At 62.0% G+C, this 57671-nt stretch carries 48 protein-coding genes and 1 tRNA gene (2 of these 49 only partly in view); 22 read left to right on the top strand and 27 right to left on the bottom strand.

What is annotated here, in order from left to right:
- Positions 1-1177 carry the 5' portion of a carboxynorspermidine decarboxylase gene (locus tag IP79_RS01845; RefSeq protein WP_054117538.1) on the bottom strand. 17 nt of this gene lie to the left of the window's left edge, so only the first 1177 of its 1194 coding nucleotides appear in the window; its start codon is at positions 1175-1177; the stop codon falls past the left edge of the window.
- Complete coding sequence (locus IP79_RS01840) at positions 1177-2403, bottom strand: saccharopine dehydrogenase family protein (RefSeq protein ID WP_054117537.1); 1227 nt, start codon at positions 2401-2403, stop codon at positions 1177-1179. Before IP79_RS01840 ends, IP79_RS01845 begins: the two co-directional genes overlap by 1 nt.
- A 63-nt stretch (positions 2404-2466) precedes the next feature.
- Between IP79_RS01840 and IP79_RS01835 the strand changes: the two genes are divergently transcribed.
- The 5 genes from IP79_RS01835 to IP79_RS01815 all read left to right on the top strand — a co-directional run bounded on the left by IP79_RS01835 (position 2467) and on the right by IP79_RS01815 (position 6335).
- Positions 2467-3429, top strand: a complete 963-nt coding sequence (locus IP79_RS01835) for a threonine ammonia-lyase (protein ID WP_054117536.1) — start codon at positions 2467-2469, stop codon at positions 3427-3429.
- 79 nt (positions 3430-3508) lie between these two features.
- Positions 3509-4723, top strand: a complete 1215-nt coding sequence (locus IP79_RS01830; protein WP_054117535.1) for a DUF3419 family protein — start codon at positions 3509-3511, stop codon at positions 4721-4723.
- Positions 4723-5364, top strand: a complete 642-nt coding sequence (locus tag IP79_RS01825; protein WP_054117534.1) for a class I SAM-dependent methyltransferase — start codon at positions 4723-4725, stop codon at positions 5362-5364. The genes IP79_RS01830 and IP79_RS01825 overlap by 1 nt, the downstream gene beginning before the upstream one ends.
- A 76-nt stretch (positions 5365-5440) precedes the next feature.
- The gene (locus tag IP79_RS01820) at positions 5441-5896 is read left to right on the top strand and encodes an MAPEG family protein (protein ID WP_054117533.1); all 456 of its coding nucleotides are present in this window, start codon (positions 5441-5443) and stop codon (positions 5894-5896) included.
- 10 nt (positions 5897-5906) lie between these two features.
- Positions 5907-6335 (top strand): MAPEG family protein, encoded by a 429-nt coding sequence (locus IP79_RS01815; protein ID WP_054117532.1) that lies wholly within the window; start codon positions 5907-5909, stop codon positions 6333-6335.
- Between the two features lie 17 nt (positions 6336-6352).
- Here IP79_RS01815 and trxB read toward each other — a convergent pair whose 3' ends face one another.
- Complete coding sequence (trxB, locus tag IP79_RS01810) at positions 6353-7330, bottom strand: thioredoxin-disulfide reductase (RefSeq protein ID WP_054117531.1); 978 nt, start codon at positions 7328-7330, stop codon at positions 6353-6355.
- A 57-nt stretch (positions 7331-7387) separates the two neighbouring features.
- Positions 7388-8179 (bottom strand): tyrosine-protein phosphatase, encoded by a 792-nt coding sequence (locus IP79_RS01805; protein WP_197273708.1) that lies wholly within the window; start codon positions 8177-8179, stop codon positions 7388-7390.
- A gap of 176 nt (positions 8180-8355) precedes the next feature.
- Between IP79_RS01805 and IP79_RS01800 the strand changes: the two genes are divergently transcribed.
- Entirely contained in the window at positions 8356-8808 is a 453-nt protein-coding gene (locus IP79_RS01800) for a response regulator (RefSeq protein WP_054117529.1), read from the top strand.
- Here the strand turns inward: IP79_RS01800 and IP79_RS01795 are convergent.
- Positions 8805-10451 (bottom strand): acyl-CoA dehydrogenase family protein, encoded by a 1647-nt coding sequence (locus IP79_RS01795; protein ID WP_054117528.1) that lies wholly within the window; start codon positions 10449-10451, stop codon positions 8805-8807. The two genes, IP79_RS01800 and IP79_RS01795, sit on opposite strands and share 4 nt — an antisense overlap.
- A 401-nt stretch (positions 10452-10852) precedes the next feature.
- Here IP79_RS01795 and IP79_RS01790 point away from each other — a divergent pair, with 401 nt between their 5' ends.
- Positions 10853-14224, top strand: coding sequence for a TonB-dependent receptor domain-containing protein (locus IP79_RS01790; RefSeq protein ID WP_054117527.1), 3372 nt, complete (start codon positions 10853-10855; stop codon positions 14222-14224).
- Between the two features lie 61 nt (positions 14225-14285).
- Here IP79_RS01790 and IP79_RS01785 read toward each other — a convergent pair whose 3' ends face one another.
- From IP79_RS01785 to IP79_RS01755, 7 genes are all read right to left on the bottom strand, one after another.
- Complete coding sequence (locus IP79_RS01785) at positions 14286-15452, bottom strand: acyl-CoA dehydrogenase family protein (protein ID WP_054117526.1); 1167 nt, start codon at positions 15450-15452, stop codon at positions 14286-14288.
- Positions 15453-15565: 113 nt separating this feature from the next.
- Positions 15566-17338, bottom strand: coding sequence for a glycogen debranching protein GlgX (gene glgX / locus IP79_RS01780; RefSeq protein WP_054117525.1), 1773 nt, complete (start codon positions 17336-17338; stop codon positions 15566-15568).
- Positions 17339-17417: 79 nt separating this feature from the next.
- Positions 17418-19046, bottom strand: a complete 1629-nt coding sequence (locus IP79_RS01775; protein ID WP_054117524.1) for an alpha-D-glucose phosphate-specific phosphoglucomutase — start codon at positions 19044-19046, stop codon at positions 17418-17420.
- The gene (gene glgA, locus IP79_RS01770) at positions 19043-20512 is read right to left on the bottom strand and encodes a glycogen synthase GlgA (protein WP_054117523.1); all 1470 of its coding nucleotides are present in this window, start codon (positions 20510-20512) and stop codon (positions 19043-19045) included. The genes IP79_RS01775 and glgA overlap by 4 nt, the downstream gene beginning before the upstream one ends.
- A gap of 2 nt (positions 20513-20514) precedes the next feature.
- A complete protein-coding gene (gene glgC / locus IP79_RS01765) occupies positions 20515-21774 on the bottom strand; it encodes a glucose-1-phosphate adenylyltransferase (RefSeq protein ID WP_054117522.1) in 1260 nt (419 codons plus the stop codon).
- Positions 21775-21810: 36 nt separating this feature from the next.
- On the bottom strand, positions 21811-23976 hold the full coding sequence (gene glgB, locus IP79_RS01760; RefSeq protein WP_054117521.1) for a 1,4-alpha-glucan branching protein GlgB: 2166 nt from the start codon (positions 23974-23976) through the stop codon (positions 21811-21813).
- On the bottom strand, positions 23973-26399 hold the full coding sequence (locus tag IP79_RS01755) for a glycogen/starch/alpha-glucan phosphorylase (protein ID WP_054117520.1): 2427 nt from the start codon (positions 26397-26399) through the stop codon (positions 23973-23975). The genes glgB and IP79_RS01755 overlap by 4 nt, the downstream gene beginning before the upstream one ends.
- Before the next feature lie 182 nt (positions 26400-26581).
- On the opposite strand from IP79_RS01755, the gene malQ reads away from it, so the two are divergent.
- Positions 26582-28585, top strand: coding sequence for a 4-alpha-glucanotransferase (gene malQ, locus IP79_RS01750; protein ID WP_233994047.1), 2004 nt, complete (start codon positions 26582-26584; stop codon positions 28583-28585).
- Positions 28586-28664: 79 nt separating this feature from the next.
- A complete protein-coding gene (locus tag IP79_RS01745) occupies positions 28665-30197 on the top strand; it encodes an ATP-binding protein (RefSeq protein WP_054117519.1) in 1533 nt (510 codons plus the stop codon).
- A gap of 52 nt (positions 30198-30249) precedes the next feature.
- On the opposite strand, the gene IP79_RS01740 is transcribed toward IP79_RS01745, so the two are convergent.
- Positions 30250-32847 (bottom strand): TonB-dependent receptor plug domain-containing protein, encoded by a 2598-nt coding sequence (locus IP79_RS01740; RefSeq protein WP_054117518.1) that lies wholly within the window; start codon positions 32845-32847, stop codon positions 30250-30252.
- Between the two features lie 322 nt (positions 32848-33169).
- On the opposite strand from IP79_RS01740, the gene IP79_RS01735 reads away from it, so the two are divergent.
- Together IP79_RS01735 and IP79_RS01730 are read left to right on the top strand one after the other, a co-directional pair.
- Positions 33170-33988, top strand: coding sequence for a sulfite exporter TauE/SafE family protein (locus IP79_RS01735; RefSeq protein WP_054117517.1), 819 nt, complete (start codon positions 33170-33172; stop codon positions 33986-33988).
- A 33-nt stretch (positions 33989-34021) separates the two neighbouring features.
- Positions 34022-35152, top strand: a complete 1131-nt coding sequence (locus IP79_RS01730; protein WP_082336952.1) for a pyridoxal phosphate-dependent aminotransferase — start codon at positions 34022-34024, stop codon at positions 35150-35152.
- Between the two features lie 133 nt (positions 35153-35285).
- Here IP79_RS01730 and IP79_RS01725 read toward each other — a convergent pair whose 3' ends face one another.
- From IP79_RS01725 to aspS, 9 genes are all read right to left on the bottom strand, one after another.
- The gene (locus tag IP79_RS01725) at positions 35286-35891 is read right to left on the bottom strand and encodes an SDR family oxidoreductase (protein ID WP_054117516.1); all 606 of its coding nucleotides are present in this window, start codon (positions 35889-35891) and stop codon (positions 35286-35288) included.
- Positions 35892-35933: 42 nt separating this feature from the next.
- Positions 35934-37313 (bottom strand): NAD-dependent succinate-semialdehyde dehydrogenase, encoded by a 1380-nt coding sequence (locus IP79_RS01720; protein WP_054117515.1) that lies wholly within the window; start codon positions 37311-37313, stop codon positions 35934-35936.
- 192 nt (positions 37314-37505) lie between these two features.
- Positions 37506-37582 (bottom strand) — tRNA-Met (locus IP79_RS01715).
- 89 nt (positions 37583-37671) lie between these two features.
- The gene (locus tag IP79_RS01710; protein ID WP_054117514.1) at positions 37672-38400 is read right to left on the bottom strand and encodes a cyclic nucleotide-binding domain-containing protein; all 729 of its coding nucleotides are present in this window, start codon (positions 38398-38400) and stop codon (positions 37672-37674) included.
- 21 nt (positions 38401-38421) lie between these two features.
- Entirely contained in the window at positions 38422-38955 is a 534-nt protein-coding gene (locus IP79_RS01705; protein WP_054117513.1) for a 2'-5' RNA ligase family protein, read from the bottom strand.
- 56 nt (positions 38956-39011) lie between these two features.
- Positions 39012-39977, bottom strand: a complete 966-nt coding sequence (gene mltG, locus IP79_RS01700; RefSeq protein ID WP_054117512.1) for an endolytic transglycosylase MltG — start codon at positions 39975-39977, stop codon at positions 39012-39014.
- Between the two features lie 4 nt (positions 39978-39981).
- Complete coding sequence (gene fabF / locus IP79_RS01695; protein WP_054117511.1) at positions 39982-41241, bottom strand: beta-ketoacyl-ACP synthase II; 1260 nt, start codon at positions 41239-41241, stop codon at positions 39982-39984.
- A gap of 174 nt (positions 41242-41415) precedes the next feature.
- Positions 41416-41652 carry an acyl carrier protein gene (locus IP79_RS01690; protein WP_017666217.1) on the bottom strand — a complete coding sequence of 79 codons (237 nt, stop codon included), beginning with the start codon at positions 41650-41652 and terminating at the stop codon, positions 41416-41418.
- Positions 41653-41772: 120 nt separating this feature from the next.
- Positions 41773-43569, bottom strand: a complete 1797-nt coding sequence (gene aspS / locus IP79_RS01685; protein ID WP_054117510.1) for an aspartate--tRNA ligase — start codon at positions 43567-43569, stop codon at positions 41773-41775.
- A gap of 194 nt (positions 43570-43763) precedes the next feature.
- Between aspS and rnd the strand changes: the two genes are divergently transcribed.
- From rnd to IP79_RS01670, 3 genes are all read left to right on the top strand, one after another.
- Complete coding sequence (gene rnd, locus IP79_RS01680) at positions 43764-45002, top strand: ribonuclease D (protein WP_054117509.1); 1239 nt, start codon at positions 43764-43766, stop codon at positions 45000-45002.
- Between the two features lie 10 nt (positions 45003-45012).
- Entirely contained in the window at positions 45013-45909 is an 897-nt protein-coding gene (locus tag IP79_RS01675; protein WP_054117508.1) for a hydrogen peroxide-inducible genes activator, read from the top strand.
- A 127-nt stretch (positions 45910-46036) separates the two neighbouring features.
- A complete protein-coding gene (locus IP79_RS01670; protein ID WP_082336951.1) occupies positions 46037-46315 on the top strand; it encodes a hypothetical protein in 279 nt (92 codons plus the stop codon).
- 60 nt (positions 46316-46375) lie between these two features.
- Here the strand turns inward: IP79_RS01670 and pgsA are convergent, their stop codons facing one another.
- Positions 46376-46984 carry a CDP-diacylglycerol--glycerol-3-phosphate 3-phosphatidyltransferase gene (gene pgsA, locus IP79_RS01665; RefSeq protein WP_054117507.1) on the bottom strand — a complete coding sequence of 203 codons (609 nt, stop codon included), beginning with the start codon at positions 46982-46984 and terminating at the stop codon, positions 46376-46378.
- A 153-nt stretch (positions 46985-47137) separates the two neighbouring features.
- Between pgsA and IP79_RS01660 the strand changes: the two genes are divergently transcribed.
- Positions 47138-48454, top strand: coding sequence for an MFS transporter (locus tag IP79_RS01660; RefSeq protein WP_054117506.1), 1317 nt, complete (start codon positions 47138-47140; stop codon positions 48452-48454).
- Here the strand turns inward: IP79_RS01660 and IP79_RS01655 are convergent.
- Positions 48451-48642 carry a hypothetical protein gene (locus IP79_RS01655; RefSeq protein WP_054117505.1) on the bottom strand — a complete coding sequence of 64 codons (192 nt, stop codon included), beginning with the start codon at positions 48640-48642 and terminating at the stop codon, positions 48451-48453. The two genes, IP79_RS01660 and IP79_RS01655, sit on opposite strands and share 4 nt — an antisense overlap.
- Before the next feature lie 177 nt (positions 48643-48819).
- Here IP79_RS01655 and IP79_RS01650 point away from each other — a divergent pair, with 177 nt between their 5' ends.
- Complete coding sequence (locus IP79_RS01650) at positions 48820-50535, top strand: thiamine pyrophosphate-binding protein (protein WP_233994046.1); 1716 nt, start codon at positions 48820-48822, stop codon at positions 50533-50535.
- A 51-nt stretch (positions 50536-50586) separates the two neighbouring features.
- Here the strand turns inward: IP79_RS01650 and IP79_RS01645 are convergent, their stop codons facing one another.
- The gene (locus IP79_RS01645; protein ID WP_054117503.1) at positions 50587-50757 is read right to left on the bottom strand and encodes a general stress protein CsbD; all 171 of its coding nucleotides are present in this window, start codon (positions 50755-50757) and stop codon (positions 50587-50589) included.
- Between the two features lie 130 nt (positions 50758-50887).
- A complete protein-coding gene (locus IP79_RS01640) occupies positions 50888-51295 on the bottom strand; it encodes an EVE domain-containing protein (RefSeq protein ID WP_054117977.1) in 408 nt (135 codons plus the stop codon).
- A 207-nt stretch (positions 51296-51502) separates the two neighbouring features.
- Between IP79_RS01640 and IP79_RS01635 the strand changes: the two genes are divergently transcribed.
- The 6 genes from IP79_RS01635 to IP79_RS01610 all read left to right on the top strand — a co-directional run bounded on the left by IP79_RS01635 (position 51503) and on the right by IP79_RS01610 (position 57465).
- The gene (locus tag IP79_RS01635; RefSeq protein ID WP_233994045.1) at positions 51503-53143 is read left to right on the top strand and encodes a putative bifunctional diguanylate cyclase/phosphodiesterase; all 1641 of its coding nucleotides are present in this window, start codon (positions 51503-51505) and stop codon (positions 53141-53143) included.
- A gap of 88 nt (positions 53144-53231) precedes the next feature.
- Positions 53232-54056, top strand: coding sequence for a diaminopimelate epimerase (dapF, locus tag IP79_RS01630; RefSeq protein WP_054117502.1), 825 nt, complete (start codon positions 53232-53234; stop codon positions 54054-54056).
- Positions 54053-55228: a MiaB/RimO family radical SAM methylthiotransferase gene (locus tag IP79_RS01625; protein ID WP_197273707.1), complete on the top strand. Its 1176-nt coding sequence runs from the start codon at positions 54053-54055 to the stop codon at positions 55226-55228. The genes dapF and IP79_RS01625 overlap by 4 nt, the downstream gene beginning before the upstream one ends.
- Positions 55225-56148 carry a signal recognition particle-docking protein FtsY gene (gene ftsY / locus IP79_RS01620; RefSeq protein WP_054117501.1) on the top strand — a complete coding sequence of 308 codons (924 nt, stop codon included), beginning with the start codon at positions 55225-55227 and terminating at the stop codon, positions 56146-56148. The genes IP79_RS01625 and ftsY overlap by 4 nt, the downstream gene beginning before the upstream one ends.
- Before the next feature lie 67 nt (positions 56149-56215).
- Positions 56216-56896 (top strand): inner membrane-spanning protein YciB, encoded by a 681-nt coding sequence (locus tag IP79_RS01615; RefSeq protein WP_054117500.1) that lies wholly within the window; start codon positions 56216-56218, stop codon positions 56894-56896.
- Positions 56897-56904: 8 nt separating this feature from the next.
- On the top strand, positions 56905-57465 hold the full coding sequence (locus tag IP79_RS01610) for a chloramphenicol phosphotransferase CPT family protein (protein ID WP_082336947.1): 561 nt from the start codon (positions 56905-56907) through the stop codon (positions 57463-57465).
- A 12-nt stretch (positions 57466-57477) separates the two neighbouring features.
- Here IP79_RS01610 and IP79_RS01605 read toward each other — a convergent pair whose 3' ends face one another.
- A protein-coding gene (locus tag IP79_RS01605; protein WP_054117498.1) for a potassium transporter Kup crosses the window boundary here: on the bottom strand, positions 57478-57671 show its end. 1741 nt of this gene lie beyond the right edge of the window; the window shows 194 of its 1935 coding nt (coding positions 1742-1935); its start codon lies off the right edge, out of view — the gene reads right to left on this strand; it ends in the stop codon at positions 57478-57480.

Raw genomic sequence — 57671 nt, 5'->3', positions numbered from 1 at the left:
TGAAATCCTCGTATTCGAACCGCTTGATGCAGCCGAGCGCATCGCTTTCACTATCCCACAGCCAGATGCTGGGCAATTGGACACCGTTGAAGGTGTTGGTCTTGACCATCGAATAATGCGCCTGATCGAGAAATGCGAAGCGTGCACCCGGTTCGGCTGGTACGGGCAGACGGTAATCGCCGATCACATCGCCCGCGAGGCATGACGGGCCGCCCAGCCGGATCGGGATCATGTTCTCGTCAGCGATCTCGCCCAGCATTGCGGGGCGATAGGGCGCTTCAAGCACATCGGGCATGTGGCAGGTGGCGCTGATATCGGTGGTGCCGACCGGCACTTCGTTGAACATGGTATCCAGCAGCGTGCCGACCAGAATGCCTGCGTCCAGCGCCACGGCTTCGCCGGGTTCAAGAATGATCTGGCAGCCGGTGTCGCTGGCGGCATCCTTGAGGAATTCGACCAGTTCCTCGCGCTGGTAATCGGCACGGGTGATGTGGTGGCCGCCCCCCATGTTGATCCATTTGAGCTGGCCGAAGAACGGCTCGATCACATCGAACACCCGGTCCCAGGTGGCCTTCAGCGGTTCGAAATCCTGTTCGCACAGGTTGTGGAAATGGATGCCTTCCACGCCCTCCATATGCTCCTCGGTCAGCTGGTCGAGCGGAAAGCCGAGCCGCGATCCGGGGGCCGAAGGATCATATTTGGCGACCTCGCCGGTAGCGACTTGCGGGTTGATGCGCAGGCCGACGCTGACATTCGCGCCGCTCGCCGCTGCGTGATCAAGGATCAGTCGCGCGCGTTCATGCTGGAACGGCGAGTTGAAGATCACGTGATCGGAAAGGCGGCAGACCTCCTCCAGTTCCTCCGGCTTGAAGGCGGCGGAATAGGTCGCGATTTCGCCGTCATAAAACTCGCTGGCGAGGCGCGCTTCCCACAGGCCGGAAGTGGAAACGCCATCAAGATATTCGCCGATGATGGGCGCGGCGGAGAACATCGAGAACGCCTTTAACGCGGCGAACACCTTGATGTCCGCCCCGTCCGCCGTCGCTGCCTCGCGCACCTCTGCCAGCACCCGGCAATTGGCGCGCAGCTTGGCCGCGTCAACGACGAAAGCGGGGCTATCGACACGTGACAGATCGAAATGGGCAAAGGCGCCCGGATCACCGGCTTTGGTTTGCATCAGAAGCTGACCGGCCCGTCCATTTCCTCGACCGTCCACGGCAACCCGTGCTGGTTGAGCATGTCCATGAACGGATCGGGATCGAGCTGTTCGATGTTGAACACGCCCTCACCCTGCCATTTGCCCTGCACCATCATCGCCGCGCCGATCATGGCGGGCACGCCAGTGGTGTAGCTGACCGCCTGATTGCCGGTTTCCTCGTAGGCTGCCTCGTGGCTGCAGATGTTCTTGATGTAGAACGTCTTCTCGCCGCTGCCGTCGAGCGCCTCGCCTGTGGCGATAACGCCGATATTGGTGTTGCCCTTGGTGGTTTCGCCCAGAGTTTCAGGCTTGGGCAGCACGGCGGCGAGGAATTGCAGCGGGATGATGTCCTTGCCCTGATATTTCACCGGCTCGATGCTGGTCATGCCGACGTTCTGCAACACGGTCAGGTGGGTGATGTACTGATCGCCAAAGGTCATCCAGAACCGCGCACGCTCCAGTTCGGGGACGAACCTGGCGAGGCTTTCCAGTTCCTCGTGATACATCAGATACATGTTCTTCTGGCCAACGGCTTCAAAGTCGAAAGCGACTTTGTTTGCCATCGCGGGCGTTTCCACCCACTCGCCGTTTTCCCAGTGACGCGCAGGCGCGGTCACTTCGCGGATGTTGATTTCCGGGTTGAAATTGGTGGCAAAATGCTGGCCGTGATCACCGCCGTTGCAATCGAGAATGTCGAGCTGGCGGATGGTCTTGAGCTTGTGCTTCTTCAGCCACATGGTGAACACGCTGGTCACGCCCGGATCGAAGCCCGACCCCAGCAGCGCCATCAGGCCGGCTTCGGCGTAGCGATCCTGATAGGCCCACTGCCAGTGATATTCGAACTTGGCTTCGTCCTTGGGCTCGTAATTCGCGGTGTCGAGGTAATCCACGCCCGCTTCAAGGCAGGCGTCCATGATCGGCAGATCCTGATAGGGGAGCGCGAGGTTGACCACGAGCCCCGCGCCCGTCTTGCGGATCAGGTTGACCATGGCCGGGACTTCTTCGGCGTCGATTTCATAAGTCGCAATGTCGCGTCCCGAACGTTCCTTCACGCTGGCGGCAATCGCATCGCATTTCGATTTGGTGCGGCTGGCCAGATGGATTTCAGGGAAGATATCCGGATTGAACGCCATTTTGTGGACGCAAACCGAACTGACCCCGCCCGCTCCGATGACGAGAACCGTGCTGGACTTTGCTGCCGACATGATAGGAACCTTTCGTAATGCGAATCTTGCGTGCGCCTTAGTGCAACGCGGCCCGAGGGACAAATGATCCAGAACGATGTCAGAATGCCGACCAATGAAGGCGTGCAAGCGGCAGCCGCAGCCGTGGCCGCGATCCTTCCTTCTACCCCGCTGCTGCCGGTGGACATCGGCGGGGTGCAGGCATGGGTCAAGGCCGAGGTGCTGCAACCCGTTGGCGCCTTCAAGATCAGGGGCGCGTGGTGGCGGCTGGTCAGCATGACGCCGGATGAACGCGCAGGCGGTGTGGTTGCGGTGTCATCGGGCAACCATGCGCAGGGCGTGGCATGGGCGGCGCGGAGGCTTGGCATTCGGGCGACCATCGTGATGCCGCATGATGCGCCAGCGGTGAAGCTGGCCAATACCAAGGCGATGGGGGCTGAAGTGGTGCTCTACCAACGGCCACAAGAGGATCGCGACGCGGTTGCGGCCACGCTGATCGAACAGCGCGGCGGCACTTTGGTGCATGCCTTTGGTGATCCGTGGGTGATCGAAGGCCAAGGCAGCGCTGCCATCGAAGCGACCGCGCAATTGGGGCGGGAGCCAAGCCGCATCATCGCCTGCTGCGGCGGCGGCGGGTTGGCCGCGGGGCTGGCGCTGGGCGCGCCCGGCAGCAAAATCTATCCGGTCGAACCGGTCGGCTGGGACATGGTGGGGCAGGCGATGGCGGCGGGGGCGCTTGTCCACGCAGCGCCGGATGCACCCAAGACCATCTGTGATGCGCTGCAACCCAACGTCACCAAATCGCTCAATCTCGCGCTGTTGCAAACCCGCGCAGAACCGGGGGTGGCGGTAACCGACGATGAAGTGCGCGCTGCCCAGCGCTTCGCCTTCGCCAACCTGCGGCTGGTGGTTGAACCGGGCGGAGCGGCGGCGCTGGCGGCAGTGCTGGCGGGCAAGGTGCCGGTGGACGAAAACACCGTGATCATGCTCACCGGCGGCAATGCCGATCCGGCGGCTTATGCGGCAACGATTGCAAGCGACGCCTAGCCTGTGGAAAGTGTCATACAGCCGACACGCTGGCGCCATATTGCGGCCGCCTGACGTAACGTAAGGACACCCCCTTGGCATGGCGACGCAGGCAAAACGGATCATCGAGGATGCGGTGATCCGCAAGGACGCAGGGCTTGGTGACAAGCTGCTCGACCGGGCGTTTGCCCTCGCGTTCAAGGGACTGGTTTATGCCCAGATCTGGGAAGACCCGGTGGTGGATATGGAAGGGCTCGCCATCCAGCCTGACAGCCGCGTCATGTGCATCGCCAGCGGCAGCTGCAACGCCTTGTCCTATCTTACCGCCAACCCTGCGCAGGTGACCGCGGTGGACCTGAATCACGCCCACGTGGCGCTCGGCCAGCTCAAGATTGCCGCGATCAAGCACCTGCCCAATTACGAACGCTTCCACCGCTTTTTCGCGCACGCCGATCACAAGGAAAACAGCGCGGTCTACAAGACCATGATCGCCCCGCATCTCGACCCGGTGAGCCGCGCCTATTGGGAAAAGCGCGACATGCGCGGACGCAGGCGAATCAGTTATTTCACCAAGGGCATTTACCGGCAGGGCTTGCTGGGCAATTTCATCGGTCTCGCCCATGTTTTTGCCAAGCTGTACAAGATCGATCTGGGCAAGGTGCTCACTGCATCGACGCTGGAAGAACAGCGCGAGGTGTTCGAGCGGGAACTTGCGCCGGTATTTGAAAAGAAGTTCATCCGCTGGCTGACCGACCAGCCGGCCTCGCTGTTCGGCCTCGGCATTCCGCCTGCGCAATTCGAACATCTGGCGGGCGATGAACGCATGGCCGAAGTGCTGCGGCGGAGGCTGGAAAAACTCGCCTGCGATTTCGCGGTGAAGGATAACTACTTCGCTTGGCAGGCCTTCGGACGCGGCTATGACCGCTCCGAGGGTGCGCCGCTGCCGCCCTATCTGCAACGCGCCAACTGGGAGGCGATGAAGGAACGGATCGACCGGCTTGATGTGACCCGTGCCAATATGGTCGAATGGATCGGCGGGCGCGACGGGGCGAGCATGGACCGCTTCGTGCTGCTCGACGCGCAGGACTGGATGAACAACGCACAGCTTGATGACCTGTGGGGCAAGATCACCCGCGCCAGCCGCCCCGGCGCGCGCGTGTTGTTCCGCACCGCAGCCGAACCCAGCCTGCTGACCGGTCGGCTGGATGAAAGCATCCTTGGCAAGTGGCGCTATCTTGAAGAACAATCCGCCGATCTTACCCGCCGCGATCGTTCATCGATCTATGGCGGCGTCCACGTTTACGAGCTGGTGTGATGGCAAGCCTTGGTACCCCCTCCCACGCGGCGCTGATGGACGAGGTTTATCGCGGCCAGCGGCATATTTATGATCTGACGCGCAAATATTACCTGTTCGGGCGCGATACGCTGATCGCCGGACTGGCGGCGCGGCAAGACATGCGGGTGCTCGAAGTCGCCTGCGGCACCGGGCGCAACCTTGCAAAGATCGGCAGGGCATGGCCGGGGGTGCGGCTTTACGGCCTCGATATCTCAGCCGAAATGCTCAAAAGCGCACGCGCCGCGCTGGGTAAGGACGCACGGCTGGGTGCAGGCGATGCCTGCACCTTCGATCCGCAAGCCCTGCTGAGCGAACCAGAGTTTGACCGGATAGTGCTGTCCTATTCTCTGTCGATGATACCCGACTGGGAGGCAGCGCTGGATCATGCGGCAAGCCTGCTGGCGGACGGGGGGGCGCTGCACATCGTGGATTTCGGCGACCTCGCGGGCATACCCCGCCCTTTCGCAGCTGGCTTGCGCGCATGGTTGGCAAAGTTCCATGTGGAGCCGCGCACGGCCATGGCACAGACCGCAGCCCGCGTCGCCGCCGCGCGCGGGCTGTTGCTGGAGAGCAAGCGAGGGCCGCTCGGCTACTACCAGTTGCACGTGCTGCGCGCCTGATCGGTTGCATTTGACAATCCTTTGCGTCTCTCGCAGTCTGTCCGGCGAGTGAGAGGCTCACCAAGGGGATCAATCGATGCAAGCGCAAATACTCGCGCCCGCCGCCGTGCTGGTGGTGTGGACGCTGATCGTGTTGTTGTGGATCATTCCGGCGCGGTTCGGGGCGATTGCCAAGCTGGCGGATAAATCCGCTCTGGCCGCCAAGCAGGGCGTGCGCGGCAATGATCTGGAAGGGGTGATCCCCGACAAGGCCAATTGGCCTGCGCACAACCACACGCACCTGCACGAACAGCCGACACTGTTTTACGCCGCGGTGCTGATCCTTGCGATCATGGGGCCGGACGCGATCGATGTCTTGCTGGCGTGGGCCTATGTCGGCCTGCGGATCGTGCATTCACTGTGGCAGAACCTCGTCAACAAGGTGCCGGTGCGGTTTGCGCTGTTCTTGCTCAGCACCATCGCGCTGATCGTTCTCGCAGTGCGCGCGGTGGCGGCGACGCTGCTGGCTGACCCCTCGGCTCTTCCCGCATAAGGATAAGATTATGATCGGAATGGATATCTTGCAGCCCGTCGTCGCACTTCTGGCGTGGACGATGGTGATGTGGGTGTGGATGTATGCCACCCGCATTCCTGCCATGAACAAGGCCGGGATCGACGCGAAAAATCTCGTCGGCAGTGACGGGGCAAGCCTGCGGGCCAAGCTGCCCGATAACGTCAGCTGGAAAGCCGATAACTACAACCACCTGCACGAAGCGCCGACCCTGTTTTATGCAGTCGCGATTGTGCTGGCGATCATCGGTCAGGGTGACGGGTTCAATACGATGCTCGCCTGGGCCTATGTGGCCTTGCGCGTGGCGCATTCTATCGTGCAGGCGACGGTCAACCGCGTGATGGTGCGGTTCGCGCTGTTCGCTCTGTCATCATTGGCGCTGATGGCGCTGATCCTGCACGCGGCGATTGCGGTGTTCTGAAGCCGGCAGGCGGCGGATTACTCTGCCGCCTGAACTTCGGGTTCGGCCGCAGCGTGCTGGCGCGCCGCCAGATAACGCTCACCGTCAAGCGCGGCCATGCAGCCCATGCCCGCCGCCGTCACCGCCTGGCGGTAGACGTGATCGGTCACATCGCCCGCAGCGAACACGCCGGGGACCACCGTTTTGGGAGTGCCCGGTTCGGTCAGCAGGTAACCGCTCTCGTCCATCGGCAGCTTGCCCTTGAACAACTCTGTCGCCGGCGCATGGCCGATGGCAACGAAAGCGCCGTCCACTTCCAGCGTTGATGCCTCGCCCGTCACGGTGTCGGTCAGCGCGAGGTGGTGGAGCATCCCGTTTGCGCCCGCTTCGAAGCTATCGACGGCTTTATTCCACAGCACGGTGATCTTCGGGTTGGCGAACAGCCGTTCCTGCAGGATCTTTTCTGCCCGCAGGCTGTCACGGCGATGGATCAGAGTGACGTTGTCGGAATGGTTGGTGAGGTAGAGCGCCTCTTCCACAGCAGTGTTCCCGCCGCCGATCACCGCGACTTTCTTGCCGCGATAGAAGAATCCATCGCAGGTGGCGCAGGCCGAAACGCCCTTGCCGCCTAATTCCATCTCGCCCGGAGCGCCGAGCCATTTGGCCTGCGCGCCGGTGCAGATCACCAGGCTTTCGCCGATATATTCATCGCCGCTGTCGCCGATGGCGCGGAACGGAGCGCCACCTTCCAGATCGACCGAAACGATGGTGTCCCACATCATCCGCGTGCCGACATGTTCGGCCTGTGCCTTCATTTCCTCCATCAGCCACGGGCCCTGCACCACATCCCGGAAACCGGGATAGTTTTCGACGTCGGTGGTGATGGTCAGCTGCCCGCCGGGCTGAAGTCCTTGCACGACAATGGGTTCCAGCATCGCACGGGCGGCATAGATCGCGGCCGAATAGCCTGCCGGGCCAGAACCGATGATGAGCATCTTGGTATGATGGGTAGCCATGCGTGGGTGCCTCTGCTGGATTTCAGGGACGCGATATGGGGATTTCGGCAGCGATTGTCACGCCACCAGCTTGGCACGCAGGCGGTCTTTTCTTGCCTCGTCCACACCTAATATTGTCGCCAGATAGGTGTCCAGCGAGCCGTGATCGCGCGTTACTTCTGCAATGTAAGTATCGATATATTCAGGCAAAACGCCCATCAGGTTGTGCAGCGCTTCGGGTTCGATCGCGCCGTAGTGCGCCTCCATCCGGGGGAGAGACTGGCGTTCAAGGATTTCGCGCGTCGGCGCCTCATTGGTCAGCAGGAATTCTGCAATAATATCATCGTGATGGACGCCAAGAACGTGAAGCAATAGCGCCACCGCAATGCCGGTGCGATCCTTCCCGGCGAAGCAATGCACCAGCGATCCGCCGTCATTTTCGTCCAATACATTGAAATAGCGCGTGAACATCGCGATCATCGCAGGGTTCACCGGCATCCGGGTATAGACCGCCAGCATCCGTTCGCGTGCCTTTTGCGGGGTCATCACCACCTGCCCGCCGCCACCTTCATGCGGCGGAGAGTTGCTGGTTTCCCCTTCATAAGCAACAACCTGCGCCGCAAAGTTTGCATGGCGTCTGCATGGAAACCCTTCCCGCTCGCTCACCCCGCGCAGGTCGATCACAGTGCGGATGTCGAGCGCGTCGATCAGCGCCAGATCATCATCCGATGCTTCCATATGCTGGCCCGACCGCAGCAGCAGGCCGGTGCGCACCCGCCCGCCGCCAGCAACAGCATAGCCACCATAATCCCTAAGATTATGAATGCCTTGCGTCAGATAGAACGGGCCGCTGCGGGGTGTGTTGGGCATTGTGCCAGGGGTTTTGCGAATCATCGCGGGCGACACTGGCAGGGGCGCAAGACGGGGGCAAGGCGGGGTCAAGCGGCGGTCTAGGGGAATCTGCGAGGGGTCAGGCCAAGGCAGCCCAAACCTCTCATGGTTAATAGCAGCCTTCCCTACAGAACCATGATGCAAGGCCCCGAACCATGGCCCGGATCCTGATTGCCGATGATGATGAACTGATCGCCGAACTGGCCAGCGACGTGCTGATCGATGCCGGCCATGCCAGCGGCTGGGTGACCAGCGCCGATGCCGCGTGGGATTGCGTGCGGCGCAAGCGGCCCGATCTGCTGCTGCTCGATCAGGCGATGCCGGGCGAAAGCGGCCTCACCCTGCTGCGGCGCTTGCGCCAATCGGCGCAATTTTACGATCTGCCGGTAATCATGTTCACCGCGATGAGCGGCGCGGATGATGAAGCGCAGGCGATTTACGCAGGAGCGCAGGATTTCCTCTCCAAACCCTTCGATCCGTTCGATCTGATCGCGCGGGTCAACCACCAGATGGCGCTGCGGGGGGATCGCCCGCGCCATATCGAAATAGCCGCGACGCTGTTTGCCGGGCCGATGCTGACCGAACCTGCGGTGCGCCGGGTGGTCTAGGCGCGCTGGCTGCCAAGCAAGCCGCGCCCGATCACCTGCGCCTGAATCTCCGCCGCGCCTTCGAAGATGTTGAGAATCCGCGCATCGCACAGCACCCGGCTGATCGGGTATTCCAGCGCATAGCCATTGCCGCCGTGAATTTGCACGGCGTTATCCGCCGCGCTCCATGCAACGCGTGCAGCGAGCAGTTTCGCCATCCCCGCCTCGATATCGCAGCGCGCGCCGCGATCCTTGGCGCGGGCGGCGTAATAGGTGAGTTCCCGCGCGATCACGATTTCTACCGCCATCAGCGCCAGCTTGTCCGCCACACGCGGGAAACGGGTAAGCGGCTGGCCGAACTGCTTGCGGCCCTGCGCATAATCCAGCGCCAGATCAAAGGCGTTCCACGCCACGCCGATTGCGCGGGCCGCGGTCTGGATCCGTGCGCCTTCGAAGGTGCGCATCAGCTGCTTGAAGCCCTGCCCTTCCGCGCCTCCCAGCAGGCCTTCGGCGGCGACCGCAAAACCATCCAGCCCCAGCGCATATTCCTTCATCCCGCGATAGCCGAGCACTGCGATCTCGCTGCCCTCTAACCCGGCGTCGGGGAAAGGCGCGCTATCCGTCCCCCGCGTCTTTTCCGCCAGCAGCATCGAAAGGCCCGCATAGCCCGGCTGCGCGGGATCAGTGCGCACCAGCATTGTCATCAGATCAGCGCGGGCGGCGTGGGTGATCCACGTTTTCGCCCCTGTTACCCGCCAGCTGCCGTCCGCCTGCCGTTCACCCCGCGTCCGCACCGCGGCCAGGTCTGACCCGGTGTCAGGCTCGGTAAAGACCGCCGTCGGCAGGCACGAACCATCGGCAATGCGCGGCAGGAACCGCGCTTTTTGTTCAGGCGTGCCGTTATGCGTGATCAGCTCGCCCGCAATTTCCGATCGCGTGCCGAGCGAGCCTGCGCAAATCCAACCGCGTGACAGTTCCTCGGAAACCAGTGCCATCGCCAGCTTTCCCAGCCCCAGCCCGCCGTGTTCTTCGGGAATACACACCCCGAACACGCCCAGCGCCGCCATCTCGGCAATCACCCCATCGGGGATCAGCGCGTCATCAAGGTGCCACTGGTGGGCAAAAGGTGTGATCTTCTCGGCGGTGAAGGTGCGAAACTGCTGGCGAACCAGATCGAGCGTTTCGTCACCCAGCGCTTCATCTGGCCGCACGCCTTCTGCCAGCAACGCTGCGAGCGCGGCGCGCGTTTCGGGCGTGTTGCCTTCTGCCAACAGGCGCGCTGTCGCCGGATGCGCGGCAAAGGCCTGCGCCGCGGCGATGGTGCCGAAAGCTGACGGGCGCACGATCTCGCTCGCGCTCATGGGCAGACCGGCGGCAATCTGGGCGAGGTATTCGCCAAAGCCGATCCGCAGGGTCAGCGCCTCGGCCTCGCCAAACGTCCCGGCGGTCTCGGCCCGCACTGCCCAATCCAGCGTCGCTTCCAACGCGGCCACGGTTGCGGCAATCCAGGCAAAGCCGTGCACCTGATGCTGCGCCTGTTCGATCAGCGCTGCATCGGCCACACCGCCCGGTGCCACTTTCTGCGCCACATTTTCGCGCACGGTATCGGCATAATCCCGCGCTGCGCCAAGGCTTGCCTGCGCCAGTTCGATCCAGTGGTTCATGCAAGAGTGCTAGCAGAGCCTGCCACGCACCGCGAAGTCGCAATTTCGCAGCTCGTCCGCGCCCGTGTGGCCGATGGGTAACAGTGTCTGCCCGAATGCGGACACCCCCGCCCTATACGTTGAATGACCACTTACTACTGGAATCGCCAACCGTAATACCAAGCCGTCGCCGCAGCACCGAAAGCACGCGGCATCGAGCATTCAGGGGCGGAACGGCACAGGGTGAGAACACCCGGCCACCAACCCTCGCGCAGGAAGAACCGTAAGGGCACGCCAGCAACGGAGCACAAGGCTTCGTCACCGCGCCGCACCTCACGACGATGACTCGGCACTGCCATGCCACGCAGCATCGCAGGCCCTGTTCCGGTCATATCCCGGCCACACCTACGCGAGGACAAACCATGCGCTTTAACAACCTCTCCCTTCAGTCGTCGTCGCTGCCCACACTGGCTGCCGCCCTGCTGGTCGCCGGGCTGGCGCCCGCGCAAGCCAAGGCGCAAGATAGCGTGGTCGAAGATGATCCCTCCGCCGAGCCGGAAGAGGCGATCGTCGTCACCGGATCGCGTATTGCGCGCGATCCCAATATCGGATCGCCCGCGCCGATCCTGTCGGTGACGGCGGCAGAATTGCGGCGTTCGGGCACGTCGGATGTCGTCGATACCCTGCGCGATATTCCCGCGCTTTCCACTTCGATCTCCTCCGAAGGCTCAATCGATAGTGTCTTCGCCGGTCAGAACATCGAGGTGGGTCAATCCATTCTCAACCTGCGCGGCCTCGGTCCGCAACGCACGCTGGTGCTGGTCAACGGCAAGCGCCACGTTTCCGGCGTCGCGGGCGAACAGGCGGTCGATATCAACTCGATACCGACAGCGCTGATCGAACGGGTCGAAACGCTGACCGGCGGTGCCTCCTCCATCTACGGCGCCGACGCGGTGACCGGCGTGGTCAACTTCGTGCTGCGCGACGATTTCGAAGGACTGCAAGGCAATATCCAAAGCGGTATTTCGTCCAAGGGCGATGCATGGCGCATCAATGGCGACCTGACATGGGGCGCAAATTTCGCTGACGGGCGCGGCAACATCACGATTTCGGGCGAATATGCCCGCAATGATGAAATCCGCGATGGCGACCGCAGCTTTTCGCGCAACAACGGCATTTCGGCCGGTCAGGACAACCCCGCGCTGCGATTCCAGAGCGGTGATATCAGCGCTTCGACAACCCCCAACTTCGAACGCTTTTTCGCGGTTGGCGTGGGCGGCTTCCCCACCGGCTTTCCGATCCCCAACGCGGCGACCTTCACCTCGCGCTATACCGCCGCGTTCGGAACAGCGCCGAATCTGACCAGCGCAGAACTCGCGCTGATCGAACGCGCCACCAACGCGCCGCGCCGTTTCATTGCGACCAACCCAACTTTCTCGCTTTCATCGGCTGGCGGGGTGATCGCGCCGGGTGACATCGGCCTTTCGGACGGGCCGGACATCAATAACAACGGCATCCCCGATTGTCTTGAAAGCTCGGTCGGCTTCAACTCCACCTTCAACAATGGCGCATTCGGGCTGGCGGGCGGCTGCGGTGTGATCAATGCCGATGGCACGGTCGGCGTTTATCAGGATGGCACCATCACCGGCCTGTTCAATGCCTTCGGCGGCCCCGGCATCCCCAATGGGTTCAACGTCAACTCGCTGATCCCGGAAACCGAACGCTGGTCGGTCAACGTCAACCTGTCCTATGAGCTTTCGTCCGAGGCCAAGTTCTTCTTCGAAGGCAAATATGTTTCCAACGCGGCGGAGTTTCAGGCCCAGCCCAACACCTTCTACGATCTGCTGACCGTGCGCGAAGACAACCCCTTCATCACGCCGCAGTTGCAACCCTATGTGGGCGAACTGTTCTTCGGCAACGGGGTTGACCGGGGTTTCTACATCACCCGTGACCCGGCTGACCTTGGCCCCAACCGTGATCGCAACGAGTTCGAGACATGGCGCTTCGTTGCCGGGGTGAAGGGCGATATCACCCCGCACTTCGCCTATGAAATCAGCGGCAATTACGGCAAGTTCAAGCAGACCAGCTTTGATAACAACCGCGTGATCATGGACCGGTTCTTTGCGTCGATCGATGCTGTCAGGGCGCCCAACGGCAATATCGTGTGCCGTTCAGACCTCGATTCCACACCGCCGGCCACCACTCCTTTCGGCATTCCGGCGGGTGATCCCGGGTTCTTCACCTTCAACCCCGGCGATGGGCAGTGCCGTCCGGCCAACATCCTTGGCGGGGTTGGCGGGATCAGCCAGGAAGCGGTCGATTTCATCACCACCACCGCTGTCAACCAGTTCGAGCTGGAACAGATGGTATTCGATGTGATCTTCACCGGCGACACCGGAGCGTTCCTTGAACTGCCGGGCGGGCCGATCGGTTTTGCCGCAGGCTTCGAATTCCGCGAGGAGACCAGCAGATCAACCTTCGATCCGCTGACCCGCGGCGTGGTTCCGGTGACCACCGCTTTCGTTAACGAGGGCGACTTGCTGAGCGATCTCGACTTTGCCCAGACCTCGCTGGTGTTCGATCCCACCATCCCGCTGCGCAATTCGGGCGGCGAGTTCACGGTTTATGACGTGTTCGGTGAAATCAACCTGCCGTTGCTAAGGGACGTGCCCTTTGCCGAAGCACTCGAAATCAGCGGGGCGGCGCGGTATTCGAATTATTCGACTGTCGGCGGCACTTTCACCTGGAACGTGGGCGGCCTTTACGCCCCGGTAGAGGATATCCTGTTCCGCGGCACCTATGCCGTCGCGGTGCGGGCCCCCAACATCAACGAGCTGTTCAACCCGGCGCAGGGCACCACCTTCCGCCCGTTTGACCCCTGCGATGTCAACAACCTTGCCACCGCGCCCGATCCGACACTGCGGCAGGCCAACTGCACCGCGTTCTTCCAGCAGATCGGCTTCAACCCCAACCTCGGCGCGGGTTCCTATTCCTACGTCGACCCGCTGACTGCGCGCTTCTCCGGCACAATCAGCGGCAACCCAAACCTGTCCGAGGAAACCGCCACCACCTGGACAGTCGGCACGGTGCTGACCCCGCGCTTTGTGCCCGGCCTGATCGTCAGCGTCGATTATTACAACATCGAGATCGAGGACGCGATCAATGCAGTCGCAGCGCAGGACATCGTCGATAACTGCGTCGACAGCGCCAGCATCGTCAACGGGTTCTGCGACCTGATCACCCGCAACCCCAACACCGGCGGATTTACCTTCCTGCGGCAGACATCGGTCAACTTCGCCCGTCAGGAAACCGCCGGGGTCGAAGCGGCGCTGCGTTACGGTTTCGACATTGGGGATCACGGCTTCCGGCTGGATGCCAGCGGCACCTGGGTCGACAAGCTCGACAACTTCTTCGATCCCGCCGATCCAACGATGGTTGATCCCGAACTCGGCGAAATCCAGCGTCCCGAATGGGCTGCGCGCGGCGCGATCGGCTGGGACTGGAAGGGCCTGAGCCTGACCTGGTCGACCACCTGGCTCGACAAGATGGCCCTGCGCGGGGTGGAAATCGAAGATGTCGGCACTGATGGCACCGCCACCTTCTCGCCCGAAAACGGCATCTCCAGCGATACCTTCATCCACGATATCGCCTTCGGCTACGAAGCGAGCGACAGGTTCACCATCTATGGCGGGGTGAACAACGTCTTCAACAAAAAGCCGTTCATCACCGAACAGGCCTATCCGGTCAGCCCGGTTGGGACGTTCTTCTACCTCGGCCTGCGCGCTTCGATGTAAGCACGCGCCTTCGGGCAGCAGCAGCGGGCGGATGGGCTTGGCCCTTCCGCCCGTTCTGTTGTTATTCGTAAGTGCCCAGCAATTGCCGCGCCACCACCCAGTTGTGGATTTCGCTCGGGCCGTCATAGATGCGCATGGTGCGCAGCTTGTTGCTCATGAGGTAAAGCGGCAATTCGCGGGTCATCCCCATGCCACCGAACAGCTGCATCGCATGATCGACGATGGTGTAGGCTTCTTCGATGCAGAAGCTTTTGATCATCGAGATTTCGCTGCGGGTATCGCGGCCTTCGTCGATCTTCCAAGCGCAATCATAGGTCATCAGCCGCATGGCGTGGATCTTGGTCGCGGCGTCGCTGATCCAGTTCTGCACCGTCTGGCGCGCCGAAAGCGGCTTGCCGAAGGTGGTGCGCTGCGGCGCATATTCGATCATCATTTCCATCGCGCGCTGCGCCATGCCGACCGCCCATGATGCCATCTCGATCCGCCGCGTGCCCAGCCGCACCTGCATCGGCGCAAAGCCTTGCCCCCGCGTGCCGAGCAGTTTCCAGCCCGGCACCCGGCAATCGTCGAGCGCGATTTCATAGGTCGCCGTGCCATCGATCATCGGGATCTTGCGCAGAACGTTGAAGCCGGGCGTGTCACGATCAACCAGGAAGGCCGACATGCCGTTGCGCCCGTTGGGGTTCTTGTCAGTCACCGCCATGACGATGGTGAAATGCGCCTGATCCCCTTTGGTGATCCAGATCTTGCGCCCATTGATGATCCAGTCATCGCCGTCCTGCACCGCCGAAGTGACCATGCGCTGCGGATCGGCACCTGCGCCGGGTTCGGAAATGCCGATCGCGCTGATCGTTTCGCCGCGCACATAGGGTTCAAGATAGGCCTCGCGCTGGCGTTCATCGGCGGCGACCATCAGCATCCGCAGGTTGGGGGAATCGGGCGGCAGGTAATAGGGCACAACGGTTTTGCCCAGTTCCTCGCTCACGCCCACCATCGCCACCATCGGCAGGTTCATCCCGCCGACTTCCTCGGGGGCATCCAGCCCCCACAGGCCGTGTTCACGCGACACGGCATCAACCTCGGCGGTTTCCTCCAGCGTCAGATAGGTGCCCTGCCCGATATTCTCGCGCGCGATCACATCGGCTTCGCGCGGCAGCAACTGATCGCGCACGAACTTGGCGACCAGATCCTTGAGCATCACATGTTCGTGATCGAGCTCGAAATTCATCTGTGGTGTATCCCCGGTTGTGGTTGGGTGAAGGTCTGCGCCCCTGACAACACAAGAAACGGAGGATGTCACCCGCAGGATTGATGGTTGCAGGTGTTTTTTTCGCAGCGCCCTTAACCGATGGTGCGCATTGCGCGGCTGATGCGCAGCGGAGGGCGGGATGATCCTTCGGGCGGGAGATAGGTAAAACCATCGGTCGCCGGATCCTGCCACGTATCGGGATCAAGCGCCGCCCCATCAGGCCCAAGCCATTGTCCACCTTCGGGAAACTGCGTGAAGGCCGCAAGATTGGCGGCACGTGCGGCAGCGGTTTGCGCGGTGAAATCTTCCAGAGCCTGATCACGCCCCGCCCAGTCGATGGGCATGTGCTGGCAATAGGCGTTGTTGTTGCCGTGCTGGCTGCGGCCACATTCGTCCCCGGCAGTCATCATGATGGTGCCGGTAGAGGCGAACAGCGTGCGCAGCATCGCGCGGATATCGGCAGCGCGTCGGGCAAGGATTGCGGGATCATCGCTCGGCCCCTCTGCCCCGCAATTCCACGAATGGTTTGTCCCGTGGCCATCGCGGTTATCCTCACCGTTGGCGTGATTTTGGCGATGTTCGTAAGCGACGGTGTCAGCCAGCGTGAAGCCATCGTGGGCGGCGAGGAAATTGATGCTGCGGCAATCGCTCCCGAAAATGTCGGACGATCCGGCGATGCGGGTGGCAAGATCGCCCACCGTTCCCGTCCCCTTCCAGAAACGCCGCACATCGTCGCGATACTTGTCGTTCCATTCGAGCCAGTTCGGCGGGAAGCGACCTAGCTGGTAGCCGCCGGGACCGATATCCCACGGCTCGGCAATCATCACCCGGTCTGCCAGCAACGGTTCGGCGGCGAGTTCGGCGAAGATGGGAGCCTGCGCATCAAACCCCGGCCCGCGCGCAATCACCGTGGCGAGATCGAAGCGGAAGCCATCGATGCCGCAGTGGCGCACGAAATACACAAGGCTGTCGATCATCAGCCGCCGCACATGGGGATTGGCGAAATCGAGCGTGTTGCCGCATCCCGTGTCGTTGATCAGTGCGCCATCAGGCGCGCAGGCATAAGCGGCAGGGTCAAGCCCGCGCAGGGATAGCGTGCCGCCGTGAACATCGCTCTCGCCCGAATGGTTGAACACCAGATCAAGGATCACCCCGATCCCCGCATCATGCAGCGCCGCCACCGCCTCGCGCAGTTCGGCACCGCCGCCGGGGCACAGGCCGGGATCGAGCGCCATCATCGCCACCGGATTGTAACCCCAGTGGTTTGCGAGGCCGAGCGGCGGCAGGTGGCGTTCATCCAACCATGCAACGATGGGCATCAGTTCCACGGCGCTGACGTGGAGCTTTTTGAGGTGCGCAATCACCGCCGGGTGCGCGAGTGCGGCGATGGTGCCACGTTGCCGGGCCGGTACATCGGGGTGAAGCGCGGTGAAGCCTGCGACATTGATTTCATAGATCAATCCGCCGCGCTGGAATAGCGGTGCCTGATGCGGCACCACCGGCAGTCCCCCCTGTACCACCGCACGCGGCACAATGTCGGCGGTGTCTTCGCCAAATTGCGCAAGGCGCGGATGCTGGACGAAGCGCCGGTCAAGTTCCACCGCGTAAGGATCGACCAGCAGTTTGGCCGGATCGAACCACAGGTTGGCTTCGGGGGTGTAACTGCCGTGTGCGCGGTAGGCGTAGCGTGTGCCGGTGAGGTCGCCCGCCACTTCTGCCACCCACACCTCGCCTGCGCGCGTCATTGCGTGACGGGTTTCGGCCTCACCATCGAACAGGCACAGATCAACCGCCTCGGCCAGCGGGGCGCGCACGGCGAAGCGGGTGGTGCTTTCTCCTACGAAACTGCCCAGTACCACATCCATCTCCGTTCGTGTCGAGCGAAGTCGAGACACTTCAACGCAGCGGTTCTCGACTTCGCTCGAACCGAACGGAATGGTGATGCTAGGTCACCACATCGGGCGCGGTGCGGCCCGTATGCGCCGCGATCCCGGCAATCGCTTCGGCGGCGGCGATCAGATCGGCCAGCATCGCAGGCGTGTCTTCCGCAAGCCGCCCCCCAGAGGCTTCGTAGCGTTCCAGATAGACCCGCAAGGTCGCGCCTTCGGTGCCCGTCCCCGAAAGGCGGAAAACGATGCGCGATCCGCAAGCAAACATCACCCGCACGCCCTGATTACGGCTGACCGAACCATCGACCGGATCGGTATAGGCAAACTGGTCAGCCGCAGCGACTGTCAGCGGGCCGAAGGTCTTGCCCGGCAAGCCGGCCAGCGATGCCTCAAGCGCCGCCATCAGCGCACTGGCCTTGGCCGTCTCGATCGCTTCGTAATCGTGACGGGCATAGTAATTGCGCCCGAACCTTGCCCAGTGTTCAGCCGCAATCTGCGCCACCGGTTTACCCGTCACCGCGAGGATATTGAGCCACAGCAGCACCGCCCACAGCCCGTCCTTCTCGCGCACGTGATCGCTGCCGGTGCCCGCGCTTTCCTCGCCGCAGATCGTGGCCTTTCCGGCATCGAGCAGCGTGCCAAAGAATTTCCACCCCGTCGGCGTCTCCCACAAGGGGATGCCGAGCGCCTCGGCCACCTTGTCGGCGGCGGTACTGGTCGGCATGGAGCGGGCAATACCTTTCAGCCCGCCCGCATAGCCCGGCGCCAGATGCGCGTTCGCCGCCAGCATTGCGAGCGAATCCGACGGAGTAATAAACACCCCCTTGCCGATGATGAGGTTGCGGTCCCCGTCCCCGTCGGACGCCGCGCCGATGGTGGGGGCATTATCCGACATCATCGACGCATACAGCTCTGCTGCGTGAACCAAGTTGGGATCAGGGTGATGCCCGCCAAAATCCTCCAGCGGTACGCCATTGCGTACGGTGCCAGCAGCAAAGCCCAATCGCCGTTCAAGGATCTCCACCGCATAAGGCCCGGTCACCGCATGCATCGCATCAAACGCCATGGTCAGCGCGCTGCTCGCCACGCTGGCGCGGATGGCGGGGAAATCGAACAGCTCCTCCATCAGTTCGGCGTAGTCGGCAACCGGATCGATCACCTCCACAACCATCTCGCCAACCTTCGATGTGCCGATGACGTCGAGGTTCACCTCGCCTTCCACCATCAGCCAGCGGTCGATGGTCTGTGTGCGGGCATAGATCGCCTCGGTCACGGCTTCGGGCGCGGGGCCGCCGTTGGCGATGTTGTATTTGATGCCGAAATCCTCGTCCGGCCCGCCGGGATTGTGGCTGGCCGAAAGGATCAGCCCGCCACTCGCGCCATATTTGCGGATCACGTGGCTGGCGGCGGGGGTGGAGAGAATCCCGCCCTGCCCCACCAGCACGCGGGCATAGCCGTTGGCCGCCGCCATTTCGATAGCGCGAGCGATCACCGTGCGGTTATGAAACCGCCCGTCCCCGCCGATCACCAAAGTCGATCCGGCTGGCCTCTCCGCCACATCGAACACGCTCTGGATGAAGTTTTCGGCATAGCTGCGCTGCTGGAACACCCGCACCTTTTTGCGCAGGCCCGATGTGCCGGGCTTCTGGCCATCAAAGGGCGTGGTGGCGACAGTCTGGATCATTCCTGTTCCTCAAGCAGTTGGCGGTAAAGCGCGGCATAGGCAGCGCCGCTTGCCCCCCATGAAAAATCCGCTTTCATCGCGTTTTTCTGAAGCCGTTTCCAGTCCTCTGGGCGAGCATGAAGTTCGCACGCGCGGCTGACAGCCATCGCCAGCGCGCCGTAGCTGACCGCATTCATCTGGACACCCGTGGCAACCCCCGCCGCCAGCGCTGCCGGATTGGCATCGATCACGGTATCGGCAAGCCCGCCGGTGCGAGAGACCACGGGAATGCAACCATAGGCGAGCCCGTAAAGCTGGGTCAGCCCGCAAGGCTCGAACCGGCTTGGGACCAGAATGGCATCGCCCCCGCCCTGCAACAGGTGCGAGAGTGCCTCGTCATAACCAATGCGCACCCCGATCCGGCCCGGATGGCGCGCCGCCGCTGCCTGAAAGCCCCGCTCGATTTCCGCATCGCCCGAACCCAGCAGCGCCAAGCGTCCGCCGATGCCGACCAGATGATCAAGCACCTCCAGCAGCACGTCCATGCCCTTTTGCCAGGTCAGGCGGCTGATCACGACGAACAGTGGCCCATCGCCGGGTTCCAATCCGAATTCCTGCTCGATCGCACGCTTGTTCTTCGCCCGCGCGCCGGGTTTTGCAGCGGTGAAATTGGCGGCGAGGCGAGGATCGCTGGCAGGGTTCCATTCCGCCGTGTCGATCCCGTTGAGAATGCCGTGCACGCGATTGGAACGCGCCAGCACCAGCCCTTCCAGCCCCATCCCGAATTCGACGCTGCGGATCTCGCCCGCGTAGGTCGGGCTGACGGTGGTGATCGCATCGGCCAGTTGCATACCAGCCTTGAGGAACCCGACCCCGCCATAGGATTCCACGCCGTCCACCGTCCATGCCGAAGGCGGCAGGCCAAGCCGGGGGAATATCCCGGCGGGGTAGTAGCCCTGAAACGCCATGTTGTGGATGGTCATGACACTGGGCACATTGCGCCCGCCTGCCAGCGGGGCGAGCCGCAGATAAGCGGGCACCAGCCCTGCCTGCCAGTCATGCGCATGCACCAGATCGAAGGCGCGGCCCTTCACGGCCCCGCCCGCAATATCGGCGGCAGCGCGGGCAAAGGCGGCGAACCGCCGCCAGTTATCGTCCCAATCGCGCCCGCTTGCATCGCTGTAAGGCCCGCCTTCGCGCCCGAACAATGCGGGCGCATCCAGCACCAGCAGCGGATGCCCGCCCAGCTTGCCGGCCAAAAGACGCGCCTTTTCGCCAAGCAGCGAATCCCAAGTGTGCACCGCCTTGGACTTCCCGAGTTTTGGGCCAAGCTTCGCCAGCACCGCAGGATAGCCGGGGACGAAAGTGGTCACCTCCACGCCTTGCGCCGCCAGCGCGGCAGGCAGCGCGCCCGCCACATCGGCAAGCCCGCCGGTCTTGACCAGCGGTGCTGCTTCGGAAGCCACCGAAAGGACGCGCATCGCCATGGTTACAGTTTCGCCATCATGTCGCGGGTAACCAGCACCACGCCTTTTTCCGAAACGCGGAAGCGGCGGGCGTCCAATTCAGGGTCTTCGCCGATCACCATGCCTTCAGGGATGCGGACGCCGGAATCGATGATCACCTTGCTCAGCCGCGCACCGCGCCCGATGTTGCAATAGGGCAGGATCACCGCCTCGCTGACGTTGGAATAACTGCCGATCTTTACTCCGGTAAACAGCAGACTGCGCCGCACCTCGCTGCCGGATATGATGCAATCGCCCGACACCAGCGATGAAACCGCAAAACCGCGCCGCCCGTCCTCGTCATGCACGAACTTGGCCGGCGCGGCGACGATGGCGTCCGTCCAGATCGGCCAGTCGCGGTCATACAGGTTCAGTTTGGGTACGGTATCGGTAAGATCGAGATTGGCTTCGAAATAGGCATCCAGCGTGCCGACATCGCGCCAGTATTCCTCGATTTCCTCCGCCGCACGGATGCAGCTGTTGGTGAAGCGGTGGGCCACCGCTTTGCCGTGCTTGACGATATAGGGGATGATATCGCCGCCGAAATCGCGGCCCGAAGCCGGATCGTCGGCATCCCTGAGGAGCTGTTCGAACAGGAAATCGGTGTTGAAAACGTAGATACCCATGGATGCCAGCGCCATGCTTTCATCACCCGGAATGCCCGGCGGATCCTTGGGCTTTTCGATGAAGGCGGTGATGTTGTCCGCGCCGTCCACATGCATCACGCCGAACCCGGTCGCCTCCATGCGCGGCACCACAAGGCACCCCACAGTCACATCCGCGCCCGAATTGACGTGCTGTTGCAGCATCAGTTCGTAGTCCATCTTGTAGATGTGATCGCCCGCAAGGATCACCATGTATTTGGGCGCGTGGGCGGCGATGATGTCGATGTTCTGGAACACCGCATCGGCCGTACCTTCGTACCACTGGTTTTCCGACACGCGCTGGCTGGCGGGCAGGATATCGAAGCTTTCGTTGCGTTCGGGCCGCATGAAGTTCCAGCCGCGCTGCATGTGGCGGATAAGGCTGTGCGCCTTGTACTGCGTCGCCACCCCGATGCGGCGGATGCCGGAATTGATCGCGTTCGACAGGGCAAAATCGATGATGCGCGATTTGCCGCCGAAATAGACCGCCGGCTTGGCGCGCCTGTCGGTCAGTTCCATCAACCGGCTGCCGCGTCCACCTGCCAGCACATAGGCCATGGCGTCACGCGCCAGCGGCCTGCCCGAAGTCATCTCGATCATCCCATTCTCTCCCCGTGGTTCTGGCTTTGCGCCTTATTATTGTGTGAATTGCAGCATTATCGTGGCGAGCGGCGGCAGTACGATATGCGCCGTGCCTTTTTCGGCGGTGACTTGTCCCATGTTACCCTTGCCGCTGCCGCCGTAGATTTCGGCATCGCTGTTCAGCACTTCGGCCCATGTCCCGTCATGCGGCAGAGGCAGACGGTAATGGGTGTGCAGCGCGGGCGTCATATTGGCAATGACGGCTACCGGCGCCTCGCCCGGAGCCTTACGCAGCCATACAAAGACAGAGTTGTCGGCATCGTCAGCGATCAGCCATTCGAAACCCTCCCCCTCGCAATCGCGGGCGTGGAGCGCTGGCGTTTCGCGGTAAAGACGGTTGAGGTCGCGGATCAGGTTTGAAACGCCGCGGTGTGCTGGCGCATCAAGCAAGTCCCAATCAAGGCTGCGCTCCTCGCTCCATTCGCGGCGCTGGGCGAATTCCTGCCCCATGAACAACAGCTTCTTGCCGGGATAGCCCCACATCATCGCATAATAGGCGCGCAGGTTGGCAAATTGCTGCCAGTCATCGCCGCTCATCTTGCCAAGGATCGTGCCCTTGCCGTGCACAACCTCGTCATGGCTCAGCGGCAGGACGAAATTTTCGCTGAAGGCATAGACGAGGCCAAAGGTGATCTCGTCGTGGTGGTGTTTCCGGTAGATCGGATCACGCGCCATGTATTGCAGCGTGTCGTGCATGAAGCCCATGTTCCACTTGAACCCGAAGCCCAATGCGGTGCGCGGGCCTTCGTCGAAAGCGGGCTGCGATACGCCTGGCCACGAGGTCGATTCCTCGGCAATCGTCATCACCCCTGCGTGGCTGCCATACAAAGCGCGGTTGGTGGCGCGCATAAAGTCGACTGCTTCCCAGTTCTCGCGTCCGCCTTCGGCATTGGGGATCCATTCACCGTCCTTCCGCGAATAGTCGCGGTAGAGCATCGAGGCGACGGCATCCACGCGCAGGCCATCGACATGATATTGCTCGGCCCAGAACAGCGCGTTGTTGACGAGGAAGGAGCGCACTTCCTTGCGCCCGAAATTGTAGATCGCGGTGTTCCAGTCGGGGTGGAAGCCGAGGCGCGGGTCTTCGTGTTCATACAGCGCCGTGCCGTCAAACCGGGCGAGGCCGTGATCGTCCACCGGGAAATGCGCGGGCACCCAGTCGATCAGCACGCCCACGCCTGCGCGGTGCGCGCCGTCGACGAAGCGGGCGAACCCCTCGACATCGCCGAAGCGGGCGGATGGCGCGTAAAGCCCGGTGGTCTGGTAACCCCAGCTCGGATCATAGGGGTGTTCGCTGACCGGCAGAAATTCGATGTGGGTGAAGCCCATGTCGGTCACATAGGGTATCAGGCGCGCGGCCATTGCATCCCATGTGAGGAACCAGCCATTGTCGTCCCGCTGCCATGATCCGGGGTGGACCTCGTAGATCGAAATCGCCTCGCGCCGGGGATCGACGCTGGCCCAGTGGGCGCGGTGGGCATCATCGCCCCATTCCCGCTTGCCCGGCACGGCGACGATACTGGCGGTCTTGGGGCGAAGCTCGCTGGCGAAGGCGAAAGGGTCGGCTTTGAGGGGTAGCACCGTGCCATCCGGGCCGGTGATGCGGTATTTGTAGGCGGTGCCTGCGCCGATATCGGGGATGAAAATTTCCCACACGCCAATATCGACGCGTCGGCGCATCATGTGCGCGGCCCCGTTCCAGCCATTGAAATCGCCCACGAGGTTCACGGAGCGCGCATTGGGCGCCCAGACGGCGAAGTGGACGCCGCTTGCCCCCTCATGCTCGATCACATGCGCGCCCAGCTTGTCGAACAGCCGGAAATGGGTGCCTTCCGCGATCAGGAAATCGTCCATCGGGCCAAGAACCGGGCCGAAGCTGTAGGGGTCTGTCACCCACCATTCGTTGCCACCGCCACCACAGTGATATTTGACCGGCTTGGGCTTGCCGCGCAGCCGGCCTTCGAACACCCCGCGTTGATCGACGCGGGTCAATTTCCCAAGCTTGCCGCCCTTCAGCGAAAACGCCTCGGCTTCTTCCGCCCCGTGCAAGATCACACGGGCAAAGGTGCCTTCCGGCCCTTCGTGCGGGCCCAGCAGCGAAAACGGATCGGCATGCGACCCATCGAGCAGTGCAGCGATGGCGCTTGCCGGGGGTTTCACATCACACCCCAGATCTCGCGGGCATATTCGGAAATCGTGCGGTCGGATGAAAACCAGCCGACATTGGCGATATTCATGATCGCCGATTTGCGCCACGCGGGCCGGTCGCACCAGCGCCGGTCAACATCGCGCTGGGCGGCGGCATAGGCATCGAAATCGGCGGCGACCATGAACCAGTCCGATGTGTAAAGCGCGTCCATCAGCCCGGCATAGCGCGACGGATCATCGGGGCTGAACACGCCGGTTGCGATCGAATGCACGGCCTGCGCCAATTCGCCGCTGCCTTCGATCACTTCGCGCGGGTTATAGCCATTGGCGCGCTGCGCGGCGACTTCCTCTGCCGTCAGTCCGAAAATCACGATATTCTCGCGCCCGACATGCTCCATGATCTCGATATTCGCGCCGTCCAATGTGCCGATGGTCAGCGCCCCGTTGAACGCAAACTTCATGTTGCCGGTGCCGGATGCCTCCATCCCGGCGGTGGAAATCTGTTCCGACAGGTCAGCCGCGGGGATGATCCGTTCGGCAAGGCTGACGTTGTAATTGGGGATGAATACCACCTTCAATACCTCGCCCACGCTGGGATCGGAGTTGATCCGCCGGGCGATGTCGTTGGCGAGTTTGATGATCAGTTTGGCGTTGTGATAGGTCGGCGCGGCCTTCCCGCCGAAGATTTTCACGCGCGGCACCCAGTCCTTTTCCGGATGGCTGCGGATTTGGTCATACAGCGCCACCGTCTCGATCAGATTGAGCAACTGGCGTTTGTATTCGTGGATACGTTTGATCTGGACATCGAACAGCGCATCGGGATCAAGCCTCACGCCGGTGAGTTCGCGCAAGTGGTTCGACAAGTCGACCTTGTTGGCGCGCTTAACCTCGTCCACCCGCTCGGCAAAAGCAGCGTCTGTAGCGAACTTGGACAGGCCAGCGAGCTGTTCGGTTTCCGCCAGAAAGCCATCACCGATCGCCTCGCGCACCAGCCCTGTCATGCGCGGGTTTGACTGGTGCAGCCAGCGGCGCGGGGTGACCCCATTGGTCTTGTTGTTGATCCGTTCGGGATAAAGCTTGTGCAGATCGGCGAACACCGTCTGTTTCATCAGATCGGTGTGCAGCGCCGCCACGCCGTTAACGGAATGCGCGCCCACGAAAGCAAGGTTGGCCATCCGCACGCGCCGTTCGCCATGTTCGTCGATCAGCGAGATCGCGGAAATGGCCGCATCGTCCAGTCCGGCCTTGCGCGCCTCGCGCAGCACGCGGGCGTTGATGGTGTAGATAATCTGCATGTGGCGCGGCAGCAGCCGTTCGAACAGCGGCAACGGCCAGCTTTCCAGCGCTTCGGGCAGCAGGGTGTGATTGGTGTAGCTGATGGTGCGGCGGGTGATGTCCCACGCCTCGTCAAACGCCAGACCGTGTTCGTCTTTCAACAGCCGCATCAGCTCCGCCACCGCGACGGAAGGGTGAGTATCGTTCAGCTGGATCGCTGCCTTGTCGGGCAGGGTGCGCACGTCGCTGTGATACTGCACATGCCGGCGAACGATGTCCTGAATGCTGGCGCTGGAGAAGAAGAACTCCTGCCGCAGCCGCAATTCCTGCCCTGCGGGGGTGGAGTCCGCCGGATAAAGCACACGCACAAGGCTATCCGCCTTGACCTGCGCGGCCAGCGCGCCTGCGTGGTCGCCCGCATTGAAGGCATCAAGCTGGATCGGGTCCATCGCATTGGCCGTCCACAGCCGCAGCGTGTTCACCCGCTTGCCCTGCCAGCCGACCACCGGCGTATCGACCGCAGTGGCTTCGATCTTCTCCGCCGGGTTCCAGCGGATTGCACCGCCTTCGCCAGTCACTTCGCCGCCGAAGCCCACGCAATAGGCGCTTTCCCGGCGCTCGAACTCCCACGGATTGCCATGCGCCAGCCAGGTTTCGGGCAACTCCACCTGCCAGCCTTCGTCGATCCGCTGGCGGAACATCCCATTGATGTAGCGGATGCCGTAACCGAAAGCGGGAATATCAAGGGTCGCCAGGCTTTCCATAAAGCAGGCCGCCAACCGCCCCAGCCCGCCGTTGCCGAGCGCTGCGTCAGGCTCCAGCTCCTCCAGTCGTGCAAGATCCAGTCCGTGTTCGCGCAGCGCCGCTTCCATCTCGCGGGTCATGCCGAGGTTCGACAGCGCATCGCGCAGCAACCGCCCGATCAGGAATTCGAGGCTGAGGTAATAGACCCGCTTGCCGCCTGCATCATGGGTGCGCGCGGTGGAGGCGAACCAATTGTCGATGATATCATCGCGCAGCGCCAGCACGGATGCATTATACCAGTCATGCGGCTTGGCAGCGCGTTCGTTCTTGCCGACACGGTGGTGCAGAGCGCCGAGAATACGGGCTTCGAGTTCGGCGGCCTTTTCGGTCTTGTTGCCATTGGCGCTGGTTGTCATCCGGCGTGCATTCCCCTGTTGAACGGCGCGAGTGGAGGGCTCGCCCCTGATGCCCCTTGCCGTACACTAACCGGTTGTGATGCAACGCAGCAATCGCCGAATTGGTCTGACAATCGTATTCATGGGCGTATTCATGGGGCAGAAACGCTGCGTCCGGCTTGCCAGACGCCCAATGCCGCCCGATGCGGGAGGCAAAGGAGGCGGCGATGGAGCAGCTTTACGCAATGGCCCGGGCCAGCGGTGTTGCCCGTGAATGGACCGATGTTGAAGGCCGTCGGCAGGTGGTCGGCGATGCCGCGCTGGCAGCGGTGCTGGCGGCATTGGGCCACGAAACCGCCAGCGAACGCCAAATCCTTCGCAGCCTTGCGCTGGTTCAGGAACGGCACACCGTCCTACCGGCAATGCTGGTGGCTGATGCAGGCGCGGTCATCACCCTGCCCTTTGCTGCCAGCCGCGCCGAAATCACCGGAGAGGACGGCGTCACCAGCGCCCTCGCAGTTGATGGCGACCGGCTAACGGTGATCGCACCACCGGGATACTACCACCTCGCGCTGGATGGCAGGACAACGCGGCTGGCGGTCGCGCCGCCGCATTGCCCGCTGCCCAGACAAGCTCCGCGCCGCCCATGGGGCGTGTCGGTGCAGATCCCGGCGCTGAAGGGCGCAGCCCCTTCGCCCTTCGGCACCTTCGGCGAACTGGCCGCGGCAGCGCGGGCCTTTGGCGCGGCAGGGGCCGATGCGCTGGCGATCAATCCGGTACACGCGCTGTTCCCCGGCAATGGCGAGGGGTATAGCCCCTATTCCCCGTCCAGCCGCCTGTTCCTCAACGGCGCACTGGGTGATCCGGCGCTGGTGGGCTTGCCGCCCTTTCCCTCTGCCGAAGGCGAGCCGCTGATCGACTGGCCAAGCGCCCTGCCCCGCCGCCTTGCCGAATTGCGCAATGTGTTCGCCGCACTCGATCCCGATCGCCGCGTCACGATTGCTGCGGAGGGCGATGAAATGCTGCGTCGCCACGCGCTGTTCGACGCGCTCGATTGCCACTTCCGCCCCTCGGGCGCGCATGGCTGGCGCGATTGGCCTGCCGCGTTCCACGACCCTGCGGGAGAAGCTGCGCGCCGTTTTGGCGCTGAAAACGCGGATGAAATCGCCTTCCACTTGTTCGTCCAATGGCTCGCCCGGCAAGGATTGGCTGGCGCGCAATCTGCGGCCAAAGACGCAGGGATGGCCATCGGACTGATCGGTGATCTGGCCGTGGGGGTCGATCCATCGGGCAGCGATGCGTGGTCACTGCGGCACGCGATGCTGGACGGGCTGACAATCGGCGCACCGCCCGATCCGCTCGGACCGCTGGGGCAGAACTGGTCGATCACCGGCTTCTCACCCGATGGCCTGCGCCAGACCGCATACGAGCCGTGGATCGCCATGATCCGCGCCGGATTGGCAGCGGGCGGCGGCCTGAGGATCGATCATGCCTTCGGCCTTGCGCGGTTATGGGTGATTCCCGAAGGAGGAGCGACAAAGGATGGTGCCTATCTGCAATACCCCTTCGACGATCTCGTCCGCCTTGCCGCATTGGAAGCGCACCGCGCCAATGCCCTTGTGATCGCAGAGGATCTCGGCACTGCGCCGCACGGTTTCACACAGGCGGTGACACAGCGGCAAATGCTGGGAATGCGGGTGCTGTGGTTCGAACGCGCCGCCGATCACGGCTTCATCGGCGCGGGCGATTACGAACCGCTTAGCACCGCGATGACCGGCACGCATGACACCGTCACCGTTGCCGGATGGTGGCGCGGGCGTGATCTCGATTGGGCAGAGAAGCTGGGCCGCCTGCCCGAAGGAACATCCCGCGCTGATGGCGAGGCCATCCGCGAATGGGATCGCGGGCTGTTGTGGTCGACACTCGATCACACGGCGCCGCGCCCTGCGCCGGATGATCCTGCCCCGGTGGTCGATGCCGCCATCGCCCATATTGCCCGCACGCCTTCATGCCTTGCGCTGGTATCGCTGGAAGACCTGCTGGGGGATGAAGAACAGCCCAACCTGCCAGGCACCATCGCCGAACACCCCAATTGGCAGCGCCGCTGTGACACTCCGATTGCCAAACTGCTTGCGGAACCCGCACCCGCGCGCCGCTGCACCATGCTCAATGAAGCGCGGTCCAATGGCGATGCGATCACCGGATAATCGCCCAGCCGTGCCGTAATCGCTGGAAAACTCCCCATCCCGCCTTTGCGCGAAGGCCGCACCTGCCTAATCGGATCAGGTGAGCGCACAAATCGACATTGGCCGGGATACGGGCGGGCAGCGCATTGCCATCGATCTGGAGGAGCTGCTCGCCACGCGCCTGCTGGTGCAGGGCAATTCAGGGTCTGGCAAATCGCACCTGCTGCGCCGCCTGCTGGAAGAATGCGCAGGGCAAGTGCAACAGGTGATCATCGATCCCGAAGGCGATTTCGTGACGCTGGCCGATGCCTTCGGCCACGTGGTGATCGACGGAGCGGCCTATTCCCCGCGCGAGATCGAGGAACTGGCGGCGCGTGTGCGGCAGCATCGCGCATCGGTGGTGCTGGCGCTGGACGAGCTTGAGGTGGAACAGCAGATCCGCTGCGCCGCGCTTTTCCTTACCGCGCTGTTCGATGCTCCGCGCGAACACTGGTATCCCGCGCTGGTGGTGGTCGACGAAGCACAGATGTTCGCCCCGGCTGCTGCGGGCGAGATGACAGACGATACCCGCCGCCTGACGCTATCGGCCATGACCAACCTGATGTGCCGCGGGCGCAAGCGCGGGTTGGCGGGGATTGTCGCCACCCAGCGCCTCGCCAAACTGGCCAAGAATGTCGCGGCCGAAGCTTCGAATTTCCTGATGGGCCGCACCTTTCTGGATATCGACATGCAGCGCGCTGCCGATCTGCTGGGGATGGACAGGCGGCAGGCCGAACGCATCCGCGATCTGCAACGCGGGCAGTTTCTGGGCCTTGGCCCGGCGATCAGCCGCCGTCCGGTTGCAGTCAACGTCGGCTCGGTGCGCACCGGATCGCGTGGCGGCGGCAAAGGCTTGCTTCCCCTGCCCGAGGCAGACGGCGATGCGATGGAGGCGCTGCTGACTGACCGGCTGGCCGAAGCCGCGAGCGACCCGGCCCCGCGCCGCGCCGCGCCGCCGCCGCCACGGCCTAAGCTGGATATCGAACACGAGCTTGCCGCGCCCCGCCCGCTGCCTGCGCCCATGCCGCAACGCGCACCGGACGAAGACACCGCGTCAGCGAATGACACGGCGCCTGCTGCCCCTCCCAAGCCTACCCCGCCGTCGCAAACAGAACCCATTGAAAGCCACAGCGCCGAAAGCGTGGTGCGCGAGATCGCTGACAGCGAAGGCGCAACCTTCCGCCCGGCAACATCGCTGTTCCGCGACTTTGCCATCCGCTGCCGCCAGCGCGGGGTGGCATCGGCGCATATCGACATCACCCGTTTCCGGCGCTTGTTCGCCTACCGCGTCGGCGGGCTTGACCGGCTGGAAGGTACCTCCCGTGCCTATGTTGAACAGCTGGTGGAAAGTGTAGAGGACGATGTCCTGGCCCCGTATCTCGCGATGGTGATTGCCGCCACACTTGGCGAAGCGATGCCTGAAGACGATGAGCTGGCGCGGCTTTACGGCAGCTCATCGCCCAGCCGGGTGCGCCGCCTGCTCGATCACCTCGAAAGGCAAGGCCTGATCGTGGTGCGCGAAGACTTTGGCGGGGACCGCGAGATCATCGTGCCGGGTGCCGAGGCACTGGCCGCTTCCAACCCGGCTGAATAAAGCCACTTCGCGCAATTGCCGAAGCGGCCTTATTCAACCCAAGGGCGGCACCTTAGAACCGGTAGCTGACCCGCCCATAAACAAACCGGCCATTGAAGCCGAAGGGCGAGAAGCTGGAGAACGGCAGGAAGTAGTTGTTGGCCGAATTGTTGCGGGGGTTGCCGGTGACCGGATCGGTGCCCACTCCTGTCGGCTGGGCGGTTGGATATTTGTCGAACAGGTTGTTGGATCCGACCGCCAGTTCAAGCCCGTTCACCGGCTCGATCCGCACTTCGGCGTCGATCACCCAAGCCGGTGCAATCGGCAAATCGGTAAAGGCATCATTGCCCGGCGCCAGCACCCGGCCATAACGGTTGCCACGCAAGGTGAACGAGGCGAAGTCCTGCACGTAATCGAGACCGAGGTTGACGCGGTCCCGCGGTTGCCCGCGCTCGATCCGCAGCGATTCCAACCGTCCGAAAAGGTTGATCCCCGGCACCTGATTGAGCGCGCCAGGCGTATCATTGCGGCCGGTGATGCGGTTCTGCGTCCAGTTGTAACCGGCGGTCAGATTGAGTTTGCCCTCGCTGCCGATGTCCATGCCATAGGTGGCAATTGCGTCGATCCCGCGGGTGCGGGTATCGATCCCGTTGATGAAGAACCGCGCTGCCGAAATGGTGTTGAACCCGGCATCGTTCAGGATCTGAGCGATCGCGCGCTGGGTTGCGGTGCCGCTGGGATTACCGCTCGCGTCGCGCGCCGCAGTCAGGTTTTCGGTCAAAACGATGCGGTCATCAATATCGACCTGGAACCAGTCGACCGTGACATTCAAGCGGGGGACAGGATTGAACACCGCGCCCACCGACCAGTTGACCGCCGTTTCCGGCTTGAGCGGGGATGATCCGAGCGCCTGCGCCACCGGGTTGCCCACCGGCAGCGTCACGGCATCCACCAGCACGCCTGCGACATTATTGGTCGCTGCCGCCGCGAAGAACTGCTGGGCAACGCCCGGCGCGCGGAAACCGGTCGATACCGCGCCGCGCAGCGCCAGCCAGTCAGCCAGCTCGAACCGGGTGGCGATCTTGCCGTTCCAGTCGCTGCCGAAATCGGAGTAATCTTCGAAGCGGCCTGCCAGCTGGACATTCCAGCGTTCGATCACGTCGATATCAAGTTCGGCATAGGCCGAAAAGTTCTCGCGCGAATTGACACCGACAACCGAAACCCCGCCGATCGTCGGCTGGAAACCGGGGAAGACCTGCGAGCCTGGCGCGGCGCCTGCGGTGCTGCTGTTGAGCGGATTGTTCTGGTTCACGGTCACGCCTCCAGAACGGAAGCTGTCCGGCTCACCAGGGCTGACCTGGAAGGATTCGCGCCGGTATTCCACCCCGAAAGCCAGCGTGGTGCGGGCGAACAGTCCTTCGATGTCGCGGCTGACATCGAAATTGTTGATCCACTGGCTATAGGTCAGCCCGCCAGCCTCGAACTCGGTCGGGCTGCCCGCGCCGAGCGAAGCATTCAGCGAGTTGATAATGCGATAATCGATCTGGTTCTGGCCATACTGGGCCGACAGGTCGAAATCCCACCCGCCAAGCTCGCCGCGGATCCCGCCGGTGATAGACCAATCTTCCGATTTGGAAGTGATCAATGGCAGGAAGCCATCAGGATAGATCGCTGGCACGTTGCGGGTGTCTGAAGCACGGCGATAGAAGCCGGCAGAGTTACCGCGACGCTCGCCATATCCACCGAAGGCGTAAAAATCGACCTGTTCATCCAGCGGGATGCCGATATTGGCGAACAGTGAGAAATCCTCTGTCCGTGCATCGCCATAGCGGTGCGAGCGGCGGTCGAAAGTCGCCTCACGCGGGTCCAGTACCCCGCCGACTGTGTTGTATTGCGGGCGCCGGTCGTAACCGGTGCGGTTGGTGTCGTCGCGATCGCGATATTCGGCGGTCAGGTTGATGAAGCCGCTTTCGCCCAGCGGCAGGCCGAAGTTCGACGACAGCGTCAACACGCCGCCATCGTTCACGCGCAGCTTTTTGCCGGTATCATTGACTGCGAGCGTGCCATCGGCAGCAAGCGTCGGCTGGCCGTTCGCCCCCAGGATCAGCCCATCGATCTCGTTCACGCCATCAATGCCGGTAACGTAGCCACCATAAGTCGCGGCAAACCGCGCACCGCTGCTGGCATTATTGAGCTGGAAATTGATTACCCCGGCGATCGCATCGGAACCATATTGTGCTGCCGCGCCATCGCGCAGGACTTCGATCTGGCCGATCGCCGAAGACGGAATGAAGTTGATGTCGACCGCCTGCGTTCCGCGCCCGACCGAACCGTTAATGTTGAGCAGAGCCGATGCGTGGCGGCGCTTGCCATTGAGCAGCACCAGCGTCTGGTCTGCACCAAGCCCGCGCAAGGTCGCCGGACGGATCACGTCAGTGCCATCAGTGATCGAAGGTTGCGGGAAGTTGAGGCTGGGCACAAGATCGCGCAGCACGCGGGCAGTCTCGGTGAAGCCCGTATTATTGAGTTGTTCCGCGCTGATCACGTCGATCGGCACGGCGCTGTCGCCAACCGTGCGGTTGGCACGGCGCGAACCTGTGACGACAATCGTCTGACCTGCATCTTCGAAAGACGTATCAGCTTCCTGCGCAAGCGCAGGGGAGGCGGGCATGACGAGCGAAGCGAGAAGAAGGGCACGAAGTCGCATTGGGACCACCTTTTGTTTTTTTGCTGCGATGCAAGATAAGTGTCGCGATGCCATAAATTTGCAATAATTATTCGCATTTTGCGGGCATTGCTTTTCGTATGATGCAAAATCATCACACAATCAGAGTGATAATTTCACGCCCGCTGCCCTCCCGCAGACTGCACTTCTGCCGGAAATGGGACAGAGCATGCAGAAATGACAGGCCGCGACCATGGGGCATTTACCCCATGCCGCAGTGCAACAAATCGCTTGGAGATCGTGGCAACGGGATTACTCTTCGCATCCGATGGGCAACCTCTCTCTGATTGCTTTTGCGCTTCCCGCCTTGATCATGGCCGGTGCGGCCGCGGGCTTTGCCGGCGGCATTTTCGGTATCGGCGGCGGGTTTGTGGTGGTGCCGGCCCTGATGTTCCTGCTGCCCGTGATCGGCGTTGCGCCTGACCAGACCGCGCATGTGGCCGTGGGGACTTCGCTGGCATCCATCATCTTCACCTCGCTCCGCTCGACCGCCAGCCATGCCAAGCGCGGATCGGTAGATTTCGGACTGCTGAAAGGCTGGGCGGTCTGGGTGGTGATAGGAACAGCCATCGGCACCGCCTTTGCCAGCCTGGTTTCTGGCGTTCATCTCGCGGCGATCTTCGGCGCCGGCGTGCTGGCTTTTTCGGTCTATTTCCTCTTGCCCGAACGTCAGGGCCAACCGCTGTTTGCCGCCTTGCCATCGGGAGTACCTCGCGCCGGGATCGCCAGCGCGCTTGGTATTTTTTCCACCTTGCTCGGCATTGGCGGCGGCACCTTGACCACGCTGACGATGACCGTGTGCGGAACGCCGATCCACCGCGCCATCGGCACCGCCGCCGGCATGGGAGCGATTATCGCGGTGCCAGCGACCCTCGGCTTCATCCTCATCGGACTGGGCGAAAGCGGGCGTGGCTGGGGCTCGCTGGGCTATGTCCATCTGCCCGCTGCCGCTGCCCTGATCGCCACATCGGTGCTGTTTGCACCGTTGGGCGTGGCGGCGGCCCATCATCTTGCCCCCGCAATGCTGCGCCGCGTTTTCGGGCTCTATCTTGCTTTCATCGGTGTGCTGATGATCGCCAAAATCTGATGATTGTTGCCACTCTCCAACAAGGAACTGCCCATGCCGACAACGCGCCGATCCTTTCTCGCCGGAGCCAGCCTTGCCGGGGGGCTTTCCGCCCTCCCCCTTTCCAGCCTTGCCGCTGCCGCGTCGCAAGCGCAGGCCGAACCGTTGTTCGGGCCAAAGATCGGGCAGGCCCTGCTCAGTCGCAACGAAAATCCCTATGGCCCCGCCCCTTCCGCGCTGCGTGCAATCAGCGAGACGGCCAAGATGGGCTGCTATTATACCGATCGCGGCCTTGAGCGGCTGACCGCGATGATCGCAGAGCGGCATCGCGTTGCGCCGTCGCAGGTGGTTGTCGGCGACGGCTCCACCGAAATCCTGTGCGCCATTGCGCTGGCCTGGGGGCGCGAAGGTGCGATCCTGTGTCCGGACCTGTTCTGGGACACGACCGTGAATTACGGCGAGCGGCAAGGCGTAAAGTCGATCCGGGTGCCACTGGCGGCTGACATGAACGTCGATCTGCCGGCAATGGCCGCAAAGGTTTCCGAAGGCGCTGCGCTGGTGCAGATTTGCAACCCCAACAATCCCACCGGCATGCTGATCAGCCCTACCGACCTGCGCCGCTTTGCGGCAGAGGTAACGCCGCACGCCACTCTGCTGGTCGACGAAGCCTATAACGAGTTGACTGACCTGCCAGACGACAATTCCATGATCGATCTGGTGCGAGCGGGCAGCGACGTGATCGTGTGCCGCACCTTCTCGAAAATCTATGGCATGGCCGGCTTGCGTGTCGGCTACGCCATCACCAGCGAAGCCAATGCTCTGCGCATCAAATCACACATGATGAGCTTCGGCGGCAATCTGGCCGGCGTAGCGGCGGCAATTGCGAGTTACGACGATATGGCATTCCTCGACCAATCGCGCGCCGCGGTTCTGGAAGGGCGTGCGATGATCATTGAAGCCGTAGCAAAAGCCGGGCTGAGGGCGCTGCCGTCGCAAACCAATTTCGTGTTTGTCGAGGTGCCGGATGCCAACGCCTTGCGCGATGCAATGGCCGGACAAGGCATCGCGATCAGAGGCGCCTACGGCCCGTGGGCAGGCTATTCTCGGGTCAGCACCGGGCGCATCGAAGATGTCACCCGCTATGCGGCTGCGCTACCCGAGTTAGCGGGCAGACTGTGGGGATGAGCCACACCTGAAAAGCCCGGCAATCGAAGATATAGACTTCGAAACCGGGCTCATCAGAAGGATGGGCAACCACACTCCGGTTTGGCGTCCGGATGCGAAGTAGAACTCGCGCCCAGCTTCCTCCGCAAAGCGACTATGGCTGTTTAATGCTTTCCATTCTCAGGACTTTTCCGGCCCAGTCGGACTGCTCGGCTGCATCGGCGAGCAGTCTAGCCACATCACCGCGTGCTGCCTCGCCTTGGGGATCGACATTGTCTCCTAACCGGACATCGCCGCTCCCGTCATCATCGGTCAGCGCAACCGGTCGCAAGATCGCATATTCAAGATCGCTGGACTTGAGATGTTCGTCGGCCTCGTGTTTGGCCTTGAGATAGTGGGCCAAATCGCCGTCCGGATCCGGGTCGCCCGCGCCAATGCTGCTGAGCATGACAAAGCGGCGGACACCACTGGTGGCTGACAGATCAATCAACCGTTTGGCGCCGTCGCGATCGACCTTATCGGTCATTTCTTCGGACGAGCCGCCGCCAGCGCCAGCAGCAAACACCACCACTTCACAACCAGCGGTGACATTATCGGCGAGGTTAGTGAGATCACCCTCGCGTTGCTTGACGGTGGCGGGCAGACCGGATGTGTCCGAACTTGTCCGCACAAGAGCGATAGGGTCATGGCCGCGCGCTTGAAGCTCGCGCACCAGCCGCGTGCCGGTGTTGCCGGTTGATCCGGCTACTAGGATTTGCATTTCTGTTCTCCGTTGAATTTTTCGGGAGGAATCATCCGTGCCTTACGAGGGCAGGAAGATGGCCTTGGCGTTCACGAACTCCTTCATTCCGAAACCGCCGTGTTCGCGGCCGTAACCCGAGTTCTTGACGCCGCCGAAGGGCATGTTGGTATCCGCCGCACCGAAGGAGTTGATGCGTACCATCCCGGTGTCGAAATGGTCGCGGGCCAGGCGGATGGCCTTCTCTTCGTCTTTGCTAAAGATGCCGCCACCCAGACCGTAACGGCTGGCATTGGCGATCCGCATCGCGTCTTCATCATCCTTCGCACGGATTATCGCGGCAACAGGGCCGAACAGCTCGTCGTCATGGGCGGGCATTCCCGGCTTGCAGTCGGCAAGCACGGTTGCCGGATAATAACAGCCTGCCGCATCGTCTGGATCGCCGCCACACAGCAGGCTTGCGCCCTTGTCGACACTTTCTTTCACCTGATCGGCGATCGTTTTGAACTGCTCGCGGCTGGAAAGGGGGCCAAGCTGGGTATCGTCCTTCATCGGATCACCCATGACTACGTCCTTCATGGCCTGCACGAAGGCGGGGACGAACTTGTCGTAAACCGCATCTGTGACGACAAAGCGCTTTGCCGAAACACAGGTCTCGCCATTGTTGTAGAGGCGGCCTGCCACGCAGGTTTTGACAGCAAGCTCGATGTCGGCGTCCTCCAGCACGAGGTAGGCATCGTTCGATCCCAGCTCCAGCACGGTCTTCTTGAGGTGTTTTGCGGCGAGCGATCCGATATGGCTTCCGGCGCCGTCGCTGCCCGTCATGGTGACGGCGCGGATCAGATCGTGCCCGATCACCTCATCGGATACATCGTGGTCTGTAACGATAACATCGAACAGCCCGGCCGGAAGGCCCGCCTCAAGGCACAGGTCACGCAGCAGCAGGCCGCTGCCGGTGCAGATCGAGGCATGCTTGAGAATAACGGCGTTGCCCGCCATCAGATTGGCCGCAAGCACACGGACCGGCTGATAGACCGGGAAGTTCCAGGGTTGCACAGAATAGATCACGCCAATCGGAGCATAAGTGACGATGCCACGCTTCTTGCCGCCGCTGTGCTGACGCTCTTCGTCAGCCAGTTTTGCGGGGCCGTGTTCGGCGGTGTATTCGAAAATGCGCGCGCACAGCTCGATCTCGGTCTTTCCGTCGCGCAGCAACTTCCCCATTTCACGAGTCATCAGTTCGGAGAACTTATCGGTATTCTCGCGCAGCGCTGCCGCGATCTTGCGCAAGTAGGGTGCACGCTCTTCATGCGATTTCTCGCGCCAGCCAAGGAATGCCGATTGCGCGGCCTCGATCTTCGCGAAAACCTCGGCTTTGTTCTCCAAAGTATAGGTCGCGATCTGTTCGCCGGTCGCTGGATTGGTTGTCTGGATATTGGCCATGTTGAAGTCCTGTCATTTTGCCTGGATGAGGCGCTTGCAGACGCAAGATGCGGCGAGCGGCTCGGCTGCGAAATGCAGCATCATCAAGCGAACAGGACAGTCGAAGACATTGTTCCACTACCCCGGTGACCGCGGCTGCAGCTTGCGCTGGAGCGTGCGTCAATCGGGATATGAACAGGATTGCAACAAGGATGGTAGCGGAGGAGGGACTCGAACCCCCGACACGCGGATTATGATTCCGCTGCTCTAACCGGCTGAGCTACTCCGCCCCATGGGCATCCGGTGGGCAATGCCCAGTCGGATTCGGGCCCGGCTTCGATCCGGGCAGCGGCGCATCTAAGGCGACATGGACTTTGGGTCAACTGGCCAAATCAGGAATTCCCTGATTGCCTGAAATTACGGCGCCGGAGGCTGCTGCCGACTGGTTCATGCGCAAAACCTTGTCTGCCAGTCCGCGGTTGATTGCACTGTCGAAGACATAGCCAATCTCGGGTGATTGCCGGGCGGCGTCCTCTAACGCGTGGCGGTCAATCACAGCGATCCGCATGCGATTGGCGACCACCACCGACGCCGAAGCACGTTCACCGGAAACGAGGCTCATCTCGCCCAGGAAGTCTCCCTGCCCACACACCCCGACCTGCTGCCCGTCATGCTCGACCGCAGCGGCTCCGCTGGCGATGTAGATCAGCGGTGGCTCGCATTCGCCTTGCTCGATCAAAGCTTCGCCCACTTGGGCATCACGCCATTGCAGCAATGCCAGTAGGCGACGCCGACTGGCAGGATCACGCACACGCAGCACCTGATCCAGCAATTCGTGTTCATCGGGCCGCAGGTCGTGCCGTCGTGATCGGTACAGCAGGATCACCAGTTGTGCAGCATTCGCCACTACAAACAGCGTTTCCCAGACAAGGCTGGCGCTGTCCCGTGTCTGCAAGGTAAAATGCAACATTGCGGCGATCCCGCTGCAGAGCGCCAAAATCCGCAGGCGTCGCAGCGATGTCATCATCATGGAGGCAATCAGCAGGACATAGGAAAGATGGGCGTAAATATTGCCAGGGTCCGCCAACTCCCGAATAAAAGAACCCATTTATCGCCCCGTTCAGCCTTGTCAGAAACGACTGTTTTGCCCCCGAAAGGAATAATTGCCAAGTTTCTCCCACGGCCCGCCGCAGTAACGGTGCAGTTCCAGCGCCGGAAAGGTAAATCGGCCCTTGGCGATCCATGGTGCCAGCACCGGGCCAAGGCTGGCCTGAAGCTTGCGGGCATCTGCCTTGGTCACCTTGTTCTGGACTGTGATGTGCGGACGCGGTTCATGCAGATCCTGCACCGTCAGACTGCCATGAAAATGGTCTGCAATCAGAGCGCGCAAGGCCAGAAGCTGCCGCGCTTCCAGCGCGATGGCGGTGCCAGTTCCCAGATCCATAACCCCTTTTACCGCGCCTTCGGGGCACGCGAATTCGCTAGCCACCTTGGGGAGGAAACCGCGCAGTTCTTCAAGCAGCGACGGGGCGAAAGCGTGGAACAGCGTCACGTGGGCGTGAATGTGGTTGCGCTCGATCGGATAATGCGTGCGCCGCATACCTTCTGCCCACGCGCCAAGATCAGTCGGCAGGGCGGCGGTCAGGATAAAAGGGTTAGCCACGATGCAATCCTGAGCCGCTAGCGATCCCGGATCAAGTCCGGGATGACGGGGGAAACCTACATCTCGCCCCGCTCGCGGCGGATAGCATACCATTTGGCGACGTTGGCATTGTGCTGGGCCAACGTGTCGGCGAACCAGTGCCCGCCGGTGCCATCTGCCACCATGAACAGAGCATTGGTGTTTTCCGGGTTCATGACCGCAGCGATGCTTTCCCGTCCCGGATTGGTTATCGGGCCTTCGGGCAGGCCGGTGCGGGTGTAGGTATTGTATCCGTTGACCGCTGCAATTTCCGACTGGCGGATGCGTCGGCCAAGTGGCTTGCCCTTGGTGATCGGATAGATAATCGTCGGATCAGCCTGAAGCATCATGCCGGTTCGAACGCGATTGGAATAGAGCCCGGCGACCATCCGGCGTTCTTCGGGCTTGCCGGTTTCCTTCTCGACAATCGCGGCAAGTATCAGCGCATCGCGCATGGTATCCACGGCAATCCGCGGAGTGCGGTTGGCCCATTCTTCGGCCAGTGCCTTGTCCATCGCCGCCTGCATCTGTTCGACAATGCTCTTGCGAGACTGACCGCGTTCGAAAGCATAGGTATCAGGCAGGATCGAGCCTTCGGGCGGCACTTCAACATCGCCCGAAAGCAGTTCTTCGGCCATCAGCCGTTCCCACACGAGGATCGAAGGCATGCCTTCGGGGATCGTGATGAAGCGCCGGATGACATCGCCAGATTGGAAGGCGACAAGGATATCGCCCTGGCTCATGTCCGGCTTCAGCAAGAACTCGCCCGCCTGGATCGGAGCATCGGACCCGAAGATGCGGGCTTGCAGCATGAAGCCCGAGGCTGAAGTGATCAGCCCTTCAGCCTCCAGCTTGTCCGCTACTGCAGAAACCGAACTGCCCGCCGCAATCGTGAAGTTCGTATCCTTGGCAATGGTTGCCGAGCCGAGGAACGTCCACGCGAACAGCAGCCCTGTCGCGGCCAGCACGAGCAGCGCCAGAAGCAGGCCACGCGCACGTTTCACGGTATCAGTCGACCTTCTGCATGATGATCGACGCGTTGGTGCCGCCGAACCCGAAGCTGTTGTTCAGCACAGCGCGCACTTCGCGCTTCTTCGCCACCAGCGGCACCAAATCGATGCCTTCGGTGCCGTCGTCGGGATCGTGCAGGTTCAGCGTTGGCGGCACGATCTGGTCGCGCATCGCAAGGATGCAGAAGATCGCTTCGACAGCGCCGGCGCCGCCAAGCAGGTGACCGATGGCGGATTTTGTCGAGCTCATCGATGCGCCGCCCAGATCATCGCCCAGCACGCGCTTGATCGCGGCGAGTTCGATCGTGTCAGCCATGGTCGAGGTGCCGTGGGCGTTGATGTAATCGATATCGCCCGCAGCGAGGCCCGCCTTCTTCAGGGCCATGCGCATCGCAAGTTCGGCGCCCTTGCCTTCGGGGTGCGGGGCAGTGACGTGATAGGCATCACCCGACAGGCCATAGCCGGTAACTTCGGCATAGATCTTTGCGCCGCGTGCCTTGGCGCGCTCGTATTCCTCGAGCACGATCACGCCCGCGCCTTCGCCCATCACGAACCCGTCGCGGCCCTTGTCATAGGGCCGGCTGGCTTCGGTCGGGCGGTCATTCATGCTCATGTTGAGCGCGCGCGCCTGCGCGAAACCGGCAATGCCAAGCGGGTTGACGGTACCTTCCGCCCCGCCTGCCAGCATGATGTCGGCATCATCCGCCATGATCATTCGCGCGGCATCGCCAATCGAGTGCGCGCCGGTGGAACAGGCCGTCACCACCGCGTGGTTCGGCCCCATGAAGCCGTATTTGATCTGCACCTGACCCGTGATCAGGTTGATCAGCCGGCCATGCACGAAGTGCGGCGAAACCCGCGAAGGCCCGCGTTCGTGCAGATTGACGCTTTCGATCTCGATCCCCGGCAGCCCGCCGATGCCCGAGCCGATCGAACAGCCGGTGCGTTCTTTCTCGGCCTGGGTCATGTCGGTCAGGCCCGCGTCTTCCAGCGCCTGGCCAGCGGCATCGATACCGTAAACGATAAAGGGATCGACCTGCCGTTGCACCTTATGATCGACCCGCTTGTCAGGGTCGAAGCCCCAAGGGTGATCCTTGGGCTTCACTTCGCATGCAATGGTGCATTTCTGGTTCGAGGCATCGAACCGGGTGATCTGCCCGGCCCCGCTTTCGCCAGCAATCAGATTGGCCCATGTCGTTTCGACATCAGCCCCCAGCGGGGTGACAAGGCCAAGCCCGGTTACAACCACACGGCGCATTCAACTTCTCCGAAAAAGCAACAGGCCCAACCCGTAAATGGGCTGAGCCTGTCTAAGCCCTGATCCGCGCGTCCGCAAACATGCTGCCAGACAAATGCCCCGCCTTCTCCTGCTCAAGGAAACGGCGGGATTGCGCGGACACCGGGGCATCCTTGCGGGCCTTAGCCCCCGCGCTTAGCCCTTGTGTTCTTCGATGTACTTGGTCGCATCACCAACAGTGGTGATCTTTTCAGCCGCATCGTCGGGGATTTCGACGCCGAATTCTTCTTCGAATGCCATCACCAATTCGACGATGTCGAGGCTGTCAGCGCCAAGATCATCAATGAAGCTGGCATCCTGAGTAACCTTGTCAGCTTCCACGCCGAGATGCTCGACAACAATCTTGGCCACCCGGTCAGCAGTATCGCTCATGGTATTCCCTCTTGAACTGGGGTTAGAAAAACTCGTGCCCGCCCTAATGAACGGCGCGGGCAAGTGCAAGTGGGCATGAGAGGGGGCTTATCAAGCCGTAACGTCATGCCCGGTGAAACGTCAGGCTGAAGGGCCGTCTTTCTTGGGTGGCTCCACCACGCGCAGATGCAATTCGCGCAAGGAGCGTGGTTCGGCCGGGCTCGGCGCACCCATCAGAAGGTCTTCAGCGCGCTGGTTCATCGGGAACAGCGAGATTTCACGCAGATTCTTGACCCCGCACAGCAGCATGACGATGCGGTCAACGCCGGCAGCCATCCCGCCATGCGGCGGCGCGCCATACTGGAACGCGCGGTACATGCCGCCGAAGCGTTCTTCGACATCGGCCTTGGAAAGCCCGACAATCTCGAACGCCTTGACCATGGTTTCCGGCATGTGGTTGCGGATCGATCCGCTGGCGATTTCATAGCCGTTGCAAACGAGGTCGTACTGGAACGCCTTCAACGTCAGCGGGTCCTGACCATTCAACGCATCAATCCCGCCCTGCGGCATCGAGAAGGGGTTGTGGCTGAAATCGACCTTCTTTTCGTCCTCGTTCCATTCGTAGAACGGGAAATCGACGATCCATGCGAGCGCGAAGGCATCTTCGTCGATCAGGCCCAGTTCCTCGCCCACACGAATACGGGCCGCACCGGCCAGCTTGGCAGCATCGGCTTCCTTGCCCGCGGCAAAAAACAGCCCGTCGTTTTCGCCAAGGCCGAGTTCTGCATAAAGAGCAGCCATGCGGTCAGCACCGTGGTTCTTGGCAATCGGCCCCCCGAATTCGCCACCCTTGCGGGTGACATAGCCGAGGCCTGCAAAGCCTTCCTTGCGCGCCCAATCATTCATTTCATCAAAGAACTTGCGGCTCTTTTCGTGGGTGCCGGGTGCCGGGATGACCCGGACAACACCACCGCCGCCGACGATCTTCTCGAACAAGCCGAAGCCGGATTGGGTGAAGTGTTGCGACACATCGGAAATGATCAGCGGGTTGCGCAGATCGGGCTTGTCGCTGCCATATTTCAGCATCGCATCATCGTAGGCGATGCGCGGGAACTGGCCTGCCGGTGTAACCTTCTTGCCATCGGCAAAGGCTTCGAACGTGCCGGCAATCACCGGCTCCATCGTGTCCCAGATTTCTTCCTGCGTGACGAAGCTCATTTCCAGATCGAGCTGGTAGAATTCGCCCGGCAGACGATCAGCGCGCGGATCTTCATCGCGGAAACACGGCGCGATCTGGAAATAGCGATCGAACCCGGCCACCATCAACAGCTGCTTGTACTGCTGCGGCGCTTGGGGAAGCGCATAAAACTTGCCTGCGTGAATGCGGCTCGGCACCAGAAAGTCGCGCGCGCCTTCGGGGCTGGACGCGGTCAGGATCGGGGTCGAGAATTCATTGAAGCCCACCGCCGCCATCCGCGCACGAATATCAGAAACCACTGCCACGCGGGTCATGATGTTCTTGTGCAGCGTTTCGCGCCGCAGATCGAGGAAGCGGTACTTCAGCCGCACGTCTTCAGGGTATGGCTGTTCATCGGCAACCGGCAGCGGCAGTTCTTCCGATGCGCTTTGCACCGTGATGCTGCGTGCATAAACTTCGACCTCGCCGGTGGCGAGGCGCGGGTTCACCGTTTCGGCAGAACGGGCCTTTACCTCGCCTTCGATGGTGATGACCGATTCCACCCGCAGCCGATCAAGCACCGCCAAGGCGGGCGAATCCGCATCGGCAACGATCTGCGTGATGCCGTAGTGGTCACGAAGATCGACGAACAACAGCCCGCCAAAATCGCGCTTGCGGTGCACCCAGCCCGACAGGCGGACGGTTTCGCCCACCTGAGCTGAAGAAAGCTGTGCGCAAGTGTGTGTGCGGTAGGGGTGCATCTAAACTCTTGTCCTGTCCGAGGCTATGACGCTAGGGCGCCGGGCAGCCGGAAAAGGGTGAGCCTGATCCGGGCCTTTACCGGCGCGCTAACAGGGCAAGCCTTGCACTTTGTCAAGCCAAGCTTGGTACAGGGGGCGGGGTAACATGGGTTCAATCCCGAGGGCGGCACTCCGCCCCAACGAGCAAAGATGACATGAAAATTCACGAGCTGATCACCACCACCGAAGCCCTCTCTGACCTGTGCGAACGCCTCGCCAAATCGGAATTTGTCGCGGTCGATACCGAGTTCATGCGCGAAAACACCTATTGGCCTGAACTGTGCCTGGTGCAGATCGCCAACACAGAAGAGGCTGCCGCAATCGATCCGATGGCGCCGGGTATCGACCTGAAACCGCTGCTGGATCTGATGTGCGACAATGACGACGTGCTGAAAGTCTTCCACGCCGGCGGGCAGGACGTTGAAATCATCGTCAACCTCACCGGCAAGACCCCGCAGCCGATTTTCGACACGCAGATCGCGATGATGGCCATCAGCCAGTCCGAACAGATCGGTTATGCCAACCTGGTCGAAACGTGGATGGGCCTGACGATCGACAAGGGCGCGCGCTTTACCGATTGGAGCCGCCGCCCGCTGACCGACCGGCAGATCGAATATGCCATCGGCGATGTCACCCACCTTGCGACCATCTTCCCGCGCATCCTCAAGAAACTGATCAAGACCGGCCGCGGCTTGTGGCTGGATGCCGAAATGGAAAAGCTGGCCGATCCGTCGAACTATATCACCGATCCCGCCCTTGCCTGGAAACGCATCCGTCAGCCGGGCCGTAACCCCCAGGTTCTGGGCCGGATGAAGGCGCTGGCCGGATGGCGCGAGGCCGAGGCCCAGCACAAGAACATCCCGCGAGGCCGCATCATGCGTGATGAAACGTTGGCCGATATTGCCAGCCACCCGCCCAAATCGCAGGCCGATCTGGCCAAGGTGCGCGGACTTTCTGCCGCATGGAAAGATAACGACATCGGCAAGCGACTGATGAAAATCATCGCCGAGGCCGAACCGCTGCCCAAATCCGAGATGCCGGACAAGGAAAAGCGCGGCGCACCGCTGGGCAAGGAAGGCGCGCTGGTTGCCGATCTGCTGAAGCTGCTGCTCAAGATCCGTGCCCGCGAGATCGACGTTGCCCCGCGCCTGCTGACCCGCGCCGACGAAATGGAATCGCTCGCCGCAGGCATGCGCGATCTGCCGGTCTTGCAGGGCTGGCGGTTCGAGGTGTTCGGCAAGGACGCGCTTGATCTGGTCGAGGGCAAACTGGCCTTCGCAGTCGAAAAGGGTCGCCTCAAGATGACGCATATCGACGATGTGGTGGTAGTGGAGCCGGCTGATCCGGTAGAAGTGTTGGACGCCGACGAGCCGGGCACGCTGGCAGCGGAATGAGCGCGCGCGCATGAGCACTTACCTGCCCACCATCAAGCAATTGCAATATCTGGTCGCGCTGCATGAACACGGCCACTTCGGGCGTGCGGCCGATGCCAGCTTCGTGTCGCAATCAACGCTGTCGGCAGGCATCCGCGAACTGGAATCCCTGTTGGGCGTGACGCTGGTGGAGCGCTCGCGCCGGGTGGTGCGCTTTACTGCGCTGGGCGAACAGGTGGTGGCCAAGGCCAACCGGTTGCTGCGCGAGGCGGAAGAGCTTGCCGATCTGGTACAGGCTTCGGGCAAGCCGCTATCGGGCGAATTGCGGATGAGCGTGATCCCCACCATCGCACCTTTCATGCTGCCGCGCGTGTTGCCCCGTCTTAAGCGCGAACGACCCGATCTGAAGCTGCTGCTGCGCGAGGAAACCAGTCACGACGCGCTCGAATCGCTAAGCCACGGGCGGGTCGATTGCGTGCTTCTGGCCCTGCCCTTCGACACCGGCGATGCGGCGATCGCGCACATCGCAGACGACCGGCTGTTCATCGCCTTCCCCAAGGATGACCCGCGCGATCCGCCCGCGACGATCAAGCCGGATATGATCGATCAGGGCCGCCTGATGCTGCTGGAAGATGGCCATTGCCTGCGCGATCACGCGCTGGCGGCGTGCAATCGCGCCGAACTGCGCGCCAGTGCGGCGATGATCGGCACCAGCCTGCACACATTGGTGCAGTTGGTCGACAATGATCTGGGCCTGACCATGCTGCCCGAAATGGCGCTGAAGGCAGGCATTCTCGCCGGAACCCAGGTCGTCGCCCGCCCCGTGGACAGCCCCACCGCCAAGCGCGAAATTGTGCTCGCATGGCGCAGAAACTCCCCGCGCGAGGCCGATTTCCTGTTGCTGGCGGAAGAACTGCGGGCGGGTTGAGGCGAGGAGATCATATCGCGCATCACAATTGAACGCATGGTAGCTTAGTCACGGTAGACCAGCAAAAGCTGCCGTTCCGGACGGAGCCCCGTTGCGGACATCATTGATATGTGACATCTTTCCTACGATGCGGCGGAAAAAATTGATGCAGATCGGGGTCGGGATCGCGCTGATAGCTGCATTTCCTTTTGCTGCCCCGGTGGCCTGCACGACACCTGATCGCGCCACCAATGTTCTGAATGCGCAAGGATACACAGAAGTGCAGATCACGGGCTATGCCTATTTCGATTGTGGGCAAGGTGACGTCTTTGCAACCGCGTTCGAAGCCAAAGCTCCCTCAGGACAGCGCGTCGAGGGGGCGGTTTGCTCGGGGCTTTTGAAAGGCAACACTGTTCGTCTCGATTAAGATGACGATGTTCCGCAATCGCACCCGAAAGCGGCACCCTCTGGCCTTCGCAACAACCCTTCAATCCATGTGCTTCAAACCGACCCGCAGGTAATCCCAGCCGGTGATGCAGGTCAGCACCGCTGCGGTCCATAGCGCCACCAACCCCACCAGATGAACCCAGCTTTCTGCAATGCTGCCACAAGCCTCGAACACCGACTGGCACGGCTGGCCATGCACCGCCCCGCCAAGGATCAGCGCTCCCAGCGCCACCAGTTGAAACGTCGTCTTCCACTTGGCGAGGTTCGAAACCGGTATCGAAATCTGCAATCCGCCGAGAAATTCTCGAAGGCCGCTCACTGCAATTTCGCGCACCAGAATGACCAGCCCGGCGATCACATGGACATCCCCCGCCCAAGGCCCGCGCAGAAACCCTTGCGCGGTCAGAACCAGAATGACCGCAGCGATCATGATCTTGTCGGCAATCGGATCGAGGAATATGCCCAGTTTCGAAACGGTGCCGTAGGAGCGTGCCAGATAACCATCGAAGAAATCGGTTATTGCGATCACGCAATAGAGCACAAAGCCGATCAGATACCCCAGCCGCCATTCGGGCCACCACAGGAAAAACGCCAGCATCGGCACCGCAAAGATGCGCGACAGGGTGAGAATGTTGGGCAGGCTCGACATGACTGATCCCCGCTTAGCGCGGCTTTCCGCTACGCAAAACCCCAATCGCGTGGCCTGTTCGCAGTCTGGCGCTTTCTTCAGCACACTTGTGAATGGCCGCGCCCCCGCTATGTCCGGCAATAACGTAACGGGAAGCACTGGCAAAATTACCGGATGACCACATCGACGCATCTTATGGGCCAGCGGCGCTTTCTGCCGTTATTCCTGACCCAGCTGCTCAATGCGCTGAACGACAATCTCTACAAGAACGCGATGGTGCTGTTCGTGGTCTATCAGGTGTATGATTCGCCTGAGACCGAAACGCTGATCAGCGGCGTGGCGACGGCGGTTTTCGTGCTGCCCTTCGTGCTGTTTTCCGCCACAGCAGGCCAGCTGGCCGACATGCGGGACAAGACCAAGATCATCCGCTGGATCAAGTTTGCCGAAATCCTGATCATGTCGGTTGGTGCCACTGGCCTGCTGCTGGCCGCCAGAGGCATGCAGGTGGAAAGCCTTGCGATCCCGCTGATGTTTGTCGCGCTGTTTGCGATGGGAGTGCATTCCACCTTCTTCGGCCCCATCAAATACGCGATCCTGCCGCAGCATTTGCACAAGGAAGAAGTGCTGGCAGGCACCGGACTGGTGGAAGCAGGCACTTATCTCGCGATCCTTGTCGGCATGATGCTGGGCGGCGCGCTGCCGATCATGTGGAGTATCGTTGGTGTGATCCTGATCGCGCTGATCGGCTATGCCACCTGCCGGTTTGTCCCGCCTGCGCCTGCCCAATGCGCTGAAACCAAGGTGGACTGGAATCCGATCCGCGCATCGAAATCGCTCATCACCTTTTCGATGGGCAATCCCGAATTGCGTTATTCGGTGTTGGCGATCAGTTATTTCTGGACGATCGCGGCGATCCTCTCTGTGCAGTTCATCCCGCTCGCCAAGAACGTGCTGCTTGCTGACAAACAGGTCGCCGCTGTGCTGCTGGTGGCATTTTCTGCCGGTATCGCGATTGGCTCGGTTTCGATCAATGCGTTGCTGAAAGGCGATATCTCGGCGCGTTATTCGGCGCGGTCGGTGATGGCGCTTGGTGTGTTGCTGATCGGTTTTTATGCATTGTGCCGGGTGTGGAATCTTGAACCGGCAGGCGAACTGTTCACGGTGGGCGAATTTCTGGTGCAACCGCTGGCGCTGGCGCTGATTGTCAATCTTTTGCTGATTGCGGTTGCAGGCGGGATGTTCGTGGTGCCGCTTTATGCCTTTCTCACCACCCGTGTCGACAAGAGCGAGGCTTCGCGTTCGGTCGCGGCGAACAACTTCATCTCGTCGATCTTCATGGTGGTGGGGGCAGGCGTGGCGGGCGCGCTGGGTGTGCTGGGTATTCCGCTGCAGGAACAGCTATTGGTCAGCCTTATCCTGTGCCTGTTTTCGGCCCAGCTGGCGCGCAAGCTGCACGCCACCGAAGCGCTGCGACCGCCCGAAACATTCTAGATGATGAAGGCGAGTACCGCAGCCGTTGTTGCGACATAGGTGCTGGCGAAGCCGCGCACATCCGCCATTGTCAGCCGCCACAAGGCTTCTGCCGGGATCGGAAACAAGTCGCGCTTCACATGTGGCGGCAGGCTGGCGCGGAACCAGTGGCGGGCCGTTTCGTCAGTAAGAACCAAGCTGCGACGCATTTTGCGAGTCTCCATTTCTTGGCGGAGACTTTAAGACTTTCTTAACCTTTTGGAACCTGTGCGCGCAAAGTGTTGCAGGGTGGGACATGATCAGGGCGGTCTTAACCTTGCGGGAGAATTTGCGCCGCGCTGCCCCCGGCGGTAGAGGCCAAAGCTTACAAGATGGGAGAATGTTTCGTGCCTGATTCCACGCGCCCAGATGCCCCGCGCAGCGCGGCTACCTTGCTGGTAGAATGCCTTGCGACGCAAGGGTGCGAGCGGATCTTTACCGTGCCCGGCGAAAGCTTTCTCGCGGTGCTGGACGCCTTGCCAGACCGGCCGGAAATCGACGTGATCACTTGCCGCCAGGAAGGCGGCGCGGCGTTCATGGCCTGCGCTGATGGCGCTATGGGCGCGGCAGGCTCCGGGCGTCCCGGCGTTGCCTTTGTGACGCGCGGCCCCGGTGCGACCAATGCCAGCATCGGCGTGCATGTCGCCCATCAGGATTCGCAGCCGATGATCCTGTTTGTCGGCGATGTCGCGCGCGGGATGCAGGGGCGCGAGGGCTTTCAGGAGATCGATTTCGCGGCGTTCTTCGGCCCCATCTGCAAATGGGCTGCCCGCATCGATGATCCGGCGCGCATTCCCGAATATATCGCCCGCGCTTATGCGACTGCGATCAATGGCAGGCCCGGCCCGGTGGTACTGGCTTTGCCGGAGGATATGCTGGTTGAGCAGGTGTCCGCCGCCCTCTCGCCCCGCCCTTTCGTCACCCGCACCGCGCAGGCCGCTTGCCCTGATGCAATGCAGGCGATGTTCGATATGATCGCTGATGCTGCGAGCCCGGTCGCAATCATCGGCGGTGCTGGCTGGAACAGCAAGGCGCGTGACTATTTCCAGCAATTTGCCGAACGTATCGGCCTGCCTGTGGCCACCGCCTTCCGCCGGCAGGACGCTATCCGTCCGGATTGCCCGGTCTTTGCCGGAAATCTGGGTTACGGCCCCAATCCCAAGCTGGTCGAACGGGTAAAGCAGGCCGATCTGGTCGTCGCCGTCGGTGCGCGGCTGGGAGAGGCGACGACCGATGGGTATACCGTGCCGTCGCTGGAGCATCCGGGGCAGATGCTGATCCACATCCACCCCGATCCCGAAGAGCTGGGCCGGGTCTACCGCACCGATCTGGCGCTATGCTGCGGAGTGGATGAGTTTGCCGAATGTGCTGCACTATGGGAGGACGCGGGGATCATCCCGTTCGATGCCGGGGCCGAGGCGCACCGCGAATGGCTGGAATGGGCGACACCGCCTGCGTCGGACGCTGCCATTGATCTGGCCGCTTGTGTTGCTGCCATGCGTGATAGTCTTCCGGCCGACACGATTATCTGCAACGGCGCGGGCAATTTTGCCGGTTGGTGGCACCGTTACTGGCGTTATGCGGCCTATCCGGGCCAGCTGGCCCCAACCTGCGGCGCGATGGGTTACGGCGTTCCCGCCGCGATTGCCGCCGCATTGCGATATCCCGAACGCACCATCGTTGCCGTGGCCGGCGACGGCGATTTCCTCATGAACGGACAGGAACTCGCCACCGCTGCCCAATATGGTGCCAATCTGATCGTGGTGGTGATCGACAACGGCGCCTATGGAACGATCCGGATGCATCAGGAACGCGAATATCCCGGCCGCGTATCCGCCACCACGCTCGCCAATCCCGATTTCTCCGCATTGGGCGCGGCCTATGGCGCATGGAGCACGCGTGTCGAAAGCACAGCGCAGTTTATCGCCGCGCTTGATGAAGCCAAAAGCCGCGGTGGCATCCGCCTGATCCACGCGCTCACCGATCTTGAACGCATTGCCGCGAGCGGAGCAACGATCAGCGGACTGCGCGCAAGGGCGAGGCCCGCTGGGAAACGCAAATAAAAAGGCCGCCCCTTAAAGGAGCGGCCTTTCGTAAGTATTCAGTGAACGATTTTAGATATCGTCGCCCAAGGCACCCTGAATGTCGCCTTTGGCCTGCTGGGCTTTGCCCTTCAGTTCCTGCTTGGCGCCATCGGCTTTGGTTTCAGGATCGTTCGAATGCTGCTTGGCCTTGCCAATAGCTTCGTTGACATTGCCTTTGATGTTTTCGGTCAGCTTACCCATGATAATCTCCTATTTATCAACGGCTGGTCTTGTGCCGTTTGAACTGGATAAGAGAGAAGCTTTTGTAATGTTCCATTCAGGCGTGACTTGCAAGGCAGGTGGTTGCTTTGGCGCGATAAGCTGCCCAAGCCTACCCTCCAGCCATCTCGCAAATGATCTGCCATTCGCGCGGCGTGATTGCGCAGACTGACAGGCGCGATTGCCGGATCAGCTGGATTTCAGCCAGGCGCGGTTCTGACTTGATTGCGGTGAGCGTTACCGGATGCGCTAGCTTCTGCCCGGGCTTGATCTTGACCGCCGCCCATTTGCCCGTCTCGTCGGTGGGGTCGGTAATCCCTGCTACGCTGACGGTGCAGATACCGACAATTTCCAGCCCTTCGCGCGAGTGGTAGAAAAACGCCTCGTCCCCGACTTGCATGGCTGCCAGATTGTTGCGCGCCTGATAATTGCGCACCCCATCCCACGTGCCCTCCCCTTCCGCGACGAGATCATCCCAGCTGTATTTGAATGGTTCGGATTTCATCAACCAGTAAGCCATGCAGCGGCGCGCTCCGTTTTGCAGCAAAGCGCCCCGATAGCCTGCCGCTTCGCCGATCGCCAAGTCCCCGGGCATCGCAACCGCCGCAAATTAACCCGATCTTTAGCGTGATCTGACAAACCGGTCCGGGTCGCCGAAAGCATTGCTTTAGTTGGCGCCGGGTGAGTGGGGCGAACAATTTCGATGGATCAAGAGCCGGACAACGCCTTGAACGCAGCCGAACGCGATTTTATCGCGTTGGGCATTGCGACCGCTGCGATCATCCTGCTGGTCGGAACCGGTGGATCGGTTCTGCCCAAGGCACTGGATTCGTTGCTGGGCGGAGGCCCCCGTCCTGACAATATCATGGTCAGCGCGATGTTGCTCAACGTCGCACTGGTGCTTTTCGGGTGGCGCCGTTACCGCGAACTGACCCGCGAGATTGCAGAGCGCCGCCGCGCCGAAGCACGCGCGCAGGAACTGGCGGCCACCGATCCGCTGACTGGCTGCCTTAACCGGCGCAGCATGGCCGACGCGACCGAAGCCTTGCGTATCCGCGCGGAGGAACGCGGCGAGGCTCTCGCCTATTGCATGATCGACATCGATAATTTCAAGCAGGTCAACGATATGCACGGCCACACCGCAGGCGACGCGGTGCTCGTGATGCTGTGTGACCGGGTCCGCGGGCAATTGCCCCGTGATGCACGTTTGGCGCGACTCGGCGGCGATGAATTCGCGTTTGTCATGGCCTATCCCGCCACCCAGCGCGAACGTGTGGATGATCTGGTGATCCGCCTGTTCGAACAAATGTCGCTGCCGTTTGAACTCCAGGATTTGACGCTCGAAATGACCACATCGATCGGACTGGCCGCCGATCATGAAGCCGATGGCAGCATCTGCCGCGAATCCGATTCCGCCACGTTGATGCACCGCGCCGACATCGCGCTGTTCCACGCAAAGAAGCAGGGTCGGAACCGGTTTTTCTGGTTCGAGCCAAGCATGGAACGCGAATTGCGGTTCCGCAATCAACTCGAAGTCGGCATCCGGCGCGGGTTGGTACAGGACGAATTTGTGCCCTTTTACGAACAGCAGGTGGATGTTCAAAGCGGCGAGCTTGTCGGCTTTGAAATGCTCGCCCGCTGGAAATCGCCGCAGCTCGGCCTGATCAGCCCTGAAATCTTCGTACCCATTGCCGAAGAAATCGGCGTGATCGCCGCTTTGTCGGAACGCCTGATGGAAAAAGCGTTTGTCGACGCGCGCGAGTGGGATGATGGCCTGACCCTATCAGTCAATGTCTCCCCGGTTCAGCTTCGCGACCCATGGTTTGCCCAGCGCTTGCTCAAGATGCTGGTGGAAACAGGCTTCCCGCCGCAGCGGCTGGAAATCGAGATTACCGAAAGCTGCCTGCACGAAAATATCGGCATGGTGCGATCGATGATCACCAGCCTGCGCAATCAGGGGGTGACCATAAGCCTCGATGATTTTGGTACCGGCTATTCCAGTATCGAACAACTGCATCACCTGCCCTTTGACCGCATCAAGATCGATCGCAGCTTCACCAGCGAACTGCGCAAGCCCGGCGGGCGTTCGCGGATCGTCGAAGCCATTGTCTCTCTCGGCCGGGGGCTGGATCTCCCGCTGACCGCCGAAGGGGTCGAGGATGATGCCATCCTGCAGGCATTAAAGCCGCTGGGACGGCTGAAGGCGCAAGGCTATCTTTACGGGGTGCCCGAAGACAGCGAGACGGTACGTCAAAGGCTGCATTTGGCTGGCAGGCTGGTTGTGAGAACGGGCAGTCCGATCACCGCACGCGAAACCGCAGCCACCAACTTGCCGATGCCATCGCCGCACCGTTCAGCCAAGGGCTGATACGGGAGCGGCACTAAGATGGCCCGGCCCCATGGCGGGTCGGGACTGGACGTGAGGCGCAGCGGTGCATAGATGCGCAGCCGTGACGATGCGCATTCCCTTCATCAAGATGCACGGGCTCGGCAACGATTTCGTCGTGCTGGACGGGCGCGCGGCGCCCTTGCCTGTCGTGACCCCGCAGGCAGCCCGCGCCATTGCCGATCGCCGCACCGGCATCGGCTGCGATCAGCTGATCGTGCTGGAACCCAGTGACACGCACGCTTTCCGGATGCGGATCTTCAACAGCGATGGCGGCGAGGTGGAAGCCTGCGGCAATGCCAGCCGCGCAGTCGCATTATTGCACGGCGCACCTGTCACCATCGAGACAAGCGGCGGGCCGATTGCGCTCGAGCCACTGGATGGCGGTGCCCGGGTGGACATGGGCGCACCCCGGTTCGATTGGGATGCGATCCCGCTTGCCTACCCGATGGACAGCTTCACCATGCCGGTGGGTTGGGACGAATTGACCGCACCGATGGCCGTCAATGTTGGCAATCCGCATGCGATCTTCTTTGTTGACGATGCCGATACCGTGCCGCTCGAAACGCTTGGCCCGGTGATCGAACATGATCCGCTGTTTCCCGAACGCGTGAACGTGAATGTCGCCAGCCTTGCCGGGCCGGATCATTTGCGCCTCCGGGTGTGGGAACGCGGCGCGGGCCTGACCCAGGCTTGCGGCACCGGGGCCTGCGCCACCGCCGTGGCGGCGATCCGGCGCGGGTTGGTGCAAAGCCCGGTGCGCGTTACTTTGCCCGGCGGCGATCTGGTGATCGCATGGCAGGCTGGCGGCACCATCCTGATGAGCGGCCCTGCGGCCGAGGCATTTCGCGGCACCTTCGACTGGGCCGATTACGCCGGGGGACCGCAGGCTTGAACGCGCCGCATATCATCAGCCTCGGCTGCCGCATGAACATCGCGGAAAGCGAAAAGATGCGGGCGATGCTGGCGGGCGGGGAGAATCTCGTCGTTATCAATTCCTGCGCGGTGACGGGCGAAGCCGTGCGCCAGACGAAGAAAGCAATCCGCCGCGCGCGCCGCGATCATCCGCAGGCGCGGTTGGTGGTGACCGGCTGCGCGGCAGAGATCGACCGGGCCGAAATCGGCAGGATGGACGAAGTTGACGGCCTGATCGCCAACGCCGCCAAACTGGATCCAAGGGCATGGAACATCGCTGGCGGAGCCGCTCCCGTCGCTCCTGCCCGCACCCGCGCTTTCATCGCGGTGCAGAATGGATGCGATCACGCCTGCACCTTCTGCGTCATCCCGCAAGGGCGCGGGGTCAGCCGCTCGCTTCCCGTCACCGAAGTGCTGCGCGAGGTGGAAACTCATCTGGCCGTGGGCGCAAAAGAAGTCGTGCTTACCGGGGTCGATCTGACGTCATGGGGCCATGATCTGGCTGACGCACCGCGGCTCGGCGTGCTGGTCGCGGCGATCCTTGATGCCTTCCCCGCCCTGCCCCGCCTGCGCCTGTCATCGGTGGACGGCGTCGAAATCGACGAAGCCCTGTTCGAACTGCTTGCGCACGAGGCGCGGGTGATGCCGCATCTGCACCTCAGCTTGCAGCACGGTGCGGATCTGATCCTCAAGCGCATGAAGCGCCGTCACCTTCGCCGCGACGCGGTAGAACTGGTTGCCCGATTGAAGGCGCTGCGCCCTGACGTTGCCATCGGCGCAGACCTGATTGCAGGCTTCCCGACCGAATCCATCGCGCACCATGGCGATAACCTGTCGATCATCGACGAACTCGATATCGTCCACGCGCATATCTTCCCGTTCTCGCCCCGACCCGGCACCCCTGCGGCAAGGATGCCGCAGGTACCGCGCGATGTGGTGAAGGCCCGCGCGGCAGACCTGCGCGCCCGCGCCGCCACCCGCCGCGCCGCATGGCTCGCCAGCCTTGTGGGTGAAACCCTGCCCGTCCTCGCCGAACGCGACGGCACGGGCTATGCCCCCAATTACGCCCGCGTGATGCTCTCCCCTGCTGTAAAAGCCGGGCAGATCGTCGATGTTGCAACGCAAAGGGTCAAGGAAGGCCTGCTCGCATGAGTGAATCCAGCTGGAGCCAGCGCCTGTTCGGCGGCTTCGCCAAAACCTCGGAACGCTTGACCGCCAATCTTGCCGGGGTGGGCGGCGCGGCAAAGCTCGACAATGCGACATTGGACGAGGTCGAAGACGCGCTGATCATGTCAGACCTTGGCCCGGCTGCGGCGGGGCGCATCCGCGCGCGGCTTTCGGACAAGCGCTTCGGCCTTGAAATTACCACCCGCGAACTGCGCGAGGCCGTGGCCGAGGAAATCGCCGCGATCCTGCGCCCGGTCGCCAAGCCGCTCGAAATCACGGCCTTTCCGCGCCCGCAGGTAATTCTTGTGATCGGGGTCAACGGCAGCGGCAAGACCACCACCATTGCCAAACTCGCCCACCTGTTTCAGGAGGATGACTACGGCGTGCTGCTGGCGGCGGGCGACACTTTCCGCGCCGCCGCCATCGGCCAGCTGGCGACATGGGCGGGCCGTATCGGGGTTGATCTGGTGCGCGGGCCGGAAGGTGGCGATCCGGCGGCGATCGTGTTCGACGCGGTCAAACAGGCAACCGATACCGGTATCGATGCGCTGATCGTCGATACGGCAGGCCGCTTGCAGAACAAGGCAGAGCTGATGGAGGAGCTGGCGAAAATTCGCCGCGTCCTCGGCCGTATCAATCCCGAAGCCCCGCATGATGTGGTGCTGGTGCTGGATGCCACCAACGGCCAGAACGCGCTGGCCCAGATCGACGTGTTCAAGGAAGTCGCCGGCGTCACCGGCCTGATCATGACCAAGCTGGATGGCACCGCGCGCGGCGGGGTGCTGGTGGCAGCGGCAGAGCAATACGGCCTGCCGATCCACGCCATCGGGGTGGGCGAAAAAATGGAAGACCTGCGCCCGTTCGATCCCGATCTGGTGGCGCGCGTAATTGCAGGAGTGGCTTAGCCTCATCCCATCACCGTTCGCCCTGAGCTTGTCGAAGGGCTGCTTTTTTCATTCTTGGAGCGTGACGTTGGAAGAGAAAGACAGTGCTTCGACAAGCTCAGCACGAACGGGGAAAGAGAAGTCCCCGGCCTCAAGCTGGCTCAACGTCGCGGTCGATTACGGCCCACTGCTGGTGTTTCTCGGCGTCTATCGCTGGAGCGCGCCGGAAACGCCCAATCCGGCAGGAGAACTGGGCGCGATCATCAATGGCACCGGCGCTTTCATGGTCGCTGCCGTCATCGCGCTGCTGGTGTCGAAATTGCGACTTGGCAAGGTATCGCCGATGCTGTGGTTCTCAACCGCACTGATCGTCGGCTTTGGCAGTCTGACGATCTTCTTCGGCGACCCGACCTTCGTGCAACTGAAACCGACGATCATCTACGCCAGCTTTGGTGTCGTGTTGTTGGCCGGGTTCTTTGCAGGCAAGGCACTGCTGAAAATCCTGCTCGAAGCCGCATTCGAGGGTCTGTCGGACGAAGGTTGGCTCAAGCTGTCGCGCAATTGGGGAGTGTTCTTTCTCGCGCTGGCGGGCCTCAATGAAGTATTGCGCGCCCAGATGGATTTCGAAGGCTGGCTGTGGGCCAAGATCTGGGTGTTCCTGCCGCTGACCTTCCTGTTCACCTTCAGCCAGATCCCGATGCTGCTGAAGCACGGGCTGAGTTTCGAGGACAAGGACGAGGTGCTCAAGGACGAACCGCCGACGGGGTGAGATGTGCGATGGGTCTGATTTTTCTCAACGGCACGACTTCGGCGGGAAAGACGAGCATCGCACGCGCCCTTCAAGCTCAGCTTGTACGCCCCTACTGCATGACAGGTATCGACGATGCCTTTGCGATGCTGCCCGACCGCCTTCACAACAATAGCGAAGGCTTTTTCTTCGACCGCGACGAGCGCAATCTGGTTCGGCTGAATTTCGGGCCAGTTGGGCTGACATGTTTGAAGGCGCATCACCGCTCTGTGGCAGCTATCGCCAGGTGCGGCGTCGACCTGATCTGCGATGAAGTCATCTTCACCGAAGAACTGCGCCGCGACTGGATGGAAGTCCTTTCGGGCATCGAGACTATATTCGTCGGCGTGCATTGCTCTCCCGAGGAACTCGATCGCCGGGAAATCACGCGCGGTGATCGGGTGATTGGTCAGGCGCGAGGGCAGATTGACGTCGTGCACGCACACATGCGTTATGACATCGAAGTGGATAGCACAGACCAATCGCCCGCCATGCTGGCTCGCGAAATTTCCGTCCGATTGCCTGCATCGTTCTCACAGGCGACAGGCTAAGCGGCGGAGCCTCTAAATCTCCACCTGGCTCCCCAGCTCCACCACGCGGTTGGTGGGCAGCTTGAAGAAATCCATCGCGCTTGCCGAATTGCGCAGCAGCCACGCGAAAATCTTCTCGCGCCACAGCGGCATTCCCGGCTTTTCCGAAGGCAGCAGCGTCTGGCGTGAAAGGAAGAAGCTGGTTTGCATCATGTCGAAGGTGCCGC

The organism is Porphyrobacter sp. AAP60, from assembly GCF_001296025.1.
Classification (GTDB): domain Bacteria; phylum Pseudomonadota; class Alphaproteobacteria; order Sphingomonadales; family Sphingomonadaceae; genus Erythrobacter.
Note: the sequence above shows the minus strand (reverse complement) of the source record. Positions and strands in the feature narration are given on the sequence as shown.

Excerpts from the sequence above, each read along its gene's own strand:
- IP79_RS01840 (WP_054117537.1), bottom strand. The coding sequence starts at position 2,403 with ATGTCGGCAGCAAAGTCCAGCACGGTTCTCGTCATCGGAGCGGGCGGG.
- IP79_RS01835 (WP_054117536.1), top strand. The coding sequence starts at position 2,467 with ATGATCCAGAACGATGTCAGAATGCCGACCAATGAAGGCGTGCAAGCG.
- IP79_RS01830 (WP_054117535.1), top strand. The coding sequence starts at position 3,509 with ATGGCGACGCAGGCAAAACGGATCATCGAGGATGCGGTGATCCGCAAG.
- IP79_RS01825 (WP_054117534.1), top strand. The coding sequence starts at position 4,723 with ATGGCAAGCCTTGGTACCCCCTCCCACGCGGCGCTGATGGACGAGGTT.
- IP79_RS01820 (WP_054117533.1), top strand. The coding sequence starts at position 5,441 with ATGCAAGCGCAAATACTCGCGCCCGCCGCCGTGCTGGTGGTGTGGACG.
- IP79_RS01815 (WP_054117532.1), top strand. The coding sequence starts at position 5,907 with ATGATCGGAATGGATATCTTGCAGCCCGTCGTCGCACTTCTGGCGTGG.
- trxB (WP_054117531.1), bottom strand. The coding sequence starts at position 7,330 with ATGGCTACCCATCATACCAAGATGCTCATCATCGGTTCTGGCCCGGCA.
- IP79_RS01805 (WP_197273708.1), bottom strand. The coding sequence starts at position 8,179 with ATGCCCAACACACCCCGCAGCGGCCCGTTCTATCTGACGCAAGGCATT.
- IP79_RS01800 (WP_054117529.1), top strand. The coding sequence starts at position 8,356 with ATGGCCCGGATCCTGATTGCCGATGATGATGAACTGATCGCCGAACTG.
- IP79_RS01795 (WP_054117528.1), bottom strand. The coding sequence starts at position 10,451 with ATGAACCACTGGATCGAACTGGCGCAGGCAAGCCTTGGCGCAGCGCGG.
- IP79_RS01790 (WP_054117527.1), top strand. The coding sequence starts at position 10,853 with ATGCGCTTTAACAACCTCTCCCTTCAGTCGTCGTCGCTGCCCACACTG.
- IP79_RS01785 (WP_054117526.1), bottom strand. The coding sequence starts at position 15,452 with ATGAATTTCGAGCTCGATCACGAACATGTGATGCTCAAGGATCTGGTC.
- glgX (WP_054117525.1), bottom strand. The coding sequence starts at position 17,338 with ATGGATGTGGTACTGGGCAGTTTCGTAGGAGAAAGCACCACCCGCTTC.
- IP79_RS01775 (WP_054117524.1), bottom strand. The coding sequence starts at position 19,046 with ATGATCCAGACTGTCGCCACCACGCCCTTTGATGGCCAGAAGCCCGGC.
- glgA (WP_054117523.1), bottom strand. The coding sequence starts at position 20,512 with ATGGCGATGCGCGTCCTTTCGGTGGCTTCCGAAGCAGCACCGCTGGTC.
- glgC (WP_054117522.1), bottom strand. The coding sequence starts at position 21,774 with ATGATCGAGATGACTTCGGGCAGGCCGCTGGCGCGTGACGCCATGGCC.
- IP79_RS01755 (WP_054117520.1), bottom strand. The coding sequence starts at position 26,399 with ATGACAACCAGCGCCAATGGCAACAAGACCGAAAAGGCCGCCGAACTC.
- malQ (WP_233994047.1), top strand. The coding sequence starts at position 26,582 with ATGCGGGAGGCAAAGGAGGCGGCGATGGAGCAGCTTTACGCAATGGCC.
- IP79_RS01740 (WP_054117518.1), bottom strand. The coding sequence starts at position 32,847 with ATGCCCGCCTCCCCTGCGCTTGCGCAGGAAGCTGATACGTCTTTCGAA.
- IP79_RS01735 (WP_054117517.1), top strand. The coding sequence starts at position 33,170 with ATGGGCAACCTCTCTCTGATTGCTTTTGCGCTTCCCGCCTTGATCATG.
- IP79_RS01730 (WP_082336952.1), top strand. The coding sequence starts at position 34,022 with ATGCCGACAACGCGCCGATCCTTTCTCGCCGGAGCCAGCCTTGCCGGG.
- IP79_RS01725 (WP_054117516.1), bottom strand. The coding sequence starts at position 35,891 with ATGCAAATCCTAGTAGCCGGATCAACCGGCAACACCGGCACGCGGCTG.
- IP79_RS01720 (WP_054117515.1), bottom strand. The coding sequence starts at position 37,313 with ATGGCCAATATCCAGACAACCAATCCAGCGACCGGCGAACAGATCGCG.
- IP79_RS01710 (WP_054117514.1), bottom strand. The coding sequence starts at position 38,400 with ATGGGTTCTTTTATTCGGGAGTTGGCGGACCCTGGCAATATTTACGCC.
- fabF (WP_054117511.1), bottom strand. The coding sequence starts at position 41,241 with ATGCGCCGTGTGGTTGTAACCGGGCTTGGCCTTGTCACCCCGCTGGGG.
- IP79_RS01690 (WP_017666217.1), bottom strand. The coding sequence starts at position 41,652 with ATGAGCGATACTGCTGACCGGGTGGCCAAGATTGTTGTCGAGCATCTC.
- aspS (WP_054117510.1), bottom strand. The coding sequence starts at position 43,569 with ATGCACCCCTACCGCACACACACTTGCGCACAGCTTTCTTCAGCTCAG.
- rnd (WP_054117509.1), top strand. The coding sequence starts at position 43,764 with ATGAAAATTCACGAGCTGATCACCACCACCGAAGCCCTCTCTGACCTG.
- IP79_RS01675 (WP_054117508.1), top strand. The coding sequence starts at position 45,013 with ATGAGCACTTACCTGCCCACCATCAAGCAATTGCAATATCTGGTCGCG.
- IP79_RS01670 (WP_082336951.1), top strand. The coding sequence starts at position 46,037 with ATGCGGCGGAAAAAATTGATGCAGATCGGGGTCGGGATCGCGCTGATA.
- pgsA (WP_054117507.1), bottom strand. The coding sequence starts at position 46,984 with ATGTCGAGCCTGCCCAACATTCTCACCCTGTCGCGCATCTTTGCGGTG.
- IP79_RS01660 (WP_054117506.1), top strand. The coding sequence starts at position 47,138 with ATGACCACATCGACGCATCTTATGGGCCAGCGGCGCTTTCTGCCGTTA.
- IP79_RS01655 (WP_054117505.1), bottom strand. The coding sequence starts at position 48,642 with ATGCGTCGCAGCTTGGTTCTTACTGACGAAACGGCCCGCCACTGGTTC.
- IP79_RS01645 (WP_054117503.1), bottom strand. The coding sequence starts at position 50,757 with ATGGGTAAGCTGACCGAAAACATCAAAGGCAATGTCAACGAAGCTATT.
- IP79_RS01640 (WP_054117977.1), bottom strand. The coding sequence starts at position 51,295 with ATGGCTTACTGGTTGATGAAATCCGAACCATTCAAATACAGCTGGGAT.
- dapF (WP_054117502.1), top strand. The coding sequence starts at position 53,232 with ATGCGCATTCCCTTCATCAAGATGCACGGGCTCGGCAACGATTTCGTC.
- ftsY (WP_054117501.1), top strand. The coding sequence starts at position 55,225 with ATGAGTGAATCCAGCTGGAGCCAGCGCCTGTTCGGCGGCTTCGCCAAA.
- IP79_RS01610 (WP_082336947.1), top strand. The coding sequence starts at position 56,905 with ATGGGTCTGATTTTTCTCAACGGCACGACTTCGGCGGGAAAGACGAGC.